Source organism: Mesoterricola sp. JemC181, assembly GCF_055384585.1.
Genome location: NZ_AP045076.1, coordinates 4,572,869 through 4,630,539, shown reverse-complemented (window position 1 = coordinate 4,630,539; position 57,671 = coordinate 4,572,869). Strand labels below are relative to the sequence as shown.

Sequence of the window (57,671 nt, the reverse complement as noted above, 5' to 3'; positions counted from 1 at the left end):
CGACGACACGGCCTCCATCCGGATGGTCTTCCAGCGGCTCTGCCGCTCCGGCGGCGACATCACCATGAAGGTGGAGGGCCGGGACTGGACCTTCCCCATTTTCGAGGAGGTGGAGGGCCGGATCCTGGTGGGCATCACCGGGGCCGAGCGGACCAAGTGGAACATGAACGTCGGCGACCACTACCGCATGACGGTGTTCGACCGGGGCCGGAAGTTCCAGGGCACGGTGGAGGTGGCCGACTTCGGCCAGCTCGAGGGATCGGACTGCGTCCACCTGGAGCAGCCCCGCATGCTCAAGGGCCGGGACTACCGCGGGCTCTCGGACTTCCTGCCCGAGAAGCCCCTGGGAGCGGTGTTCACGAGCCCCAGCATGGACTTCTGCGACGCCCGCATCCGGGCCCTGGGCCAGGACGGCCTCCTGCTGCCCCTCTACGGCAGCGGCGCGGTCAAGGACGGACAGCTCAAGCTGGACACCCCCACGACCATGGAACTGAACATGGACCTGGACAACAAGTTCGTCCTCAAGGCCGTGTGCGACACCATGGAGGAGGGCGTCGTGGGCATCCGGTTCACGGAAAAGCACGACGCGCCCGTCCTGAAGGCCTACCGGATCTGGCTCAACGACGCGATGATCGCCCAGGACCGCAAGGACCGGGAGCTCTTCCAGACCCGGGGGGTCCGCGCGGACCGCAGCAAGGGCGAGGTCGTCAAGGCCGGGCCCACCCTCCAGGTGCTGTCCGATCGGGACCCGCTGGTGCTGGTCATCAGCGAACCCCCCTTCTCGATCCGCATGGCCGAGGCCGTGGGCCGGAGGTTCGGGGTGGCCGGGCTGGACTTCGCCCGGGGCGAGGTGCGGCCCCTGGTCAAGTCCCTCGGGGTGGAGGGCTCCGACTGGGGCCGCGTCAAGCTCGTGGTGGTGCACCAGCGCCTGCGTTCCATGAGCGGCATGGAACTGGCCGGCAAGCTCGTCAAGGACGAGCGATGCCCCGTGCCGGTCCTGGTGGCCGGGCCCGAGGAGGATGCCGTCCTCAAGCGGAACCGGGCCCTGGGCCTGGGGGCCGTGGACTTCCTGCCGGTGGATCCCTTCCGGATCCTCGCGGTCATCCAGGCCCTGGACCAGACGATCAAGATGTTCTACCCCTCGTAGGCCACGCCGGGATTGGCGGGGATCCGGGACAGCTGGTACTCCTCCTCCTCGACGACCTTGGGGTTGTCCAGGAAGTAGGTGGCCCGCTCCAGATCCAGTTCGCCCTCCCACTTGGAAACGGCCACCGAGGCCACGCCGTTGCCGATGAGGTTGGTGATGGCCCGGGCCTCGCTCATGAAGCGGTCGATGCCCAGCAGCAGGGCCAGCCCGGCGACGGGGATGTTGCCCACCACCGAAAGGGTCGCCGCCAGGGTGATGAAGCCGCCGCCGGTGACGGCCGCGGCGCCCTTGGACGTCAGGAGGAGGATGCCCAGGATGTAGAGCTGCTGGGTCAGGGTGACGTGGGTGTTGGTGGCCTGGGCGATGAAGAGGCAGGCCAGGGTGAGGTAGATGGAGGTGCCGTCCAGGTTGAAGGAGTAGCCCATGGGGATGACCATGCCCACCACGGACTTGGAGCAGCCCAGGCGCTCCATCTTCTCCATCATGAGGGGCAGGGCGGATTCCGAGGAGGAGGTGCCCAGCACGATCAGGATCTCCTCCCGGATGTACCGCAGGAACTTGAAGATGTTCAGGCCCGCGTACTTCATCACCGCGCCCAGGATGAGGATGACGAACAGCAGGCTGGTGGCGTAGAAGCAGGCGATGAGCTTGCCCAGGCTCACCAGGGAGTGGAGCCCGTACTTGCCCACGGTGAAGGCCATGGCGCCGAAGGCGCCGATGGGGGCCAGGCGCATGACCATGGCCACCAGGCGGAAGAAGACCTTGTTCAGGCCGTCCAGGAACTTCATGACCGGGATGCCGTCATCCTTGATGAAGGCCAGGGCGCTGCCGAAGAGCATGGCGAAGAGGAGGATCTGGAGGATGTCCCCCTTGGCGAAGGCGTCGGCCACGTCCTTGGGGATGATGTTCATGATGAAGTCGATGGTGCTGAGGTGGGCCCCGGGGTGGGTGTAGGCGGCGATGGACTTGGTGTCCAGGGAGGCGGGGTTGATGTTCATGCCCGCCCCGGGCCTGAACACGTTCGCGATGACCAGGCCGATGGCCAGGGCGATGGTGGTGAGGACCTCGAAGTAGAGGATGCCCTTTCCGCCCACGCGGCCCACCTTCTTCATGTCGCCCATCTTGGCGATGCCCATGACGACCGTGAGGAAGATGATGGGGGCGATGAGCATCTTCACGAGCTTGATGAAGCCCTCGCCCAGGGGGCGCATGCTGGCCGCGAACTGGGGACGGAAATATCCCAGTGCCGCTCCGATGAGCACTGCGAGGATGACCTGGAGGTAGAGGCTATGCCTTAGCTTTTGCAGTAACTTCAACTTATTCTCCTGAGAAAGGGATTCCAGATAAAGGTATCGGAAATTCTCAGGAAAACAGGAGTAAAAAATCCTAAATCCAGAACAGGGCGGCCGCTCCCACGATCGACAGGATGGTGCCAGCCCACGCCCTGCTTGAGACGCGCTCCTTGAATACCGCCATGGAGATGGGCAGCAGCAGCACCGGCGAAAGCGACATGAGGGTCGCCGCCACGCCCATTGATGTGTGGGTTATCGCGAACAGGGACAACACGACCCCGATGACCGGCCCCGTGATGGCTCCCGCGAAGATGTAGATCGAGGCCTTCATGTCCTTCATGCGCCGGGTGCAGTCCAGGAACTGCCCGCGGAGGAGGAACCAGACGCTTATAGCCAAGGTGCCCGCCACCACCCGCACCAGGTTGGCCGAGACCGGATGGAAGCCGCCCCGCATGCCCACGTCGGACAGGATGAGGCCCACGGACTGGCCCAGGGCGCCGCCGATGCCCAGGAGGACGCCCAGGGTGGCGTGCTTCGGCCGCTGGCTTTCGCCATGGCCTTCGGCCACCACCCACGCGATCCCGGCGAGGGTGGCGAGGATGGCCACGACCTTCGGGAGCCCCAGGGACTGGCCCAGGAAGACGCGGGCCAGGATCACGCTGAAGACGGGCGAGAGCGTCATGAGGAGCATGGCCACCCGGGCCCCCAGGAGCAGGAAGGCCTCGAAGAGCAGGGCGTCCCCCAGGGCGAAGCCGATGAGGCCCGACACCGCCAGGGGCACCAGCCGCTGGGCCCCCGCGTGGAAGGGGAAGGCGGTGCCAAAGGCCGCCAGGTGCACCCCAACGAGCATGGCCAGGGCCATGTAGAGCCGCGCCGCGTTCACCGTCTGGGAACCCACCCGGCGGCCCGCCACGGTGAAGCACACCGAATTGAAGGCCCAGCAGAGGGACGTTGCGAGGGCTGCCAATTCGCCAGCGTAGGCCATGCGGACTCCGGAACCGGCGCTCCGGCGCCTGGCATCATGTTACGAGGTCTCCCCCCGCCTTGTCTAAACCAACAATTCCGGTCTACTATTTCCAGGTCGCAGCGAATGAATCGGAGTGTCGGCATGGATGGTCTTCTTTTCTGGCACCGGTTCCAGTTCGGGTTCACGGCGACGTTCCACTACCTGTTCCCCCAGCTGACCATGGGCCTCGCGCTCCTGATCGTGGTCTTCAAGGGGCTGGCCCTGGCCCGGGGGGAGGAGCGGTTCGACGCCGCGGCCCGGTTCTGGATCCGCATCTTCGGCCTCACCTTCGGGGTGGGGGTGGTGACGGGCATCCCGCTGGAGTTCCAGTTCGGCACCAACTGGGCGCGCTTCTCCCGGGACGCCGGCGGGGTCATCGGCCAGACCCTGGCCATGGAGGGCATGTTCGCCTTCTTCCTGGAGAGCACCTTCCTGGGCCTGCTGGTTTGGGGGGAGAAGCGGCTGGGCCCGAAGCTCCACGCGGCCGCGGCCCTGGCCCTGTTCCTGGGCAGCTGGCTCTCGGGCTTTTTCATCGTGGCCACCAACGCCTTCATGCAGCATCCGGTGGGCCACCGGGTGCTGGCGGACGGGAGCCTGCAGCTGGTGGACTTCTGGGCCTTCCTGACGAACCCCTGGGGGCTGGTGCAGTACGCGCACACCATGACCGGGGCGGTGGTGACCGGGGCCTTCGTGGTGGCGGCGGTGGGCGCCTTCTGGACCCTGCAGGGCATCCACGCGGCCCAGGCCCGGCTCTACCTGAAGGCGGGGGTCCTGGCGGGCTTCATCGGGGCCTGCGCGGCGGCCTTCCCCACGGGGGACCTCAACGGCAAGCAGGTGGCGCGCCACCAGCCCGTGGCCCTGGCGGCCATGGAGGGGCGGTGGAAGAGCGGGCGCTACGCCGAGGTGAACCTCATCGGCCAGCCGGACGTGGCCCGGCAGCGCCTGGACAACCCGGTGCGCCTCCCGGGGGTCCTCAGCTTCATCGCCTACGGCTCCTTCTCCAGCGACGTGAAGGGCCTGGATGATTTCCCCCGGGACGCCTGGCCCACGGAGCTGGAGCTGCTCTACTACGGCTTCCATATCATGGTGGGCCTGGGCACGCTCTTCATCGGGCTCATGGGGCTGGCCGCGCTCCTGCTGTACCGGGGGAGGCTGGAACGCGCGCGGCCCCTCCTGTGGTGCATCATGCTGGCCTTCCCCTTCCCCTTCATCGCCAATTCCGCGGGATGGATGGTGGCCGAACTGGGGCGCCAGCCCTGGACGGTGTTCGGGCTCCTGAGGACGGCGGCGGGCACCTCGGCCCTGGTGCACCCGGGCCAGACGGTGTTCACGACCCTGGGCTTCGCCGGGCTCTACCTGGTGCTGGGCCTGCTCTACCTCTTCCTGGTGGCCCGGGAAGTGGCCCACGGCCCCGAAGGCCATTGAGGAGACGGCCATGGAGATGCTCTGGTTCTGGATGGTGTCGGTGGTGGTGGCGCTATACGCCGTGATGGACGGCTTCGACTTCGGGGCGGGGGCGCTGCACCTGTTCGTGGCGCGCAGCGACAAGGAGCGCCGGGAGGTGCTGGCGGCCATCGGCCCCCTGTGGGACGGCAACGAGGTGTGGCTCCTGGCCGGCGGGGGCCTGCTCTTCCTGGGGTTCCCCAAGGTCCTGGCGGCGGGCTTCTCGGGGTTCTACCTGGCCATGTTCATGGTGATCTGGACGCTGATCCTCCGGGGCATCTCCATCGAGTTCCGGTCCCACGTGGCGGACCGCCTCTGGCGCGCCTTCTGGGACGGGGCCTTCGCCGTGTCCAGCACCCTCATGCCCGTGCTCCTGGGCGCGGCCCTGGGCAACGTGGTGCGGGGCGTGCCCCTGGACGGCTCGGGCTTCTTCAACATCCCGCTCTTCACCCACTGGGGCGTGGGGAACCCCGTGGGGATCCTGGACTGGTACACCCTGCTCATGGGCCTCCTGGTGCTGGCCACGCTCACGGCCCACGGCGCCCTCTTCCTGGCCTGGAAGACCTCCGGCCCGGTCCATCGGCGGTGCCTCGCCGCGGCCCGCCCCCTGTGGGCGTCCGTGGCCGCCCTGGCCCTCGGCGCCACCTTCGCCACCGCCTGGGTGAATCCGGAGGTCTACGCGAGGCTTCCCCATGCCCCGCTGGCCTGGGCCGGCATGGCGCTCTTCCTGGCGGGCCTGGGGACGGTGGCCGCGGGCCTGTGGAAGGAACGCCCCCTCCTGGCTTTCCTGGGTTCCGGCGCCTTCATCGTGGGCCTCCTGGCCGCGACCGCGGGCTGCGTGTGGCCGGTGATGCTCCGGTCGACGCTCGATCCCGCCTTCAGCCTGGACGCCCACAACGCCAACGTCGGGGCCTACGGGATGCGGTCGGGGCTGATCTGGTGGCTGCTGGCGTTCCCCATCGTCATCGCCTACTTCGCCATGCTGTTCCGCATCCACCGCGGCAAGGTCCAGGCCGCCGCGGACGGGGAAGGCTACTAGCCCTTATCCTTGCTCGGCGAACCTCGGCTCCTCGGCCACCTCGGCGATGCCCTTCTTTTCTTGAACCCTTCGGCGCATCGATTCAACGCGCCGCAGGGTCGTGAAACAGAATTGCATCGCCGAGGTGGCCGAGGGGCCGAGGTTCGTCGAGGAAGAAAGGACCCGATCAGGTCCAGTCCACGTCCTTCGCTCCGATGCGCGCGGCCAGGGCCTCGGCGGCGCGGGCCACGGCGGCCTTGCGCGCCCTGGTGGCGCGGACGCCCTTCTCGAACCAGAGCCCCTTGATCTCCAGGACGCCCCGCTCCCGGTGGAACTTGGGGTCGAGCCGGCCCACCAGCGACTCGCCTTCCAGGATCGGCAGCACGTAGTACCCGTACTGCCTCTTCTCCTCCGGCACGAACGCCTCGAACCGGAAGTCGAAATCGAAAAGGCGCAGCGCGCGGGCCCGGTCCCGGAGGATGGGGTCGAAGGGGCAGAGCAGGACCGTGCGCTCCGGCGGGTCCGCGACGCGCGCCTTCCAGTCCTCGACCGCGAAGGCCTTGCGGCCGTCCTCGGTCTCCACGGGGCGGGCGCGGCCGGCCTTGACGGCGGCGGCGCACCACTGCGCGGCCTCGGTCGGGTCCAGGGCGTTGAAGTAGGCGGCGAGCTCCCGGGGCGTGGCCACGCCCAGGCGGTCCAGGGCGGTGGCGCAGGCCCACTCCCGGTGCTCTCCGGGGGATGAGGCCGGGAGGGCGTGGGCCTGCGGGAAGACCCGCTGGGGAAGGTCGTACACCTTGTGGAAGTTCACGCGCTTCGCCACGGCCAGCTCTCCGGCGTGCCAGAGGAACTCCAGGGCGGCCTTCTGCGGCTTCCAGCCCCACCACGCGTTGGCTCGACTGTCCCGCTTGTGCTCGAAGTCGGCGCTGCGCAGGGGGCCCTCGACGCGGATCCGCTCCAGGACCAGGTTCAGGAGTTCCTCCACCTTGTCCCCGACGCGCTCCCGCCACCAGGCGTTCTGGAGGATCCGGGCGCGGCTGCGGGGGAACCGCACCTTCCAGTGGGGGTAGAAGGCCATGGGGATGGCCGAGGCGTCGTGGGTCCAGTGCTCGAAGAGCCTGCGGTCGCCCTGGAAAAGGGCGTCGAAATCGGCGGGAGCGTAGCCTTCCAGGCGGCTGCCGAGGATGAGGTGGTGGGCGCGCTCCACCACGTTGATGGAATCCATCTGCACGTAGCCCAGCTGCCGGATCAGGGCGTCCAGGCCCGCAGGGGGCGGGCCCATCAGGGCCTGGGCCGCCAGGAGCAGGCGCCGGGCCTGGGCTTGGGTGACGGGTTCGGGTTTCCGGGGCATGGGCTCGTCCAGGCGGTTGGGGAACTTGAAGTCTGCCAGAATAACCGTGGAGGCCCCCTTGGCTGGACATCTCATCCTCGTGCCCACCCCCCTCGGCAACCTGGGGGACATGACGGAAAGGGGGCGCGACGCCCTCGCCGGATGCGACCTGGTGGCCTGCGAGGACACGCGGCGCACCGGGGGCCTCCTGGCCCACCTGGGCCTCGAGAAGCCCCTGGCGCGCTTCGACGACCACGCCCCGCTGGAGGCCCGGGAGCGCGTGGCGCTGGCCCTGGCCGGGGGGCGCACCGTGGCCTACTGCTCCGACGCGGGCATGCCGGGCGTCAACGATCCGGGTTTCGAGCTGGCGCGGCTGGCCCGGGAAGCCGGGGCCAGGGTCACGGTGCTGCCGGGGCCTTCGGCGGTGACCCTGGCGGTGGTGGCTTCGGGCCTGCCCAGCCACACCTTCAGCTTCTGGGGCTACCTGCCCTCCCGCAGCGAGCCCCGGAAGGCCGCTCTCCGCCGGCTGGCCGCCAAGGAGGAGACGGTGGTGGTCTTCGAGACGCCCCATCGGATTCATGAAACTTTATTGGAGTTGGAGGAGATCGTGCCGGAACGGGAGATCGCCCTGGGCCGGGAACTGACCAAGCTCCACGAGACCTGGTACCGGGGGACACCGGCCCAGGTGCAGGCGGCCCTGGGCTCGGAAGGCCGGGGGGAAATGGTCCTCGTGATGGCAGGTGCCGACGCGAAACGCACGGTTTCAGAGGACTTGGAAATCGAGGAGGACCAGGCGGCCCTGCCGGAATGGGCCGTCCGGTTCGTGGATGCCGCCCGGGAAGGGGGCATGACGCTGAGGGAGGCGGTCAAGCCCCTCGCTCGGCATCTCGGCCGCCCAGCGAGCGATGTATATCGCATGGCAATTGAACGATAAACACGACTTAAGCGGTCAACCATTCCGTAAAATTCATGTGAAAATTCTGGATTATTGATCTTTTGGTCAAGATTTGTGGTTCCATTTCTTCCTAGATGCTCAACCCCTCCTTCCGCAAGTCCGGTTCTCGCCCCAGGCCCTGAGCCTTGGGTCCGGATCCGTCCGCACGTTTCAGGTTCCACCCACCCCAACCCCCTCACAGGAGCCAAGCCATGAGGATTTCCCGCATCTTCGGCGTCGCCGCCGTTCTCACCGCCGCCGGGTTCGCCGCCCAGGCCCAGGACGTCAAGGTCAACATCCTGACCGAATTCTGGTACACCCAGATGATGGACACCAACCTGCGCAACAACGGCGCGCAGAACGTGGTGGCCAACTACTACGGCCTCGACTCCCGCTTCACCGAGAACACCTTCAACATCAAGCGCGCCGAAATCTACTGCAACTACAAGATCAACGACGAGTGGGCCGGCTACATCATGTTCGACCCCAGCCTGACCAACACCTCCTCCGCCGCCAACGCCGCCACCACCAACTCCGGCGTGGCCCTGCAGGACTGGGTCATCACCTGGACCCCCAAGGGCACGGGCGTCACCGTAAAGGCCGGCCAGATGAAGATGCCGACCACCTACGAGTCCACCCTGATGTCCGCCCGCGACATCTACTTCTTCGACCGCGCCCAGATCAGCCGCATCCTCGGCGAGCGCCGCGACCGCGGCGTCATCGCCACCTACAGCTACGGCAAGGCCGACGCCTTCAAGGGCAACGTGACCGCCGCCATCTCCAACGGCACCACCGACGACGGCACCGCGGGCAAGACCGCCGTGGACCAGAACGCGCAGAAGGACTACACCTTCCGCTTCGACGGCAGCTTCACCCCCGCCCACAAGTTCGGCCTGTGGTACCGCACCGGCGAGACCAACCTGAAGACCTCCACCACCGTGGCCGCCACCCTGCCCGCCAACTGGACCGCTGCCGGCGTCACCCAGGCCGCCCTGCTGGACAACCGCGACAAAACCACCGCGACCGGCCTGTTCTACTCCTTCAACACCGAGAAGATCCACATCCTGGGTGAGTTCGCGACCGGCGACCTCGGCCGCCGCTTCCCCACCCTCTTCGCCGCCGCCGCCGCCCCGAGCCGCGAGCACCTGGACCAGAAGTTCCAGGCCTACGCGATCACCGGCGTCTACAAGATGGGCGCCCACCAGATCGGCGCGCGCTACGACATGTTCAACTACAACTCCGGCGACGACTTCTACGGCACGGTCAATCCCTACAAGCCCACCACCGGCCTCAACGCCGGCGGCGACTTCTCGCCCAAGTACACCGAGACCACCATCGGCTACAACTACGTGTTCGTTCCCACCAAGAACACCTACGGCAAGCTGAAGCTCGACTACATCATGCGCAGCAAGAACTTCCTCCGCTCCATCGCCGGCCAGTCCGGCGCCCAGGGCGGCGACAGCCTCGTCCTGTCCGTCCAGGTCGGCTACTAGTCCCCACCGAACGGCTGAAGGGCTCGGGCACCCCCCAACCGGGGGGTGCCCGGGCCTTTTCGGGTCCCCGGACGTCCGCTTCCGGGAAAAACCCGATTTTTTTGCAATTGGACAAAAGCATGTTGTGGTTGTTAAAAAGCATCGCGGATATGCTTTCAAAAGATTGAAATCCGAAGCCTACAACCCGGGGGTTGGCCCGAAGGGGCGCAGCGCTCCCAACGGGTCCGTCCATCCACCCTTCCTCTTCATGTGTTGAAGAAAAAGCCCATGACCGGTCCTGACACCAAGAACGTCCAAACCCACACCAGCGGCCCGTTGCGTCTGGTGATCCTCAAGCGGGATCCCATTCCGGCCAAAGCCATGCCCTCCAACGAATCCTGGACCCTCATGCTGCCCACCAGCCCCATCCGGGTCTGCACGGGCGAGGACATCGAGGAGGGGGTCATCCCCCGGGGCAGCCTCGCGCTCCTGATGCCGGGCTTCGGGCACACCTTCAAGCGCCATCACCCGGACTCGCCGTTCGGCTTCACGGCCCTCCAGATGGACGGCCCCTTCCCGGAGCCCCTGGTCTCCATCCTCCAGCACCCGCCCCGCAAGTGGCAGGAGCAGAGCTTCGCGGTGCTCCGCAGCCAGAGCCTCAAGCAGCTCTTCGGGATCTTCAGCCAGGAGATCTCCAATCCCGACGGCCTCCAGCTCATGACCCGGGAGCTCTTCCTCATCCTGCTGGGCGCCGAGCTGAACCGCCTGTGCGAGAAGGAGGACCGCGCGCGGTTCCCCTACCGCCTGAGCCGTTCCACCCTGCAGCTGGTCCTGGACCACATGGAAGCCCACCTGGGCGCTCCCAACAGCGTCCCCGAGATGGCCAAGCTGGCCCGCTGCACGCCGGACCACTTCATCCGCCTGTTCCGGGAAGCCACCAGCACCACACCCCACCAGTACCTCATCGAACGCCGGCTCCAGCGCGCCGTGCAGCTCCTGTCCGACGGCGAACGCCCGCTGGACGTGGCCGAGTCCCTGGGCTTCTACGACGCCTCCGCCTTCACCCGCGCCTTCAAGCGCCGGTTCGGCGTGCCGCCCAGCAAATACGCGCAGGAAGCCTACGACCGGCAGTTCAAGAAGACCTAGAGGGTCGCGGTTTCACCCTGTTTTTTTCAGGCTCCAACGTGAATGGAGGCAGGGGCAAGCCCTGACTGGGCTTCGCCGCAGGCTTGCGCGGGGGAGCCCGTGATCTAGATTTCCATTCCCATGCGGTGCGTGGTCCGGCCCAAGGCCGTGGCGCGGGCGCGTGGGGGTCCCATCAGGCTGCTCGGCGAGCATTTCGGGCGGCGGGGGAACCCTGCCCGGCAGGGCCCCACGGGATCGTGAAGTTCACCCGTTTGCCAGATGGAGTGGAAACCGTGAGAAACCACCGTGTGGGCGGAGCCCTGTCTGCTTTCGTCATGTTCCTGTCCCCTGCCGCTCTGTGGCCCTGGTCGCCCTCCACCGGCGCGAAATATCGGGTGGAGGCCTCGACAGGTGCCCTTTCCTGGGTCCTGACGGCCGGCAGGGTCCCCGGAGACCTGCCTCTGGAGGTTGTCTACCGCCACCAGGGAAACCAGGGCACCCTGCATTTCGGATTCATCGCCCCTGCGCTGGGCGGGAGACCCGGACGCCAGGTGCTCGAGGATGGAAGGTCCTTTGTGGATACGGACTGGCAGCCATCTCCGCCCGCCGGAAGCGCGCTGGCCCAGGCATACGGATTCACGATTCCTCCGGGCTCGCTCGCCATGGACCCGGCCCGGACCCTGGGGTCCTGTGATGCGGACCCGCGGGACTTGGGCCATTGGGGCGCAGAGGTAGGCACACTCACGCCTGCCTCCGTCCTGAAGGTGATCCTTGATCACCAGCGGGCCCGGATCTACGCCTACCAGGATGCGCTGAAGGTATTTGTTCCGGTACTGTGGATCGACCGGTTCGGGCATGCCATCCGTTTCCGCTGGCTGGAGGAGCGGCGCGGGCCGGAATCGTTCCTCATCCTGCTGGCAACCAACCCCCAGAGCAGGGGTATCCAGGCCGTCTGGGCCATGGGGGGGCCTCCGGATTCCGAGGTGGACCTGCTCCGGGCGGAATTCATCGGCATGCAGGGACCACCGCTCCTGGTTCGGGGCCATCCGGCGACTCCATCCACCGATCCCTTCGCCTCGGGGCGCCCTGTCCGGGTCTCGCTGGGGGAGGCCGCAGCCCTCAGGGAATGGACGTTCGGCTATGAGGACAATGGCGTTCCTGTCCTACGCACCCTCCGGAGCCCGCAGGGACTGGCCACGACGTTCACGTGGGGGGAAGGCAGGTATCCGGATGGAACCAGCCTCCTGGGCGTCACGAGGTCCGTTGACCTGGACGTCGGTACGGGGACCGTATTCGAGCAGACCTGGCGCCGCGACCCTCCGGGGGGCGAGACATGGACTGTCAGCCACACGGCTGCCTATTCCGATGGGGAGGCCACGGAGGACCGCAGGACGGAGTACACCTTCTCCGCGACCGTGGCCAACCCTTTCCTGCGTTCCGAGCGGATTGCGGGATCGTCGGGAACGGAAAGGATGACCATTCTAGATCCGCTGCTTCCGGGCGATGATGGCCGCTGTCTTCCGGCCGGGATCCATGTGACGGCCAGTGGGAGGCCAACAATGGACGTGCTCCGTGCCATCGACCCGTCCACCCGGCGGCTGCTGACAGAGACCCTGGTGGTCGGTGGCGAGCAGGTGCAGATCCGGACGATGGAACCTGCCAGCGCCCTCCCGGGTGAACCCCCCTGCTCGGTTGTCACGGCCAGGGCCGGGCTTCCGCCGGTCGTGGAACGGTGGATCCGGTCGCCCCAGGGCGCCTTGACCCGGCATTCCCTCCTCGCCGGAGGCCAGGAGCGGGGCGGATCGTTCACCACCGATCCAGAGGGGCGGCGGACCCGTTCACAGATGGTGGCGTCCTGGACCCCGGATCCAGGAATGATCCGAACGTGGGAGCAGGGCCCGCTCGGGCCGATCGGGCTGATCACTTCTGGGGAACGCCTCGCCGAGCCTCTCCGGGAAGCATGGTCCTACACGGATCGGGGGCAGGTTGCCGAATACACGGATGCGCGAGGAAATGCCACGTCCTATACGTACGACATGTGGGGCCGCCTCCTCAACGTGAAGGCGCCAGGAATGCCGGAGCTCACGTACGCCTATCCGGACGAGCAGACCCGCACCTGGACCCAGGGGCGCCTCAACGGCCTGGAGGCCGTGGACGGATTCGGGCGCCTCCAGTCCAGACTTCGCGGCGACGGCGTAAAGGAGACGTTTTCCTTCGACACGATGGGCCGAGTCGTGTCGGTGCAGGAAAGCGTCGGGAAGACCACCCGGCTGGTCCGGAGTGTCGCCTACGACGCGCTCGACCGGATCCGCCTGGACCGATCCCCGCATGGCACGGACCCGATCCTGAATTACCGGGCGGAAGGCACGTCGCAGGTGGTGGAGATCGGCTCAGGTTTGACCCTGGCCTTCGATCCCTGGGGCCGGATCGTTTCCCGGACCGATGTGGAAGGCACGACCCGGGCCACCTACAACGAGTTCGGTCAGACGACCCGGTTGATCCGGCAGGAACCTGGAGGCCTGATCCAGACCCGTCAATTCACCTTCGACGGCATCGGCAACCTCACCGCCATTGCGGAGCCCGAGACGGGCACTACGGTCTTCGCGGACTTCAATGCGAGGGGGCAATCCGGCCTGGAGACGAATGCCGCGGGCCGCAGCATCCGGAGGGTGTTCGACGCCCTGGGCCGGGTCGCCGAAGCCCAGTCGGGCGGCCAGAGGCTTGCGGCCACCTACCGCGGCCCGTTCCTGATGGGGCGGGAAAGTCCGGATGGCGTGAGCCAGAGGTTCACCTATTCGGCACCGGGGGCTCGCATGGATTCGGAAACCATTGTCCTGGGCGGCGTCGAGCGGACCACGCGCTTCGCCTACGATTCCAATGGGGGAATTGGCCGGATGACCTATCCCGGAGGCCGTGTCGTCGAATACGGCTACGACGGCCTGGATCGGGTCGAGAAGGTGATCCACGATGGCGCTCTGCTGGCCTCGGTCGCCTACGATGGATGGGGGAATCGCACCCGCCTCGGCTTTGCCAGCGGCGCGGCCAGTTCCTGGAAATGGGAAGGGGAGGGCCGCCGCTGGCTGGGCTGGGAGGTGTCCCACCTGGGTGGAGTGGAGTCCCGGAGTTACGCGTGGGACGGCATGGAACTGGCTTCCGCGGGCGAATGGATGCTGCGCAACGATTCGGCGGGCCGGCTCCAGGAAGCCGTGGGCTTGGGTTTGCACACCTTCCATGAGAGCGATGGTTTCGGCAATGCCATCTCCCATCAGGTATCAGGAGTCCCGCCCGCCGCGTTTAATGGTTTCGCCTTTGCGCCGCTGCCCGCAAACCGGATGCCCGGGATTCAGCCCAATGGTGCCCTGACCGGATGGGTCGTCGAGCCCAGCGGAGAGCCTTCCCAGATGGGTACGGGCACGGGAAGCCGCAGATGCCTGAACCTTGCATGGGATGGATTCGGACGTCTGGCGGAAGTTGCTGGATCCCAATCCGGCGGCGTCCAGAGGTACCGTTATTCACCCCAAGGCCTGATGGCGGGATTCTCGGACTCGGCGGACCATGGGGCGGATCGGCAATTCGTTTATTTGAACGACGGCAGGCTCCTGTCCGAATACTTCGGAGACGGGCGCTGGGGTCGGGACATCCTCTACCTGGGTGAGGAGGCCCTCGCCGAGGTGGATCGTGGGGGCGTCCATGAACTGCATTCTGACCACCTTGGCACGCCAAGGATCGTCACCTCCGGTTCCACCGGGACAATCGAAGGCCGTCAGGACTTCGGCCCATGGGGTGAAACCCTGGAAGCCTCGCCCGGCTACACGCCGCTGACGGGATACACCGGGCACCTCCGCACGGAAGCCAGCGGCCTGATCTGCATGAGGGCGAGGTTCTACAGCCCCGCCTGGCACAGGTTCCTGACCCCCGATCGTGGCGTCGATCCCCGGTCCTGGAACTCGTTCGCATATGCCGCCGGGAGGCCCTTCCAAGTCACGGACCCCACCGGGATGGCCGGCGGCAAACCGCCATTCGCCGGGTCCGCCACGGTCACGGTGTGGGGCAACCTGGAACCCATCCCCTACCATGTCGGGCCGATTCCGTGCGACCGTCCGATCCCGTTCATGGGGATCCCCGGTCCCATGTTCGTTCCCAATGTTCCATCGGGTCCACCTTTTCCCACAGGAGAAGGACTGCCGGACGCGGGCCAGCCCGCCGCGGTGGGAGGTGGCGGGGGCCCCCGGCCCGACGGAATGACCTGCGCGGAATTCGAGCGGTGGAGTCATGATCCGAACAATATCTATTCGGCGGTTTACCAGAGAAAAGGGTCATTGCGATTGCCGCCGCCTCTTCCCGAGGCCGTGGCGTGGGAGAAGGCCAAGGCGGAGGAAGCGAAGAGGAAGGCAGACCAGAAGGCCTTTGAGGAAACGGTTTTCAAGTTGAGATTGCAACAGGCCCTCGAGACGCAGGGGAACCCCCAGTCCCTTGTCAAAGCCGCCGATCGGGAACTGCAGGAGGCCCTGAGAAAACAAGGTTCCGAGATCATGCGAACGATGCGGATAACACGGACACTGGCTCTTGCCGACGCCCAGAAGGGTATCCAGGGGACCCCGGAATCCAGGACCGAAGAAATCACCAGGCTCGTGAATGCCGAGCGAGCTGGAGAAGGGCTGCCATCGGGGCGGGTCAATGTCCAAATCCATCACATTACGGGTAATACGGCCTGGGGTCATCTTGTGATCAAGGTCGGCGAGGGGCAGGCGCTCGGCCTTATACCAGATTCGACCCTTGATTCGGCCGTTGCACTCGCGAAGGAAGGTCTTGGAGTAGCCCTAACGGGGCTGCCTTCCTCTTCGCTTGCCGGAGGTCGTGTCGTGCCTATGAATCCGAAGGAAAATTTGATATCTACAGCAACGATGCGCATCACCCACGAGGAGGCTTTGGTGATGGTAAAGTTCATGGAAAAAGCGGTTCTTGTTCCGCAAGTATACCATCCAATAGTCCGGAACTGTGTGGAATGGGTCAAGGAGGTGCTGAATATTGCTGGTATTCAAGCTCCGCTGGTCGTGACGCCGGAAGAAATGGTTAAACTGTTGAATCGGAAATACCCAGGGAAATGAGGTGGATAGGTATGAACATAAATCTTCCAAAAAAAATGGCATTTATCGGTATTTGTCTTGGTCTAATTTCTGTTGGTATGTTCTATTATATTCGGATGGCCAATCCTTTTAATCTGCCTTTATTATCGGATTCTACTCAATTTCAAAACTACACTGCTCCGCACATGTATTTTCTGTTAAATAAGTTTATTTTTATGATCTGTCCGGGACAATTTATTCAATTGTTTTTTGTTGGGAGCACGGGTGGTATTGCATGGTTCGTTTGGCTTGCTGGCGTCGTGGTTAATGGGATTATTTTTTATGGAATCGGATTTGTATTCACCTTTCTTGTGCAGATTCTGAAAAAATAAATATTCCTCACGGATTTCCCTGAGAGGTCCCACGTCCTTCCGTGGAATCCCTGCGACCTCCGCGTCCATTCTTTCTCTCCATTCACCAGGGGTGATGGCTTGGAGACGGCCCGGTACGCGTGGTCAGCCCTGGCCGCCCAAACTTCGGCAGAGCCTGTATGCGTCGCGCTGTTCCCTTGGGTCCGTAAAGACCCCGAAAGAAGGGGAGACCCCCCTCAGCCCAGGGTCGCCAGGTACTTCGGCGCCCTCCGCGCCTTCGTCGCCTGCTCGAACGCATACCCCAGCTTGAGCAGCACCGGCTCGCTCCAGGCCCTTCCGAAGAAGGACAGGCCGACCGGCAGCCCCATCACGAAGCCCGCGGGGACCGTGAGGTGGGGGTAGCCGGCCACGGCGGCGGGGGTGGCGCAGCTGGTGCCGTAGTTGTCGCCGTTGACCAGGTCGGTCACCCAGGCGGGGGTGCCGGTGGGGGCGATGATGGCGTCGAGGCGGTGCTTGTCCATGACGGCGTCGATGCCCTGGCGGGAGAGGGTGCGGCAGGTTTCCAGGGCCTTGAGGTAGGCGGGGTCGGTGAGGGGGCCCTTGGCCTGGGCGTCGTACAGGTACTCCTGGCCGAAGAGCGGCATCTCCTTGTCCTTCATTCGTTCGTTGAATTCGATGAGGGAGGCCATGTCATGGATGGGGGTGGTGACGCCGCGCCCGGCCAGGTAGGCGTTGAGGCCGGCCTTGAACTCGTAGAGCATGGCCTCCAGTTCGGCCTTCTCATAGTCGGCGGTGGGGACGTCCACGGGGTCCACCAGCACGGCGCCCTGGGCGGACAGGGCATTCAGGGTGGCCTCCATGAGCGCGATGACGCCCCGGTTCCCGGAGAAGAAGGCGCGGGCCACGCCCAGGCGCGCGCCCTTGAGGCCGTCCGGGTCCAGGAAGACGGTGTAGTCGGGGTGGGCCTTGCAGCCGGCGGTGGCGGGGTCCCGGGGGTCGGGGCCGGCCATGGCGCCCAGGAGGATGGCGGCGTCGCGCACCTTGCGGGTCATGGGGCCGGCGGTGTCCTGGGTGTGGGAGAGGGGGATGATGCCGGCGCGGCTCATGAGCCCCACCGTGGGCTTGAGGCCCACGATGCCGCAGGAGGTGGCGGGGCTGACGATGGAGCCGTCGGTCTCGGTGCCCACGGCCGCCGCGCAGAGGTTGGCCGCCACGGCGGCGCCGGAACCCGAGCTGGAGCCGGAGCAGTTGCGGTCCAGGACGTAGGGGTTGCGGGTGAGGCCGCCCCGGCCGCTCCAGCCGCTGATGGAGTGGGAGGAGCGCAGGTTGGCCCACTCGCTGAGGTTCGTCTTGCCCAGGATCACGGCCCCCGCGGCGCGCAGGCGCGCCACGATGGGGGCGTCCACGGGGGGCCTGGCGCCCACGAGCGCCAGGGAGCCCGCGGTGGTCTGCATGCGGTCGCCGGTGTCGATGTTGTCCTTGAGCAGCACGGGGACGCCGTGGAGCGGGCCGCGGGGGCCCTTCGCCCCGCGCTCCCGGTCCAGGGCGCGGGCGATGTCCAGGGCTTCGGGGTTGATCTCCAGGACGGCATGGAGGGAGGCGCGGTCCAGGGTGCGGATGCGGGCCAGGTAGTGCTTCGCGAGTCCCTCGGCGGTCCAGCGGCCGCTCCTCATGCCTTCGGCCATCTGGTCCAGGGTGGCTTCGTCGAGGGAGACGCCTCCGGCCCCGGGCGTTCTGGCGCGGGCGGCCAGGGCGGTGCCAGCGGCCAGGGCGAGGCCCAGGAAGCGACGGCGGTCGAGGGTGAATCGGGTCATGGGAGGCTCCGCTTTCGGAGCAGTCTACACCTGGATGTCCCCTCGTCCTCTCAAGGCTCGGCGGGGGCCATGGGGCTGTCCCCCCCGTGGGTGTTGCGCCGGATGATGCCCTGGGCCAGGCGCTGGAGGAAGAGTCCCCGGGAGGGGTTCCACACGATGGCGCTGGAGGTCCTCCATTCGGCGGAAAGCTCGAAGAGGGTGGTGCCGTCCACCTGGGTGCCCAGGAGGAGGACCGGCACCTTGGGGAGGGAGAGCTCCACCAGCGCCTTCAGGAGGCGCCGCTCGTCCAGGGAGGTGCCCTTCACATGGAAGATGGCCAGGGGCGGGCCCGCGGCCAGGGCGTCCTTGATGGCCTGGGCGGAGTAGGGGAGGCGGATGAGGGGCTGGATGGGGGCCAGGAATTCCCTGAGGGCCACTTCCAGGTCCGGGTCCGAGCTGACCAGGAGGATGCCGGTGGGGCCCGCGGGACGGGGCTTGGTGGTCCGGTCGTTCAGTTCCAGGCGCTGGGCCAGCCGCTCGCGTTCCTCTTCGCGGCGCAGGAAGATCCACCGGGCCAGGGGCTGCTCCGTGCGCTCGGGCAATGCCGGCCGGAAGGCCAGGCCAAGCGTCCGGGCGCCCAGGTGGCGCACTTCGGCCCGGGTCTCGATCTGGATCTCGGGGGAGAGGGGCACGGACAGCAGCAGGGGCGTGCCCGGGCCCATGACCGCGGGGTCCACGTCCCGCTGGGCGTGGATCTTGGCCCCGGTGGCGCTGATGTCCACCAGGGTCCCCTGCAGCAGGTCCCCCTTGAGGGTGCTGTAGGTGACGAGCACCCGCCCCACGCGCTCGACCCGGTAGGAGTCGCGCTGGTCGTTCTCCGTGAGCGACTTGGGCAGGGACAGGCGGATCGTGCGGCGCCCTTCCAGCATTCCCAGTCCCAGCACCTCCACGTGGGCCTCGAAAAAGCCCAGACCGTCCGGGAACCGGATGGTCAGGTCCGGGGCCCGCAGGCCGAAGGTGGCGTCCTCGCGGCTCATGGTCGCCAGGATATGCAGCTCGCCGTTCTGGACCGCCAGGAAGGAGGACTCGAAGCGCAGGTAGGGCGTGGCCAGGATCAGGAGCTCCCGGCGGGCGCAGGCCTGGGCCAGTACATCCTGGATCTCTCCGGACTTCTTGATCGATTCCGCCACGGGCCGCTCCGCATTGTTCCTATCGTGCCATTGTTGTCGATTCGTGCGGGCGCGTCACCTGTGTTGAAATGGTACCGGGGGGATCATGGTGCTCAAGGGCGGAAACGGGATGGGCGGGGGCGGCGCCCTCCTGCTCTACAGCGCCCCGAAGAGCGGCTACGGGGACGAATGGATGACCTTCCTGCCCATCGGCCTGGGCTTCCTGCAGGCGATGCTCAAGTCCCGGGGCCACGCCTGCCGCCTGGCCAACCTCAGCGGCAAGGGGCGCAAGGAGATCCTGGCCTACCTGCGCCGCCACGATCCGGCCGTCATCGGTGTCTCCATGTTCACCTTCAACCGCAAGCGCAGCTGCGACCTGCTGGCCCTGGCGCGCGAGGCGTGCCCCGGCGCGGTGCTGCTGGCCGGAGGGCCCCACCCCACCCACCTGGCGCGGGAGGTCTTCGAGGACTGCCCGAGCCTGGATGCCATCGTCAAGGGCGAGGGGGAGATCCCCCTGCTGGAGGTCATGGCGCGCGGCGCCGCGTGGCGCGAAGCCCCCGGGCTCATCCTGCGGGACGGGGAGACCCCCAGCGCGCCGCCCATGGAGGACCTGGACATCATGGGGGCCCCCGTGGAGCACTTCCAGGCGGACTTCCTGGACGATCCCGGCCAGCTCTCCTACCTCAGCACCAGCCGCGGCTGCCCGGCCACGTGCAACTTCTGCAACACGCCCGAGTTCTGGGGCAGCTCCGTGCGCTTCCGCAGCCCGGAGGCGGTGCTGCGGGAGATGACCCTCCTGCGCGCGCGCCACGGCCTCACCTACTTCAGCTTCCGGGACGACACCTTCACCGCCAACCGGGGGCGGATCCTCAAGCTCATGGACCTCATCCAGGGCTCGGGCATGCACCCCCTGTGGAACTGCCAGAGCCGCGTGAACCTCGTGGACGAGGACCGCCTGGTGGCCATGAAGCGCGCCGGGTGCGAGTTCATGCAGTTCGGCGTGGAGCACGGCAGCGAGCGCGTGCTCCAGCTCCTGGACAAGGGCACCAACATGCGCCAGGCCCTGAAGGCCCTCACCCTGGTGCGCAAGGTGGGGATGAACCTGGGCATCTACCTCATCACCGGCATCCCCGGCGAGGAGTGGGCGGACGTGGAGATCACCTGCGACCTCATCCGCAGCGCCCTGCCGCACGACGTGCAGGTCTCGCCCCTTGCCCTGTACCCCGGTACGCGGCTCTTCGACACGTACCGCGCCGAAGGGCGCATCAGCCCGGACTTCTTCCGGGGCTCCGGGGATGCCGAGGTCTTCGCGCGGGTGGACGCCCACACCGAGAAGGCCCTGCGCCGGCTGGCCCAGGTGGCCGAGGCCACGAAGCCCAGGGCCATCTACACCCCGGCGCAGTTCCGGGAGCAGAAGGCCTGGCTGGGTTTCTGCGCCGTGACGAACCTGCTGTGCGGCGAGGCCGCGGAGGAGGAGGGGCGGTTCCTGGAGGCCGAAGCCGAGTACGACGAGGTGGTGACGAAGGAGCCCGGGAATTCCTGGGGCTTCCTGAAGCGGGCCCTGCTCCTCCACCGCACCGGGCGCGCTGCCCGGGCCCGGGCGGATCTGGCCGAGGTGCTGGCCCTGGCGCCGGGGAATCCCGAGGCCGTGGAACTGGCCCGGGAGTGGGGCGCCGGAAAGGGCTGGAAGGCCTCCCAGGGGCCCGCGGCCGTGATGAAGGGATCCCAGGCGTACCTGGACCGGGTGGAGCTCGATTCATAAGTTGTTGGTAATTCCCAAGCCGGCCTGCGCCCGGACAGTGTATTTTTAAGGGACCGCACGAGTCCCTTCTCCTCAACCCCCCGGCCCCCCCCGCCGCTCCACCTTGGGGATGCCGCACCTGCGCGTCCGGAAGACGGAATCCCGAATGCCATCGATCCGAGCCCTAGCCGTCCTTTTCCTCGCCCTGTGGTTCGCCCAGGCCGAACCGGCGGGACGTTACCTGTTCAGGACCTACGGCCCCGAGCAGGGCTTCGTGGAGCCCGGGCTCACCTGCATCACCCAGGATTCCGAGGGCTTCATCTGGATCGGGGGGGATTCGGGCCTGGTGCGCTACGACGGCGTGCATTTCCGCAAGTGGACCGCCGCCGACGGGCTTGCGGCCACCACCGTGAGCCGGGTCCTGCGGCGGCGGGGCGGGGGAATCTGGGTGATCACCGAGGGCGGGCTGGTGAAGTACCACAGGGGCGTGTTCACGCCGGTGCTTTTCCAGGGGCGGCCCTTCCGTCCCATCCGGGGCTCGGCCGTGGACCTGGACGGCGACGGCGCCCTGTGGGCCCTGGGGATGGACGGGTTGTACCGGACGGGTGGGGATGGCATGGAACGGGTGGCCGACGTGCCCTCCGGCCAGGGCCGGGGCCTGGCCTGCCGGGCTGCGACCCGGTCGGTTTTCGCGGTTGTGGGCGGGCAGGTGTGGGAACGTCGCAAGGACACCACCTGGGTTCACTACACCACCGAGGACGGTCTGCCCGCCGACGGCATCGAGACCCTGGCGGTGGACGGCGAGGGCCGGCTGTGGGTGGTGGGGCGCCGCCTCCTGCGCTACCAGGACCCTGGCGAGGCCGCCTTCCGGGATGCCTCCTCCTGGCTCCCCGCCCCGCCCTTCGCATCCTGCACCATCAACCGGGAGACGGACGGGAGCGTGGGCATCCCCACCAATTCCGGTCTGCTGCGCCTGAAGGGCGACGACCACGAGGTCATCGACCAGGCCGCGGGGCTTCCCTGCAAGTGGACGGTCTCCTCCCTGCGGGACCGGGAAGGCAACCTGTGGGTCGTGGGACCCACCCTGTACCGGCAGCTGGGAAGGGGCTACGTCCGCACCTTCACGGTCGAGGACGGGCTGCCCTCGGATCTGGTGTGGAACGTGTTCCGGGACCGTTCGGGCCGGCTCTTCGCGGGCACCAGCGAAGGCCTGGCGCTGCTCGGCGAGCGGGGCTGGTCCCGCGTGCCGGGCACGGAAGGGCTCAGCGTCACGAGCCTCGTCCAGGGCGACTCGGGAGCGCTCCTCATCGGGTCCACCAACGCCCCCCTGCGCACCCTGGAGACCCGCGGCGGCGCCGCCACCGAGACGTTCCTGCGGGGCCTGCGGGCCGAGGGGCTCGCCCACCCGGAGCGCTCGCAGTCGGTGGCCTGCGGCCGGGACGGGGTCATCTGGGTGGCCGACCCCAGCCGGGGCGTCTTCCGCATCGATTCCCGCCAGCGGACCTTCCGGCTGGACTACGGTCCGGCCCAGGCCGGGGTGCCGGACTTCACCCCCTGGCACCTCGTGGAGGACGGGGAGGGCCGCATCTGGGGCGCCACCAGCGCCGGCCTGGTCATCCACGACGACTCGGGCTGGCACCGCTTCGGCCGCGCCCACGGCCTCAAGGTCGACCCGCTCAACGGCATCGCGCTGGCCAGCGACGGCACCGCGTGGGTCCTCTACCGGGAGCCCCGCGGGGTGTCCCGGGTGGCCTACGCGAACGGTTCCATCCGCGTGCTCGAGAGCCTGGACACCACAAACCGGCTGGGATCCAACGTGGCCTACGCCGGGGCCGTGGACGCCCAGGGCCGGCTCTGGCTGGGTACCGACCGGGGCCTGGAATCGGTGCTGGGGGCGGCTTCCGCCCACCTCGGCCGCGGCGGCGGCCTCGCCGGCGACGACTGCAGCCAGAACGCCATCCTGGTGGACGGCAACCAGGACGTGTGGGTCGGCACCACCACCGGCCTCTCCCACGTCATCGCCGGGAACAGGCCCCGGGACCTGGCGCCCCTGGTCACGGCCATCACCCAGATCACCCGCGGCCGGGAGGAACTCCGGCCCCCCTACGCGGACCTGGGGCCCGTGGGCCACGCGGACGCGACGCTGGAGTTCCGCTTCGCCTCCCCGACCTTCGTGAACGAGAAGGCCGTGCTCTACCAGGTGCGCCTGGCCGGCCTGGAGGACGACTGGCGGTCCACGGATGTGCCCCAGGCCCGGTACGCGGCACTCCCGGGCGGAACCTACACCTTCGAGGTCCGGGCCGCCTATCCGGGCATGGCCTTCGGCCCTTCCGCCAGCTACGCCTTCGAGGTGCTGCCGCCCTGGTGGCGCACCTGGTGGTTCCTCTCCCTGGAGATCCTGGCGGCCATGGGGATCGTGAGCGTCGTGATGAACTGGCGCTTCCGCACCCTGGCGCGCCAGAAGGAGCGCCTGGGGGCCATGGTGGACAAGGCCACGGGCGACCTCCTCAAGGCCAACCACGCCCTGGAGAAGGCCAACCTCGCCCTGAAGGCCCAGAGCCTCTCCGACCCCCTCACCGGGCTCCACAACCGGCGCTTCCTCTCCGTGGTGGTGGACGACGACACGGCCAAGGTGCAGCGCTCCTACCGGGACTGGACGCCGGGCCAGGCCCTGCCCAACAACGACCTCCTCTTCCTCATGGTCGACCTGGACCACTTCAAGGTGGTCAACGACACCTTCGGGCACCACGTGGGGGACCAGGTGCTGGCGATGGTGGCCCAGGTGCTGCGCAGGGCCGCCCGCGAAACCGACGGCGTCATCCGGTGGGGCGGCGAGGAGTTCCTGGTGCTGGCCCGCAACTCCACCCGGGCCGAGGCCCCCATCCTGGCCGAGCGCATCCGCAGCCTCATGGCCGAGCAGAAGCTGGTTCTGGAGACCGGCGAGGAGGTCCGGTGGACCTGCTCGGTGGGCTACGCGGCCTACCCCTTCTGCCTGCAGGACACCACGTGGCTGGGCTGGGAGAAGGTGGTCGAGATCGCCGACGCCTGCCTCTACCTGGCCAAGCGCGCCGGCCGCGACGCCTGGGCCGGCGCCGAGGCCCGCGAAGGCCTGGATCGCGCCGCCCACGGCCCGCGCCTGCCCTGGGAGCTGATGGAGCTGGACCGGGAGGGGGCCATCGAGGTGGTCACGAACAAGCCGGAGGGGCTGAAGCGGCCGCCGGCGACGGGGGAGGTATTCGCCTAGCCTCTAGGATTTCTGCCGCGCCGCCACCCAGGCCATGACCTCCAGGGGCGTCATGCGGTTCAGGTCCAGGGCGTCCAGTTCCTCCCGCAGCGGGTCCGGCTCGGCCTCGAAGAGCGGCAGCAGCGGCTGCACCGGGCCCTGCCGGTGGGTCCTGGGGCGCTTCTCCTCCAGGGGCTTCTCGGGCGTTTCCGCCAGGATCCGCTGGGCGGCGGAGATGACGGAACGGGGCAGGCCCGCCAGGCGCGCCACCTGGATGCCGTAGCTGCGGTCCGCGGGACCCTCGGCGATGCGGTGGAGGAAGAGCAGGTGCTCCTCCCACTCCTGGACCTCCACGTGGAGGTTCTGGATGCGGGTGTCGTCGGCGAGCTTGGTGAGCTCGAAGTAGTGGGTGGCGAAGAGCGTCCGGGGCTCGCCGCCCTTGAGGTCGCGCAGGTGCAGGGCGATGGCCTCGGCCAGGGCCAGGCCGTCCCGGGTGCTGGTGCCCCGCCCGATCTCGTCCAGGATGACGAGGCTGGCGGGGGTGACCTGGTTGAGGATCCGGGCGGTTTCCGTCATCTCCACCATGAAGGTGGACTGGCCCTTGGCCAGGAAGTCGGATGCCCCGATGCGGGTGAAGATGCGGTCCACCAGGGAGAAGCGCATGAGCTCGGCGGGCACGAAGGAACCCACCTGGGCCAGCACCGCCAGCAGGGCCGCGGTGCGCAGGAAGGTGGACTTGCCGCCCATGTTGGGGCCGGTGACCACCGCCATGGAGCGGCTGGCGGGAAGGCGCAGGTCGTTGGGGATGCACTCGCGGCCCAGGCGGGCCTCCAGCATGGGGTGGCGGGCGCCGGCCAGGATCAGCTCGCGCTCCTCGCTCACCTCGGGACGGGTCCAGCCCGAAAGCCGCGCGCGCTCGGCGAAGGCGCAGAGCACGTCCACCTTGGCCACGGCCCGGGCGAGCTGCGTGAGGCCGGCGCGGTCCTCCAGGACCCGTGCCAGGAGCCGCCTGAACTGCGTCTCCTCCAGGCGCAGGAGGTCCGACTCGGCCGAGAGCAGCCGCTGCTCGAAGGCCATGAGCTTTTCGGTGGTGAAGCGCTCGGCGTTGGCCAGGGTCTGCTTGCGGATGAAGTGGGCGGGGGCGGCGGCGAGGTTGGACTTCGTGATCTCGAAGTAGTAGCCGAAGACCCGGTTGTACTTGATCTTGAGGCTGTTGATGCCGGAAGCCGCGCGCTCCTCCTCCTCCAGCTCGAGCATCACCTGCTTGGCGTCCCGGGCCAGGCGGCGCACGGCGTCCAGCTCCGGGTCGACCCCGTCCAGGATGGTGCCGCCCTTCTCCAGCTCCAGGGGCGGGGCCTCGGCGAGGCAGCGGCGGAGTTCGGCCACGAGGGCATCGCAGGTGGGGGTGTCCCCGGGCCACACGTCCAGCTCCTGGGATTCCTGGAACCAGCCCCCTTCCCGGATGAGCTCGGGGAGCTTGCCCGCCCGGGCGAGGCCGTCCCGGAGCTGGGCCAGTTCGGGCGGGGTGGCCAGCCCCAGGGCCACGCGGCCCAGGATGCGGTCCAGGTCCGGCACCGAGCCCAGCACCTTCTGGATGGGCTCCCGGTGCCGGTCCTCGGTGAACCACGCCACCTGGCGCCAGCGCAGCTCCAGGCCGGCCCGGTCCCGCAGGGGCTGGTCCAGCCAGGCCCGCAGGAGGCGCGACCCGAGGCGGGAACGGCACTGGTCCATGAGCTCCAGGAGGCTGCCGGCCCGGGACCCGTCGAGGGTGTTGGCCAGGACCTCCAGGTGGCGGGAGGACGTGGCGTCCAGGAGGGGCCCGGCGGCGCCAAGCTCCAGGCTCACCCCCTGGATGTGGGCGGGGCGGCCCTTCTGGGTGGCCTCCACCTGGTCCAGGAGCGCCCCCAGGGCGCCGATGGCCGCCGGGTAGGGGTCGAGGCCGACGCCCTCCAGGTGGGTCCAGCCGAAGAAGGCCAGTATCTGCGTGCGGGCGCGGGAGGCCTCGAAGCGCCACACGGGAAGCCGCACCCGGGCGGCCTCCAGCTCGAAGGGGTCGGGGGTGTTCTCCGCGAGGATGAGCTCCTGGGGGCCCAGGCGCTCCAGGGTGGAGGCCAGGAACGGCAGGCCCTCGCCGGGGATGACCCGCAGCTGGCCCGAGGCCAGCTGCAGCAGGGCGATGCCCCAGCTCTCCCCCACCCGGTGCGCCGCCGCCAGCCACCGGCCGTCGTCGTCCAGCCAGGTGCCGGGGGTGATGATGCGGGTGATGGCCCGGGGCAGGAGGCCCTTGACGTCCTCGGGCCTGGCGGTGGGGTCGGCGATGGCAGCGGAGTAGCCCGCGGCCAGGAGCTTGGGCAGGTAGCTCTCCAGGGCGAAGTGGGGCACGCCGCACATGGGCGTCTCGAATTCCGTCCCCCGGCCCCTGAGGGTCAGGGCGATCTCCATGACCGGCGCCGCCTTGACGGCGTCCTCCCCGTGCAGCTCGTAGAAGTCGCCCATGCGGGTGAAGAGGATCGCGTCGCCGGCCTCGCGCTTGAGGGCCGCGACCTGCGTGAGCATGGGGGTGGACATCCGGAGGACCTCGAAACATCCAGGATAGCGGGGATGGGCCTTCAGGACGTCCGGAAGGCCATGGCCACCGAGACCAGCCCCACGAGGCCGCAGCCGCCCCACACGGCCCAGGGGCCGCCCCAGCCGTAGGCCACCAGGCCCAGCCAGGGCCCCACGGTCAGGGCCACGGTCCACACGAGGCTGTAGAGGCCCAGGTACTGCCCCCTGCGGTCCGGCGGCGCCATGGCCGCCACCGCGTCGGTGGAGGCCGGGAGGAAGACCATCTCCCCCAGGCTCCAGGCCACCGTGGCCAGGACCAGGAGGGGCAGGGGGCGCATCAGCGCCAGGGAGCCGAAGCCCAGGGTGATGAGGCCGGCCCCCAGGGCCAGCTGCCTTCCGTGGGTCCAGTGGGCCAGCCGATGGTTGACGGCCACCTCCAGCAGGAGGATGAGCACGGTATTCAGGGTGAAGAGCAGGCCGAACACCTGGGTGCCGTGGCCGAGGCCCTGGACCACCCACAGGGGCAGGGCGCCGTGGATCTGCGTGAAGACGGCCGTGGCGGGCAGCAGGGCCGCGAGGAGCCAGAGCAGGCGCCGGTCCCGCCAGGCCGAGAGGCTGGGCAGGGCGGGGGCGGGCTCGGGGGGCGGGGAGGGCACGAAGGCCAGGACCACGGCCAGCCCCAGGGCCGTCGTGAGGCCGTCGATCCAGAAGAGGGCCGTGAAGGAGGAATGGGCGATGAAGCCGCCCAGGGCCGGCCCCACGGAGATGCCCAGGTTGGAGGCCAGCCGGTGGAGCACGAAGGCCTGCTTGCGGCTGGAGGGCGGCACCAGGTCCGTGATGAGGGCCATGGAGGCCGGGTAGTAGGCCTGGGTCGCCGCGGACCACAGGGCGATGGCGGCCAGCATCAGCCCCCGGGCGGGGACGTAGGGGAGCAGCAGCAGGAGGGCCGCGGACAGGCCCAGGCTGAGGGCCAGGGTGAACCGGTGGCCGAAGCGGTCCGAGAACCACCCGCTGAAGGGGCTCGCCGCCAGGGCCCCCAGGCCGTAGAGGGCCAGGGCCGTGGCGGCCTGGGCCTCCGTCCAGCCCCGGCCCCGCACCAGGTACAGGGCCAGGAAGAACACCACCATGGTGCCCATGCGGTTCACGAGGGTGCTGAGGGCCAGCACCCACATGCCGCGGGGAAGGCCTTGGAGGCCGCGCCAGGGATTCATCGCTTCAGGGTCGCCCCTGGGTGGGGGTAATGTCTAGTTTCTGGCGCAGACCCGCTCGAGGGCGTCGATGAGGGGCTGGATGGCCTCCTCCTTCATGGAGCAGAAGGCCAGGCGGATGTACTTGTCGCTGTGGCTCACCACGCCCACGCTCTCCTCGGCGATGAGCTTCTGGCGGATGGCGTCGGCGTCCAGGCCCGGGCGCAGCTCCAGGAGGCAGAAGCACCCGGCGTTGAAGGGGTAGACGGTCCAGTGCGGCACGGGCTTGTCCAGGGCCTTGCGCAGGACCTCGTAGCGCCGGCCCAGCACCTGGCGCATCTTCTCGAACTCGCCCTCGTGGCGCGCGTCGGCCAGCTCCAGCTCCATGAGGTACTGGCTGATGGCCACGGGGCTGCCGATGCCCGAGCGGATCAGGCCCATGCACTTGTCCACGAGGATGGCGGCGGACGCCTTGTCCACGCCGAAGGACAGGAAGCCCACGCGACCGCCGAAGAAGCTGAGCTCCTTGGTGACGCCGTCGCACTTCAGGGGGATGAGGTTGGGGCTGCGGCCGATGAGTTCGAAGAAGAGGCTCTTGCTGGTGGCCTTCTCGTCGAACACCAGGCCGTGGTAGGCGTCGTCGCAGTACACCACCACCGTGCGGTCCTTCGCGGCGTCCACCAGGACGTCCGCGATGGCCTTCATCTCCAGGGGCGTGGGGCTGTAGCCGCTGGGATTGCTGGGGAAGTTGAGGAGCACCTGGACCTTGCCCTGGATCCCGGCGATGCAGTCGCGCAGGCCTTCGACGTTGAAGCCCATGGCCGCGTTGTAGAAGGGGAACCGCCTGAAGTCGCCTTCCAGGCGGATGTTGAAGATCTGCTCGTAGTTGTCCCAGTAGAGGTCGGCCAGCACCAGGGTGTCGCCCTTGCCGAAGAAGAGCTCGGCGCCCATGGTCAGCGCGTGGCAGATGCCGGCGCTCACCACCGGCAGGCCCACGGCCTCCATGCGCGCGTCCTCCTTCACCAGCTTGTCGTGCCAGGCCTTGCGGGCGGGCTCGCGGCCCTGGATGGGGGAGTACAGGAAGGCGTCCTTGGGGTTCAGGCCCGCGAGCTTCTCGGCCATGGGGGCCAGGGGGAGCGGGTTGCCGGCGCCGTCGGTGATCTGGCCGATGGTCGCGTTGATGGCGCAGCCCTTGCTCTGGCCGGCCTGGTAGGGGATCCCCTTGGGGAAGAAGGAGCGCTGCCCCAGGGGGGAAAGGGCCCCGGCGATGGCCGGATTGATGGCCTTGAGGCGATCGTTGCGATCCTGGGCTTCGGGATGGATGGACACGGGCCTCTCCTGGTTGGTTTCTTCCGGATGACAGAGGGTTATGATCCGCCCGCCGGTCCCCGATGGAGAATGATTTAAGTCACACAGGCCTGGATCGGGGCCAAGAAGCCCATGGGACAAGGGGTTGGTACGATTCCAGCATACCAAGAAGCGGCGGATGCGGCATATTGGAGCCTTCTTCCGCATTGCGGGGGGAAAACCCGATGTCTAGACTGATTTCAATCAGCTGTTTGAGGGAATAGCGGGCCTTTCCGGCATTCCTGGGACATGCTATTGGAGACTGGCATATGAGCGCCGTGCTGAACGTCCCTGACTATGTGCACAACAAGAAGGCCATCGCCTGGATCCAGGAGGTCGCCGACCTTTGCCAGCCCGACCGGATCCACTGGTGCGACGGTTCCCAGGAGGAGTACGACGCCCTGTGCGGACGGCTCGTGGAAGGCGGGACCTTCCAGAAGCTGAACCCCGCCAAGCGCCCCAACAGCTACCTGGCCCTCTCGGACCCCAGCGACGTGGCGCGGGTGGAGGACCGCACCTTCATCTGCTCCGTGCGCAAGCAGGATGCCGGCCCCAACAACAACTGGGTCGCCCCCAAGGTCATGAAGGAAAAGCTCAAGGGCCTGTTCAGCGGCTGCATGAAGGGCCGGACCCTCTACGTGATTCCCTTCAGCATGGGCCCCCTGGGGTCGCGCATCGCCCACATCGGCATCGAGCTCACCGACTCGGCCTACGTGGCCGTGAACATGCGGATCATGACCCGCATGGGCGCCAAGGTCTGGGACGTCATGGGCAAGGGCGAGTTCGTGCCCTGCCTGCACTCCGTGGGCGCCCCCCTCGAGCCGGGCCAGAAGGACGTTTCCTGGCCCTGCAACAAGGACAACAAGTACATCGTGCACTTCCCCGAGGAGCGCGCCATCTGGTCCTTCGGCTCCGGCTACGGCGGCAACGCCCTGCTGGGGAAGAAGTGCTTCGCCCTGCGCATCGCCAGCTGCATGGCGCGGGACGAGGGCTGGCTCGCCGAGCACATGCTCATCCTGGGCGTCGAGAAGCCCGGCGGCGAGAAGACCTACGTTGCCGCCGCCTTCCCCAGCGCCTGCGGCAAGACCAACTTCGCCATGCTCCAGGTGCCCGACCAGTTCGCGGGCCACAAGGTCACCACCGTGGGCGACGACATCGCCTGGATCAAGCCCGGGCCCGACGGCAGGCTCTACGCCATCAACCCGGAAGCGGGATTCTTCGGCGTGGCCCCCGGCACCGGCATGAAGTCCAACCTCAACGCCATGCTCTCCATGACCGAGAACACCATCTTCACCAACGTGGCCCTGACCCCCGACGGCGACGTGTGGTGGGAAGGGATGACCGACGAGGTCCCCGAGAAGCTCACCGACTGGCAGGGCCAGCCCTGGACCCCCGGCTGCGGCCGCAAGGCGGCGCACCCCAACAGCCGCTTCACCGCCCCCGCCAGCCAGTGCCCGAGCATCGACCCCGAATGGGAGAACCCCAACGGCGTGCCCATCAGCGCCTTCATCTTCGGGGGCCGCCGCGCCACCACCGTGCCCCTCGTGGTGCAGTCGGTGAACTGGAACTTCGGCGTCTACACCGCCGCCACCATCGGCAGCGAGATGACCGCCGCCGCCGCGGGCAACATCGGCGAGGTGCGCCGCGACCCGTTCGCCATGCTGCCCTTCTGCGGCTACCACATGGGCGACTACTTCAACCACTGGCTCCAGATGGGCCGCGACATCAAGAACCCGCCCCGCATCTTCTGCGTGAACTGGTTCCGCAAGGACGCCGACGGCAAGTTCGTGTGGCCCGGCTACTCGGAGAACATGCGCATCCTGAGCTGGATCGTCGAGCGCGTCCACGGCCGGGCCTACGCCGCCGAGAGCCCCCTGGGCTGGGTGCCCCGGTACGAGGACCTGCACCTGGAGGGTCTCGAGAACTTCGGCGAGGAGGGCTTCCGCGCCGCCATGGCCATCCGCCGCGACGAGTGGCGCCACGAGATCCTGCTGCACGAGGAGCTCTTCGAGAAGCTCTACGACAAGCTTCCCAAGGAGTTCTTCCACATGCGCCAGCTGCTGCTGAGCTCCCTGTGGCGGTCCCCGGAGAGCCTGGGGCTGGCTCCCGAACGGTAGAAGAAGGCCCTTGAACACGATCGCCGGCCCGGGGCCGGCGATCGTCGCGTACGGGCGGCCTTCAGTCGAGCTGGACCGGGTCGCTGGTCCCCAGGGGGGTCACGACCTGGAGCTTCCCGGTGGTCCCCGCGGGCAGGTCCACCCTCACGACGGCGTCGCTGAGGGCCTTGAGGCCGGCGACGGGCTTGCCGTCCAGGAGGACGGCCGTGGCGCCTCCGAGGCAGGTGCCGGCAAGGGTCACGGTGGCGCCGGACCGGGTGGCCGCCGAGGCCATGGGCCGGAACAGCGCCTTGAGCATCCGGGTGCCGCGCGAGGCGCCCACGGCCTTGTCCATGGCCGTGACCAGGTCCTGGAGGGTCCCCGAGGCGGCGGTGATGCCGTCCAGAGCGGCCTGGTCGCCGTCGTTGAACAGGAGGTGCAGCGTGGCGGCGGCCCGGGTCCCCTCCCGGGTCAGGCTCCACAGGCCGGTGCTCGCGCCGGTGTCGAACCCCGCCATGGGCTGGGTGTTGCCGGAAACCAGGATCTGGCTGTCGAGAGGTTCCTTCGTGAGCGGGTCCTGGTCCCCGTGGGTCAGGATGCCGAAGGGGAACATCACGCCCGGGGCGTGGCCGTCGATGGTGACGCCGGCGTCCGCTTCGAAGATCCCGGCGGTGAGGGTGTGGGGCTGGACATACTTGCCCGTGGCCGGCGCGCCGGGGTCCGTCCAGTAGTGGGGGCGGAAGAGGTAGATCCCCAGGTCCGGGGTCACGCCGTCGTACTGGTAGTCCTGGCTGGCGCACAGGATGTCAACGTCGGCGGGATTGAGCCCGGCGTCGGCGATTCCCGCCTTCACGGAGGCGGGCAGCGCTTCCTGGAAGGGGGCCGGCAGCTTCAGGTTCAGGGAATACCGGGTGAAGAGGTGGCCCGGGCGGTTGCCGCTGCCGGTGCCGTCCTCCCCGCCGGGGTGGTAGGCGTGGAAGACAGGCGCCGTGGGCTCCAGAAGGTTGTAGATGGCCGAACGCCCCCCCGCGGGGAAGTTCACCCAGGTTCCCGAGTCGTACGTGCCGGTGATCTTTTCCAGGGCCTTGGGAAAGGCCGCGCGGCGGGAGGGCAAAAGGGTGAAGGCCGGCGCCTGGGCCGTGCCCGCCGCCGTGGAGACGGCGATGACGCCCCCGTCCTGGGCGTCGTCGGGAATGCGCACCCGGATCCGGGAGTCCCCGTCCGCGTCGAAACGCCCCGCGGGGAGGTCCCGCCCCGCGAACGTGAGGCGGGTGGGCCCGGCGAGGGCGCGTCCCTCCAGGACCACCTCGGCCCCGGGGACGCCCGAGGCGGGGGTGATGGCGGTGATCTCCGGGGCGGAGGCCGGTCTGGCGGAACCGCCCCCTCCGCAGCCAGGCAGCATCAGGAGGAGGCTTGAGAATGGAAGGATCATCGCAAAGGAAGAGTCTGAAAGCCTGGGCATGGGCATGTCTCCATGAAATGCTGACCATGAGTGCACGGTTCGGGGCCCCGGTTCCTGCATTCGAAATAAATTTTTAATAAATTATCCACCATTACAATCTTGACGCATAAAATCTTAGTTGACTTCAGTCAATATTGCCCTACCTTGGACCCTGGAGGCAATCCATGGCCATGCTGCCGTTCACCCAGAAAGCCAACGAAGCCCTGGTCGCCGCGAGGGATCTCGCGGTGGCCGGGCAGCATCCGGAGATCCTGCCGCAGCATCTGTTCGCGTCCATCCTGGTGCCGGAGCGGGGCCTGCGGCCCATCCTGGAAAAGGCCGGGGTCAGCCCCGAGGCCATGAACGGACTGGTGGACGCCGCCAACGAGGCCCTCGGCGGGCTGCCCAAGGCCATCGGGGGCTCCGAGCCCCAGGCGGGTCCCTCCCTGCGCCACCTCCTGGAGGTGAGCAGCGACACCGGCAGGGGCCTGGGGGACCGGTTCCTGGCCACGGACGCCATGCTCCTGGCCTTCACCAACGCGGGCACCGAGGCCAAGAAGATCCTCGCGTCCTTCGGACTGGACCGGCAGAGGATCGAGGCCGCCATAAGGGAGTCCCGCAAGGGCGCCCGGGTGGAGGACGAGCACGCCGAGGAGAAGTTCGCGGCCCTGGAGAAGTACGCCAAGGACCTCACGGCCCTGGCCCAGGCCGGCAAGCTGGATCCGGTCATCGGCCGGGACGAGGAGATCCGCCGGGTCATGCAGGTGCTGAGCCGGCGCACCAAGAACAACCCCGTGCTCATCGGGGAGCCCGGCGTGGGCAAGACCGCCATCGTCGAGGGCCTGGCCCAGCGCATCGCCAAGAACGACGTGCCGGAGAGCCTCAAGGGCATGCGGCTCATGTCCCTGGACATGGGCGCCCTGGTGGCGGGAACCCAGTACCGGGGCCAGTTCGAGGAGCGGCTGAAGGGGGTCGTGCAGGAGATCCAGAACAGCGCGGGCGAGATCATCCTTTTCATCGACGAGATGCACCTGCTCGTGGGGGCGGGCTCAGCGGAAGGCGGCATGGACGCCGCCAACCTGCTAAAGCCGGCCCTGGCCCGGGGCGAGCTGCGCTGCATCGGCGCCACCACCCTGGACGAGTACCGCAAGCGCATCGAGAAGGACGCCGCCCTGGAGCGCCGCTTCCAGACCGTGATGGTCGACGAGCCGGCGCTGGAGGACACCATCTCCATCCTGCGCGGCCTCAAGGAGCGCTACGAACTGCACCACGGTGTGCGCATCCGCGACGCCGCCCTGGTGGCCGCGGCGCATCTCAGCCAGCGCTACATCGCCGACCGCTTCCTGCCCGACAAGGCGGTGGACCTGGTGGACGAGGCGGCCTCCCTGGTGCGCATGCAGATCGACACCCGCCCCATCGAGATCGACATGCGCGAGCGGCGGGAGATGCAGCTCCAGCTGGAGCGCCACGCCCTGGCCAAGGAGAAGGACAGCGCCAGCCGCGCCCGGCTCGGGGAGCTGGACAAGGAGCTGGCGGATCTCACGGAGGAGCTGCGCTCCCTTCGCACCCGGTGGGACCAGGAGAAGAGCCGCATCGAGGAGAACCGCGGGCGCCAGAAGCGCCTGGACGACCTCCGCATCGAGCTGGACCGCGCCAAGGCCCGGGGCGACTACGAAGTGGCCTCGCGCCTCGAATACGGCGAGATCCCCACCCTGGAGAAGCAGCTGGCCGCCACCGAGGACGTGGAGGGGGCCATGCTCCGCCAGGAGGTGCGGGAGGAGGATGTGGCCGCCGTGGTCAGCAAGTGGACCGGCGTCCCCGTCACGCGCCTGCTGGAGGGCGAGATCCAGAAGCTCCTCCACATGGAGGAGCGCCTGCGCGAGCGCGTCGTGGGCCAGGATCCGGCCCTGGAGGCCATCAGCGAGGCCCTGCGGCGAAACCGCGCCGGGCTGGGGGACCCCAAGCGCCCCATCGGCTCCTTCCTCTTCCTGGGCCCCACGGGCGTGGGCAAGACCGAGGTGGCCCGGGCCCTGGCGGAGTTCCTCTTCGACGACGAGAACGCCATGGTGCGCATCGACATGAGCGAGTTCACCCACGAGGCCGACGCCACGCGCCTCATCGGCGCGGCCCCGGGCTACGTGGGCTACGAGGAGGGCGGCCGCCTCACCGAGGCCGTGCGCCGGAAGCCCTACGCCGTCATCCTCCTGGACGAGATGGAGAAGGCCCACCCGCGAACCTTCGACCTCTTCCTGCAGGTGCTGGAGGACGGCCGCCTCACCGACGGCAAGGGCCGCACCGTGAACTTCCGGAACGCCGTCGTGCTCATGACCACGAACGTGGGGAGCCAGGCCATCTTCGAGGCCGGGGGCGAGGTGGACAAGGCGCGGACGGAGATCCAGGCCGCGCTCAAGCTGCACTTCCGGCCCGAGTTCCTCAACCGCCTGGACGAGGTGGTGACCTTCCGGTCCCTGGGCCTGGACGACATGAAGGCCGTGGCCCGCATCCAGATGAACCGGGTCGTCGCCATGCTCCAGGACAAGCGAATCCGCCTCGAAGTGCCCGAAGAGGCGCTGGCCTGGCTGGCGAAGGAAGGCTACGATCCCCAGATGGGCGCGCGGCCCCTGAAGCGCCTCATCCAGCAGGTGGTGGTCAACCACCTGGCCCGGATGCTGCTGGAGGGCCGGATCCGGCCCGGCGACGCGGCGACCCTGGACGTGGAGGGCGGCGAACTGGCCATCAAGGTGGAAGCCGTCCAGTAGTCGGCAATCACTCGATGTCGATGTTCCCGTCAACCGTGCGGAAGGTGATCTTCTGGTCGCGCCCGGGAATGGAGCAGGTGAAGCGGTTCCGCTTGTTCCCGGCGTAGACGGCGCCGGGGAGGGCGGAGCGCACCCGGCCGTCCACGGCCTTGGCCTCCAGGTTGCCCGTGGCCTTGCCCAGCTTGACCTTGATGGCGCCGTCCACCGTGCGGAAGGCGAGGCCCTCGCCCCACCCGTCCAGGCCCTCGGCGGTGATGGAGCCGTCCACGGTGTGGACGTTCACGCCGCCCTCCACCTGGCTCAGGGTGATGTCGCCGTCCACGGTGCCGCCCTTGAGGCGGGCCTTCAGGTTCCGGGCCGTGATGGCCCCGTCCACGGCCTTGGCGTGCACCTCGCCGGAGATGTCCTGGAGCCGGATGGGGCCGTCCACGCTGTGGCACCCCGCGTAGCCCTCCAGGTCCTGGATGCCGATGGCCCCGTCCACCGTGCGCACCTCCACGTTGAGCTTCCGGGGCACCAAGAGGGTGAGGTTGACCACGGGATCGTGGAAGCGCCCGAAGAACAGGATGCGGATCCGCCGCCTCCGGTGCCGGTCCACCTCGATCTCGAGCCCGTCGGCCACGCGGCGCACCTCCAGCTTCGCCTCGCCGCTGTGGCTGCCCTGCACGAACTCCGCCACCAGCTGCACCTCGGGCTTGTCCCAGCCCTTGATCTCCACCTTGCCGTCGCCCTGGGTGATGCGCAGGTTGGCGCCCATGGCCAGGGCCTCCGTGCGGGTTTCCGTCCGGGAGGGCGGCGCCGCCGAAAGCGCCGCGCAAAGGAGGAGGGGGAGGACTTGGATTCTCATGGGATCACCTTGGCCTTCCAGAGTAGGCCGGCGGGGAAGGCCTGGGCATGCAATTCCGCCAATACCGGTCCTCCATCGGCGAACGCCAGCCAAGGCCCGGTGGATGGCGGACAGGGCTTTTCTTAATCCTTCTTCATCCCTGTCCGTCCCCATCCATCCCCGGCAAATTCAGCGTTTAATTCGCCGGGGATGAAGAAGGATGAAAGAAGTCCTTGATCCAGGTATCAGACCGCCAGCAGTTCCCTGATCTTGGCCAGCCGGGCCTGCTTCTCCGCGGCGCCGGCGCGCATCTTCGCCACGGCGGCCTCGGGAGCCTTGGTGACGAAGGATTCGTCGGCGAGCCGGGCCAGGGAGGACTCCAGCTCCTTCTCCAGCTTGTCGCGCTCCTTCTCCAGCTTGGCCTTCTCGGCGGCGGGGTCCTTGAGGCCGGCCAGCTCCAGGGCGACGGTGCCCCCCGTGACCACGCCCACGGCGCGGGTGGGGGCGTGGATGTCGCCGTCGGGGAAGGCCACGGACTCCAGGCGCGCGATGCTCTTGAGGCCCTCGGTGAAGGGCTCCAGGGACTTGAGGGTGCAGAAGGCCGGCACGCGCTTGGCCGGGTCCACGCCGTTGTCGGCCTTGAGCCGCAGGAAGGCGGTGAGGACCTCCTGGAACCTGGGAACCAGGTCGGGATCGCCGCCCTCCGCCTGGAGGAGGGGGTCGCCCAGGGGCCAGCTTCGGGCCGCCAGGAGCGCGGGTTCGCCCTGGGGCAGGCGCCCGTCCATGACGGCCGCGTGGATCTCCTCGGTGAGGAAGGGCACCACGGGATGGAGGGCGCGCAGGAGGATGTCCAGGAAGTGCAGGATGGCGGCCTTCTGGGCCGTGGTGCCGTTCTGGAGGGTGACCTTGGCCAGCTCGATGTAGGTGGCGCAGAAATCGTCCCAGACGAGGTGGTAGAGGGTCTCGGCGGCCTCGTGGAAGCGGAACTCCTCGATGGCGCGCGTGGTCTGCTCCAGGCTTTCCCGCAGGCGCCGGATCATCCAGTACTCGGCCTCTCCCAGTTCGGGCTTCACGTCGAGGGTGACGTCCGGAGTGAGGTTCATCTGCACGAACCGCGCGGCGTTCCAGAGCTTGTTGCAGAAGTTCCGGCTGGCCTCGAGGCGCGAGACGGAAAGCGAGATGTCGGTGCCGGGCGCGGCCATGGCGGCCAGCGAATAGCGCAGGGCGTCCGTGCCGTAGTCGTCCATGGTCTGCAGGGGGTCGATGACGTTGCCCTTGGACTTGGACATCTTGGCGCCGTGCTCGTCGCGCACCAGGGCGTTGAAGTAGACGTCCCGGAAGGGCACCTCGTCCGTCCAGGTCAGGCCCGCCATGACCATGCGCGCCACCCAGAAGAAGAGGATGTCGTAGCCGGTGATGAGCACGCTGGTGGGGTAGTAGCGCTTGAGGTCCCCGGTCTCGTCGGGCCAGCCGAAGACGCTGAAGGGCCAGAGCGCCGAGGAGAACCAGGTGTCGAGGGTGTCGGGGTCCTGGGTGAGGGCCGTGGAGCCGCACTTCTCGCAGGCCTTGGGAGCCTCCTCCTCCACGTTGAGGTGGCCGCAGGCGTCGCAGGTCCAGGCCGGTATGCGGTGGCCCCACCACAGCTGGCGGGAGATGCACCAGTCCTGGATGTTCACCAGCCAGTGCTCCCAGACCCCGGCCCAGCGCTCGGGGGTGAAGCGGATGCGGCCGTCGCGCACGGAGGCAAGGGCCTTGGCGGCGGCCTCGTCGACTTTCATGAACCACTGCTCGGACACCAGGGGCTCCAGCACGGCGCCGCTGCGGTCGCTCACGGAGACCTGGTGGGTGTAGGGCTCGATCTTGTCCATGAGGCCGAGCTTCTCGAGGTCGTGGATGACCTTCTTGCGGCAGTCGAAGCGGTCCAGGCCCGCGTAGGCGGGGCCCGCCTCGGCGGTCATCTTCGCGTCGAAGCCGATGACGGTGATGCTGGCCAGGCCCAGGCGCTTGCCGGCGGCGTTGTCGTTGGGGTCGTGGGCGGGGGTGAGCTTCACGCAGCCCGTGCCGAACTTGGGGTCCACGAAGGTGTCGGCCACCACGGGGATCTCCCGGTCCGTGAGGGGGAGCCTGACCATCTTCCCGACCAGGTGCCCGTAGCGCTCGTCCTCGGGGTGCACGGCCACGCCGGTGTCGCCCAGCATGGTCTCCGGGCGGGTGGTGGCGACGACCACGAAGCCGCTGCCGTCGGCCAGGGGGTAGCGGAGGTGCCAGAGCTTGCCGTGGCGCTCGACGTACTTCACCTCCAGGTCGGACAGCGCCGTCTGGCTCGCGGGGTCCCACTGGATCATGCGGGGGCCCTTGTAGATGCGGCCCGCCTTGTAGGATGCGGCGAAGACCTTGCGCACGGCCTTGTTGAGGTCGGGGTCCATGGTGAACCGCTTGCGGGTCCAGTCCACCGAGGCCCCCAGCCGGCGCAGCTGGTTCTCGATGGCGCCCTGGTTCTCGTCCTTCCAGGACCACAGGCGCTCCAGGAAGGCCTCCCGGCCCACGTCGTGGCGGCTCTTGCCCTCGGACTCCTTGAGCTGGCGCTCCACCACCACCTGGGTGGCGATGCCGGCGTGGTCGACGCCGGGCACCCACAGGGCGTCGTAGCCCTGGGCCCGCTTGAAGCGGGTGAGGATGTCGTGGAGGGTGAACACCAGGGCGTGGCCCATGTGGAGGTTGCCCGTGATGTTGGGGGGCGGGATGACGATGGACCACGGCTTCTTGCCGCTGTCGGGCTGGGCCTCGAAGATGCGGGAGGTCTCCCACTGCTCGTACCAGCGGTGTTGGGCGGTCTTGAAATCGAAGGCCTTGTCCATCTCTTGCATGGGTTATTCCTAAAGGGTTTATTTTGTCAGAGCGGGGCGGCGCCTACCACCTTTAGAATTTCGCCCAGGCCGCCAGGATCTCCTGGGCCTGCCGGACGGCGGCGTCCCCGGGCGCCGGGGCGGCCACGAACACCGTCCCGTCCGGGTTGAACTGGCCCCCCTTCTGCTGGCGCACCCAGGCCATGAGCTTGCCGGGGTCCACCGGCGTCTGGGGACTCAGGCGCAGCTTGAGCCGGCCCTTCTCCGCCGACACCTCGCCCACGGCCAGGGCCTGGGCGAGGATCTTCACCCGCAGCAGCTCGAAGAAGCGCGCGCTCTCCTCGTCCTTCTCGGGGACCCGGCCGAAGCGGTCCTCCAGCTCCAGGCGGTAGAGCTCCAGGTCGCGTTCCGTGCGAAGGCGGGAGGCCCGCTTGTAGGCCACGAGGCGCTCCGAGGCCTGGTCCACCCACAGGCGGGAGAGCTGGGCGGCGCCCAGTTCGATCTTCACCTCGAAGGTCCCGCTGGGCTGGCCCTGCAGCTCCTGGAGGGTCTCCTCCAGCAGCTTGATGTAGAGCTCGAAGCCGATGTCGTGGATGTGGCCGGACTGCTCCCCGCCCAGGATGTTGCCGGCCCCGCGCAGTTCCAGGTCCTGGGCCGCCACGCGGAAGCCCGAGCCCAGTTCCGAGAAGTCCTCCAGGGCCTGCAGGCGCTTGCGGGCGTCCTCGCTGATCTCGCCCTTGCCGGGGATGAGGAGGTAGGCGTAGGCGGGCACGTCGCTGCGGCCCACGCGGCCGCGCAGCTGGTAGAGCTGGGAGAGGCCGAAGGTGTCGGCGCGGTGCACGATGAGCGTGTTGGCGTTGGGCACGTCCAGGCCGTTCTCCACGATGGTTGTGGCCACCAGCACGTCGATGCGGCCCTCCATGAAGCCCAGCATGGCGGCCTCCAGGGCGTCGTCGGTCATCTGGGCGTGGCCCACGCCCACCCGCGCGTCGGGCACCAGCTCCCGGATGCGCGCGGCCACGGTGACGATGGACTCCACGCGGTTGTGCACCACGTACACCTGGCCGCCCCGGCGCAGCTCGAACTGGATGGCGGTGGCGATGAGCTCGTCCGACCAGGGGGCCACCACGGTCTCGATGGCCAGGCGGTTCTTGGGCGGGGTCTCGATGAGACTCATCTCCCGCAGGCCCGTGAGGCTCATGTGGAGGGTGCGGGGGATGGGGGTGGCGCTCATGGCGAGGACGTCCACGTTGGCGCGCATCTTCTTGAGCCGCTCCTTGTGGCTCACGCCGAAGCGCTGCTCCTCGTCGATGACCACCAGGCCCAGGTCGCTGAACTTCACCCGGGCGCCCAGCAGCTGGTGGGTGCCGATGACGATCTCCACCTTGCCGGCCTCCACGTCCTGGAGGATGGCCTTGGCCTCGGCGGCGTCCACGAAGCGGTTGAGCATCTCGATGCGGATGGGGAAGGCCGAGAAGCGCTCCTTGAAGGTTCGGAAGTGCTGGAAGCACAGGATGGTGGTGGGGCAGAGCACCGCCACCTGCCGGCCGTCCAGGGCCACCTTGGCCGCCGCGCGCATGGCCACCTCGGTCTTGCCGAAGCCCACGTCGCCGCACAGGAGGCGGTCCATGGGCACCGGCCGCTCCAGGTCGGCCTTGATGGCCTCGGTGGCCTCGATCTGGTCGGGCGTGGGCTCGAAGGGGAAGGTGGCCTCGAACTCCGCCATCTCGGGGCCGTCCGGGGGGTAGGCGTGGCCCGCCTCGAGCTTGCGCTGGGCGTAGAGCTTGAGCAGCTCCTCGGCCATGTCGCGGATGGCCTTCTTGGCCCGGCGCTTGACCTTGGCCCAGGAGGCGCCGCCCAGCTTGTCCAGGGGAGCGAGGCCCCCGTCGGGGGAGACGAAGCGCTGGATGAGGTCGGCCCGTTCCAGGCTGACGTTGAGCTTGCCGCCGTCGGCGTAGCGGAGCTGGACCACCTCCTGCTCCTCCCCGCCGATGTTCAGGGCGCCGAAGCCCAGGAACTCGCCGATGCCGTGGTCCAGGTGGACAACCCGGTCCCCGGGCTTGAGGTCCCGCAGGTCCGAGAGGAAGGGCGCGGAGCGGCTCCGCTTGGGGGGCGCGGCCAGGGCCTTGCGGCCGAAGACCTCGCGCTCCGTGAGCACCAGGAGCCGGGGCTCCTTCAGGAAGCTTCCCGCCGACAGGGGCAGGTGGACGGTGCGGCACCCCGGCTGGGTGCCGAAGGAGACGGGCAGCTCGTACTCCTGGAGGATCTCACCGAACCGGTCGCGCATGCCCGGGGTGGAGCCGGCGAGAAAGACCCGGTGGCCGGAGAGGGCCAGCTCCTGGAGATGCTCGGCCAGATCCCCGAGACGGCCGTGGTAGTCCCGGGGGGGCGTGGCCTGGAGGGGCACGGTGGCCTCGCTCTGCCACTCGGTGAGCAGGAGGGTGGTGCGGCTGGGATCCGTCGCCAGGAAGCGGTCCTCGAACTCGGGGCACACCACGCCGCCCCGGCGCAGCACCGCGAGGCTCTCCCCGATGCGGGCCCGCTCCCGGTCGGCCACGGCCTCCTCCCACTGGGGCTCCAGGCGCACCCGCAGGCAGGGCGGAACCCAGTGCGCCAGCTGGCCCTTGGGCTGGGCGAGCATGGGGTAGAACAGCTCCTCGCCGGGGAAGTGGCCGTGGGTCGCCAGGCGCGAGCGCCGGAATTCCAGGTCGTCCTCGGGCTCGGGCGTGAGCCCCGCGCGGCTCGCCACCGCCGCGAGCAGCGGGCCGCCTTCGCCGCGCTCGCCCTCGAAGCGGGGGTAGAGCGTGATGGCCTTGAGCAGCTCGCCGCTGCGGCGCTGGGTGTCCGGATCGAAGGGGCTCAGCTTCTCCAGTTCGTCCCCGAAGAACTCCAGGCGCAGCGGCGTGTCCAGGTGGTCGGGCCACAGGTCCACCACCAGGCCCCGGGCGCTGAACTCGCCGGGGCTCCCGGCCAGCTCGGTGCGGCGGTAGCCCAGGGCCACCAGGGTCTCCAGCAGGAGCTCGCGGGGCACCTCGGTGCCCTGGGCCAGCTCCAGCTTCTGGCGCTGGAACCAGGTGGGGTGGGGCAGGCGCTCCAGGGCGGCCAGGGGCCCGGTGACCAGCACCTGCACCCGGTGCTCCAGGAGGCCGATGAGGGTGGCGAGGCGGTCGCGGGTGACGACGAAGGGGGGGCTGGACTCGCCGCCCGCGAAGGGGGCGAAGCCCGGGAAGTGGGCCACCCGGGCATCGGGGAGCGCCACGGCCAGGTCGTGGGCGAGGACCTGGGCCTCCAGCTCGGTGGGGGCGTCCACCCAAAGGGTCTTCTGGCGCCCGTCCCCGCTGGTCCAGCGCGCCAGGATGAGGGCCAGGGCGGTGGGGGAGGTCCAGCGCAGGCGGGCGCCCGCCTCCTCCAGGCCGCCGGGGTCCAGCAGGCGGAGGAGGTCGTTCAGGGCGGCGCGGTCTTGACTGCTCATGTAATCAGTGTGCCCCAAGGAAGAAGCAGTGAATATGAATGCAGGATGGGACCGGCATTTGGCATCCGGGGCTCCAGGCCTGACAATGGAGTCCTGCCCGGTGGTCCATGCCCCTTGAAAAAGATATCCAGACGCTTCGCCTCCTGTTCGAATCCGGGGAACGGGACGCGTGCCGGCAGTCCCTGGGGGCCCTGAGGGACCGCTACCGGGCCGAGCCGGGGGCCTTCGACCCGCGCTCCATCGGCACCCTCAAGGAGATCGCCGAGGCGCTCAAGGGGGAACCGGATCTCAAGGCCCGGCTCAAGTCGGTCTTCGGCTTCGACACCTTCCGTCCGGGGCAGGAGGAGGTCATCCGCGCGGTCATGGCCGGGCGGGACTGCCTGGCGGTGATGCCCACGGGGGCGGGGAAGTCCCTCACCTACCAGCTGCCGGCGAGGCTCCTGGGCGGCACGACCCTGGTCATCTCGCCGCTGATCGCGCTCATGAAGGACCAGGTGGACGCCCTCGTGGACGCGGGGCTCCGGGCCACGTTCCTCAATTCCTCCCTGGAATCCGGCGAGCGCCTGGAGCGCATCCGGCAACTGCACCGCGGCGAGTACGAGCTGGTGTACGCGGCGCCGGAGGGCATCGAGCAGAGCGTCGGCCCCTTGCTAGACCGCTTGGACCTGCGCCTCATCGCGGTGGATGAGGCCCACTGCATCAGCCACTGGGGCCACGACTTCCGCCCCGCCTACCGGAACCTGGCGGGGCTCAAGGCGCGCTTCGGGCACCTGCCGGTGCTGGCCCTCACGGCCACGGCCACCACGGAGGTGCGCCGGGACATCATCGCCCAGCTGGGCATGAACGCGCCCCTGGACTACCTGGGCTCCTTCTTCCGGCCCAACCTGCGGCTCCATGCCGTGAAGAAGGGCGGGGACGCCCCCGAGGTGCGGGAGGCCATCTTCGACCTGGTGCGGGCCCGGCCGGGGCAGAGCGGGATCATCTACTGCCTGTCGCGCAAGTCCACCGAGTCCACCGCCGAGTACCTGCGCAGCCGCGGCGTGCGGGCCCTGGCCTACCACGCGGGCCTCGACCCGCAGGCGCGGGAGGCCGCCCAGGAGGCCTTCCGGCGCGACGACGTGGACGTGGTCACCGCGACCATCGCCTTCGGCATGGGCATCGACAAGAGCAACATCCGCTACATCATCCACCGGGACCTGCCCAAGAGCCTGGAAGGCTACTACCAGGAGATCGGCCGCGCCGGACGCGACGGCGCGGACGCCGACTGCGTGCTGTTCTACTCCTGGGCGGACGTCATGAGCCTGGAGCGCTTCCTGGACGGTCTCGACCCCGCGGTGGCGCAGGTGCAGCGCAAGCAGATCCGCGCCATGTACGATTTCGCGGAGATCCGGTCGTGCCGCCACCGCGCGCTGGTCGGGCACTTCGGCGAGCGCATCGAGGCATGCGGGTGCTCCTGCGACGCCTGCACGGGGCGGGACGTGCTGGGCGAAATCCCGCTGGCGGCGGCGTTCGGCGGCTCCCGTGCGGGCAAGAAGGCAAAGGTTCCCAAGGGAAATTTTCAGTTTCCTCCGCCCGCGGCCTCCGCCCCGGAAGAAGGGGGGGGAGATGCGGTTTTATTCTTGAAACTCAAGGCTTTGCGCAAGCAGATCGCGGACCGCAGGAACCTCCCCGCGTATATCGTTTTCAGCGACGCGACCCTCCACCAGATGGCCCGTTTCAAGCCGCTCACCCCGCAGGAAATGATGGCTATCAGTGGAGTTGGGCCCAAAAAGCTGGAGACGTACGGGGAGGATTTCCTCCGGCTCCTGGCCGAGCCCATGGACCCTTGACCCCCCTCGGGTCGAACAGCTAACCTTCCTTGGGGTTGTCAATTTTTTCAGCACATTCCAGGCTTCTCCCCGCCCTGGAGTGGTCTCCTTTGCGCAAGGAACACGGAAATGGTCGGACGAAACTGCTGGTCGATGGTGACGGTCGCTTGCCTCGTGGGGGCGGTGGGGTGCCACAAGAGTAGTAACCCCGCAGCCTCGTCGATCCCCGTCATCACCTCCTTCACGCCCTCGCAGGGCCTCACCGGCTCCGCCATCGAGCTGACCGGCTCGGGCTTCGACGGGACCACGACCGTGAGCGTCGGCGGCGCCACGGCGGACTGGAAGCGGCACAGCAACACCTCCATGACCGTGACGGTGCCCGACCAGGCCATGTCGGGCGTCATCGCCGTGGTGAACTCCCTGGGCAGCGGCGGGAGCACCTCCAACTTCAACGTCATCCCCACCGTCACCGCCATCAGCCCCACCAGCGGCTCCCCGGGAACCACCGTGACCCTCACGGGCACCGGCTTCACCGGGGCCCAGATCGTCAAATTCGGCACGGGGCCCGCAGCCAACTTCTACGTCAACAGCTCCACCCAGCTCCAGGCGGTGGTGCCCCTGGGTTCCAGCACCGGCCCCATCACCGTCACCACGAACACCGCCGGCGTCCAGCTCACCGCCACCTCGCCCACCTTCACCTATTCCGGGGGCGGCGTCGAGGCTCCCGTGCTCACCTCCTTCGCGCCCAGCCAGGCCGGGACCGGGGACTACGTGGTCCTCGCGGGATCGGGCTTCACGGGCGTCTCCGGCGCCACCATCGGCGGGATCAGCTCCTACTTCTCCGTCAACAGCGACACGGTGATGAGCGTCCAGGTGCCTTCGGCCGCGGCCTCGGGCTTCATCCAGCTCACCGGCGTCCTGGGGACGGCCACCTCGGCGGCGCGCTTCCTGGTGACCCCGACCCTCTCCGCCTTCACCCCCGCCACCGGGCCCTCCGGCACCCTGGTCACCCTCACCGGGACCGGGTTCTCGGGCGCCACCCAGGTCACCTTCGGCAACGCCGTGGCCTCCAGCTTCATCGTCATCGACTCGAACACGATCAAGGCCAACGTGAAGGCGGGCTCGGCCACCGGGGTCATCACCGTGGCCACCAACGGCCTGACCTGCTCGAGCTCCTCGAACTTCACCTTCGTGCCCGACGCCGTCAACAAGCCCGCCGTGACGGGCATCGCCCCCCAGAAGGCCGCCGTCGGCGAGACGGTGACCCTCACCGGCACCGGGTTCACCGGGGTCACCAAGGTGACCGTGGGCGGCGCGGACGCGCCGGACTTCACCGTGGCCAGCGACACCACCCTCACCGTGAAGGTGCCCGCCGCCGCCGCCGCGGGCTTCATCTCCGTCACCAATGCGCTGGGATCGGACTCCTCCCCCTCCCTGTTCACCGTGAATCCCTCCATCACCTCCCTGTCCGCCCTCAGCGGCAAGGTCGGCGCCACCATCACCATCACCGGGACCGGCTTCTCCGACCCCACCTCCTCGGGCAATTCCACCCTGGTCTTCGGCAGCGGTCCGAACGCCAGCTTCATCGTGGTCGGCCCCAACACCATCACGGCCACCGTTCCCGCCGGGGCCACCACGGGCGTCGTGACCTTCACGGCCTTCGGAACCGCGGCCGCGAGCACCGACACCTTCACCGTGCTGCCCTAGCGCGGCCTGGCACCCCAGAGGCCGGCTCCCTGGAGCCGGCCTTTTTCATGGCGGATTTTACCCAAGCGGAGCTAGAATTCGGCAGCTATCCCCCACCCCACCCCGGAGGCTCCCATGGCAGCGAAGAAGATCCTGATGCTCGTCGGCGATTTCGTCGAGGACTACGAAGTGATGGTCCCTTTCCAGATGCTCCTCATGGTCGGCCACACCGTCCACGCCGTGTGCCCGGACAAGAAGGCCGGCGACTTCGTGCGCACCGCCATCCACGACTTCGAGGGGGACCAGACCTACTCCGAGAAGCCCGGCCACCGCTTCACCCTGAACGCCGCCTTCGCCGAGACCCGGGCCGAGGACTACGACGCCCTGGTCATCCCCGGCGGCCGCGCCCCCGAGTATCTGCGCCTGAATCCCAAGGTCCTGGACCTGGTGCGGGCCATGGCCAAGGCCGGCAAGCCCATCGCCGCCATCTGCCACGGGCCCCAGATACTGGCCGCGGCCGGCGTCCTGGAAGGCCGGCCCTGCTCGGCGTACCCCGCCGTGGGCCCCGAAGTGACCGAAGCCCGCGGGGTCTTCGTGGACATCCCCGTGGACAAGGCCCACGTGGACGGCAACCTCGTCACCGCCCCCGCCTGGCCCGCCCATCCGGACTGGATCGCGAAGTTCCTGAAGGTGCTGGGGACGCGCATCGAAGCCTGATCCAGTCCCTGAAGAGGAAGGGCCCGGCGAACCGGGCCCTTTCTCCGTCCTACCGCGGGAGGCGGTCCCTGAGTTTGCCCCAGGCCTTCTTCCACGTGAACGCGTCCAGCAGGTCGAAGAACACCGGGATCACGATGAGGGTGAGCATCGTGGAGGTGATGATGCCGCCGACCACGGCGCGGGCCATGGGGGCGCGCATCTGGGCGCCGGCGCCGATGGCCAGGAAGAGCGGCAGCATGCCTCCCACCATGGCGAAGGTGGTCATGAGGATGGGTCGCAACCGGGTGGTGCCCGCCTCGATGAGGGCGTCCCGCCGGCTCATCCCGCCCTCCCGCATGTTCTGCAGGGCGCGGTCCACCAGGAGGATGGCGTTCTTGGTGACCAGGCCCATGAGGAGGATGAGGCCGATGCTCGTCATCATGCTCTGGGCGTCGCCCGTGATGAGCAGCATCATGACCAGGCCCACCATGGACAGCGGGAGGCTCAGCATGATGGTGATGGGGAGCTTGAAGCTCTCGAACTGGCTGGCCAGGACGAAGTAGATGAAGGCCACGGCCATGAGCATGGCGGTCCCCATGTAGCCGGCGGTCTCCTTGTTGTTGCGGGCGGAGCCGGTGAAGGCCACCTCCACGCCCTCGGGGAGCTTGCGCGCCAGCTTCAGGTAGGACAGCTTGAGGTTGGCGTCGGCCACCACTTCGTTGAGGGAACGGCCCTCCTTGTTGGTGGAGATGAGGATCTGGGACTGCAGGGCGCGGCGCTGGAGCCTGGCGGGGGCCGTGGTCTCCTCGAAGCGGGCCACGTTGCTGAGCTTGACCTGCAGGTTGTTGCCGGCCTTGTCCTTCTTGGTGGAGCCCACGCTCATGGCCTCCAGCAGGTCGCCGCGGGACCGGTTGATGTCGGAGAGGCGCACGGTGACGTCGTACTGCTCGCCGGTGCCGGGATCCTCGAACTTGGCCACGTCCACGCCGTCCACCAGGGGCCGCACGAGGTTCGCCACGGCCATGGGGGAGACCCCCAGGTCCGAGGCCCGCCTGCGGTCCACGGCCAGGCGCAGCTCGGGCTTGCCCCTGTCCTTGCTGCTGGAGACGTCCACGACGCCATCCACGCCCTTGAGCAGCTCCCGCACGATGGGTTCGGCCTGCTCCATGGACCTGCGGTCCGGGGACATGACGGCCAGGGCGATGGGCTTGCTGTCGCCGAAGTCGGATACGGCGGAGATGTCGGTCTCCACCCCGGGCACGGCCCGGAAGCGGTCCCGGAGCTCCCGGCGGATGTACATCATGTCCCGGCGGTGGCCCTCGGAGAGCTTCACGTAGATGGAGCCCTCCGTGATGCTCCCGTTGAGCCCGGTGCCGATGGTGGTGTAGACGTGCTCGATCTCCCTGTTCTCGGTGCCGTCGGGCTTCGTGGCGATGAGGTGCTCGAGCTGGGCGGCCTTGCGCTTGGCGGCCTCGAGGCTCGCCCCGGACTCCACCTTGAAGCCCACCTGGAAGTCGCCGCGGTCGTAGTCCGGCATGAAGTCCCCGCCCAGGAGGGGCATGAGCAGGAAGGCCAGCACCAGGCTCCCGAAGCCGATCCCGAGCACCGTCCAGCGGTGGTCCATGGCCCAGGTGATGGCGCTGCGGTACCACGCCTCCCAGCCGTCCAGCTTGTCGTTGAACCAGTCGACGGTCTTCATGATGAAGCGGCGGTGGCCGTGGTGGGACTCCTGGTAGCCCTTCTCGTGCTCGGGATCGGGCCACACGGCGCTGAGCATGGGGTCCAGGGTGAAGCTCACGAAGAGCGAGACGGCCACGGCGAAGGCCACCGTGATGCCGAAGGAGAAGAAGAAGCGCCCGACGATGCCGCCCATGAAGGCCACGGGGATGAACACGGCCAGGATCGAGAGGGTGGTGGCGATGACGGCCGGGCCGATCTCCGCGGTGCCTTCGCGGGCGGCGGTGATGTGGTCCTTGCCCATCTCGGCGTGGCGGGTGATGTTCTCCCGCACCACGATGGCGTCGTCGATGAGGATGCCGATGGCCAGCGAGATGGCCATGAGGGTCATGGTGTTCAGGGTGAAGTCCAGGGCCTTCATGATGGTGAAGGTGCTGATGACCGACACGGGCAGGGTGAGGCTGGTGATGATGGTGGAGCGCCAGCTCTTGAGGAAGTAGAAGACGATGATGACGGTGAGGATGCCGCCCAGGACGATGGAGAGCACCACGTCGTCGACGGAGTCGTTGATGAACTTGGAGTTGTCCTTGGCCTTGACGGTCGTGACGCCCATCTTGGCCAGGTCGGGCTGCAGGCGCTTGACCGCGGCGTCGACGCTGCGGACCATCGAGACGGTGTTGCCCCCGATCTGCTTCTGGATCTCCAGGGCCACGGCGTCCGTGCCGTCCATGCGCGCCAGGCTGCGCTTCTCCTTGATGCCGTCCACCAGGGTCGCCACTTCGCGGAGCTCGATGGGCCGGCCCTTCTGGTTGCCGACGATGACGTTGTTGAAGTCCTCCACGCGCCGGGCCTTGGCGTCGACCCGCACGCTGATCTCGCGGGTCTCGGTGAGCAGGTTGCCGCTGGGGATGGCCATGGTGTCCTGGCCCAGGGCGCTCATCACCTGGGGCAGGGTGAGGCCCAGGGACTCGAGCTTCTGGGGGTCCACCTGCACCAGGATGTTGCGGGTGGAGCCGCCGACCACCTCGGCCTTGCCCACGCCGGGGATGTTCTCCAGGCGGCGCTTGAGGAACTCGTCGGCGATGCGGGTGACCTCGCGGTTGTTCATGCCCTTGTGCTTGTCGTCGGGCTTGACGATGAGGCTGAGCACGGGGAGCTGGGCGGGGTCGAACTTCTGGATGATGGGTTCCTTGATGGTGTCGGGCAGGTTGCGCCGGATCTGGCCCACCTTGCTGCGCACGTCGTCCAGGGCCTTGTCCACGTCGCGCTCGATCTCGAACTCGATGGTGACCGTGCCCAGGCCGTCCTGGCTGGTGGAGCTGATCTCGCGCACCTTCTCGATGGGGTTGACGGCCTCCTCGATCTTCTTGATGACGTCCTGCTCGACGGCATCGGGGCTGGCGCCGGGGTAGATGACGCTGATGGTGACCACCGGCATGTCGACCTTGGGAAAGCTGTCGAGGCCCAGGCCCTTGATGGAGAACAGGCCCAGGACCACCAGCGCGAGCATCACGCAGGTGGTCAGTACGGGCCTCTTGATGGACAGATCGGAAAGGAACATGGCTCACTTCCCCTTTTCGGTTTCGAACTGCAGGCGGGTGCCGTCGGCCACCAGGTCGCGGCCCTGGGCCACCACCTTGCTGCCCACGGGGAGGCCGTCCACGGAGCGCCAGCCGCCCTGGTCGGGGCCGACGAGCACCCGCTTGCGCCGGGCGACGCCGTTCTCGTTCACGAAGACGTCGGCATCGCGGCCCACGGCGGTCAGGATGGCGCTGGGCAGGGCCGGGCGCAGGGTCTCGCCTTCGCCCAGGATCACGCCCTCGGCGAAGAGGCCGCTCTTGAGGCGGCCGTCGGTGTTGGGCACCTCCATGCGCACCCGCAGGGTCCGGCCGTCCTGCATGACCGAGCCGCTCACCTGGGTGAGGGTGGCCTCGAAGGGCTGGTCGAAGCCGGCGATGCGGAAGGAGGCCTTCATGCCCTGCTTGACCGCGGCCACGGCCTCGGCGGGAAGGTCCGCCTGGATCTCGAGCTTGCGGTTGTCCACCACGGTGAAGGCCGTCTGGCCGGGGGTGAGCATCTCGCCGGGCTGGATGAGGCGCTGGGCCACTTCCCCGGCGAAGGGTGAGGTGATGCGGGACTTCCGCAGGCGGCTCTTGGCCAGGCCCAGGTTGCTTTCGGCGGCGCGGACCATGGCCATGGCCGCGTTGAAGTTGGTCTCGGCCTGCTGCGCGGACTGGCGGGTGACGCTGCGCTTCTCCAGGAGGCTCTGGGCGCGCTCGTTGTCGCGCCTGGCCTGCTGGGCCTGGGCCTGGGCCTGGGCCAGCTGGGCCTCGGCGGCCTGCACCGACAGGAGGAGGTCGTCCTCGTCCTGGGCGGAGAGCACGGCGCCGGCGGCGACGCGGTCGCCCTCCTGGACGATGACGCGGGTCACCCGGCCGGAGACCTCGGCCTTGAGCTCGGCGCGGTTCACGGCCAGGAGGGTGCCGGTGAAGGCGATGGCGCCGCGGAAGGCGTGGTTCTCCACGGGGGCGAGGGTGACGGGTACGAAGCCCTCCAGCTTCGTTCCGCGCTGGCGGACGATCTCCGCGTGCTTGCGGTACTGGTGGACGCTGATGGTCCCGGCGATGAGGACGGCGGGAAGGGCCGCGTAGACGATGGTTTTGGGGAAGCTCATGGGTTACCTCGTGGGGTCCGGGACGATCAAAGGGGAGGGAGGCCGCAGGAGCGGCGGTAGTCGAAGAGCGCGGTCCACACGCCCAGCTGGGCGCGGCGGCGCTGGCTCTCCTGCTGGCGTTCGGCGCGCTCGGCCTGGAGGAGGTCCAGGGACGTGATCAGGCCCTGGTCGTAGGATTCCCGGCTGTTGCGCAGGGCCTCCAGGGCGGCCTTGTAGGCCGACCGGGCCGCGTCGTGGAAGGCCAGGGCCTTCTGCATCTCGCGCTCGGCGCTGCTGCGCTCCACCGCGATGGCGCGCTCCTTGTCGATGCGGGCCTGGGAGACCTGCTCGAGCTGGGCGCGGTTCTGGGCGCGCTTGCCGGAGGAGCGCAGGCCGTCGAAGACCGGGAACTTCATGGTGACGTTCACGCGCCAGGTGTCGTAGGGCTCCTTGAAGAGGTTGGGGGTCCGGTTGGCCTGGTAGCCGTACGAGGCGTTGAAGTCGAACTTGGGCCGAAGGTCGGACTTGATGATCTGGTCGTTGGCGCGGTACATCGCCTCCTGGGTCTTGAACTGGGAGATCTCGCTGCGCTCGGCGGCGGTGATCGACAGGCTCGTGTCGGGCACCCCCGGGTCGGTCAGCTTCAGGGGGGTCCGGGGATCCAGCCCCAGCTGGCCGTTGAGGAGCTCCATGGCGCGCTTGTAGGCGGCCTCGGCCTGGAGGTTCTCGGGCACCACGCCCAGGTACTCGCTCTCGGCCCGGAGGCGGTCCAGCTCCGTGGCGCTCTGGGCGTCCAGCTTGGCCTTCACGTCGCTGAGGAACTGCTCGGCGGTCCGAAGGCGGGTCTGCACCACCTCCAGCTCGGCCTGGGCCGCCAGCACCCCGATGTAGGCCTTGGCCACCCCGTGGAGGGTGTCCAGCTCGGCGGTGGTGTAGGCGAAGGCGGCCTCCTTCTCGCCCATCTTCGCGATCTTCACCGCCGTGCCCAGCTTGCCCCAGTAGAAGAGGGGCTGGGAGACGGTGGCCGAGGTGGTGTAGAGCGTGGTGGGCGACACGAGGCTGGAGGGCTCCATTCCGAAGGCCCCGACCACGCTGCCCAGGTTGCTGTTGAGCAGGGACACGTCGCGCACCCGGGTGAAGTCGCCGTTGAGCGAAACCTGGGGCAGGGCGTCGGCGCGGGTGCTGGTGATGAGGCCGCGCCGCTCCTCCACGCGGGCCTTGGAGGCCTGCAGCATGGGGTTCTCGGTGCGGGCGCGGGCCAGGGCCCCGCCCAGGTCGAAGGCCAGGGGGGGCGCCTGGGGCGGGGTGGGGGGAAGCTGGGCCACTTCGGCCGCGGGGGGGAAGAACACCATGGTCATGCTCCTGGGAACGCTTCGGGGATGGCGAGGCCCCGGAGGCTGAATTCGGTGATGTGGCGGGCGACGGCCTTGAGGTCCCGGGGGTAGTCGGGCTCCCCCCGGACCAGGCGGATCAGCTTGAGGTTGTTGTGGAGGTGGACCACCTGGCCGAAGATGCTGTTCAGGTACTCCAGGGCCCGGAGCCGCTCCAGGTCCGGGCGGAGGATCCGGATGCAGGCCATGAGGTGCTCCGTGGTGGGCCGCAGGTGCTCCAGGATCAGGTCGGCCACGTCCTGGCGGGGCGACTGCAGCTCCCGGGTCACCAGCAGGAGGCTGGCCTGGTCCAGTTCCGTGCCGCCGGAGCAGGCCATGAGCTCGTTCATGAGCGACTCGATCATCTCCCCCACCGCCAGGATGGCCAGGCGCCTGGCCTCGGGCCCTTCGGTGTCGGCCGGGGGCAGGGGCGGCATCACGGGACGGGAATTGAAGATGTGGCGCAGGGCCTCGGCGTAGAGGCCGGTCTTGCCGCCGAAATGGTACTGGACCAGGGCCGAGTTGGCCTGGGCGCGGCGGGCGATCTCCCGGATGCCCGTTGCGTCGAAGCCCTTCTCCGCGAAGCACAGGATGGCGGCTTCCAGAAGGCGGATCCGGGAGGACTGTTCGGTTTCGGGGTGGGTCATCGGGACCTCGGAAAGGCTTAATCAAACGGATGATCAAGCTCTCTTCATCTTAATCAATCGATTGATTGGGTCAAGGACTTTCTCCGGGAGGGCCCGTTCCATGCTATTTCTGTAAGGAATGAGGAGCACGTGATGCTGTTCTACATCTCCCTGTACGTTTTGGCGGCCATCCTGCTCTTCCAGGGCACCCAGCTCCTGGGCGAGCTGTCGGAGCCCCGGGAGGCCCTCCCCTCCGAAGTGCGTCCGGGTCCCTCCTGGGCAGCCCGCTGGGGCGGCTTCCTGGTCACCTACGGCGCCGCCATGATCCTCGCCGGGATCCTCAGCCACCCCTACGAATGGTTCCAGGGCTCCCTGGGGCTCCTGAGGGGCTTCGGCGTGGCCATCGAGGTCCTGTTCGGGCTCTGGCTGGTCTTCGGGCGCAAGGTCGACTACGCCCCCGCCCCCGGCGCCCCGGCCCCCGCCCACCACTGAGCAAAGGAACACGATGACCGCAGCACCCAAGGCTCCCAAGAAGGAAAAGGAAAAGCGCCAGACGCCCGAGGAGCGCCTGGAGGCCATGCGCTACAACCACATGATGTACGGCCCCACCGAAGGCGAGCTGAAGCTGGCCCCCAAGAAGATCGACTACGGGATCTCCTACATCAAGCACCCCAAGTTCCAGAGCCTCATGACCGCCTTCAAGCGGGGCGCCGAGTTCAAGTTCGACGTCACCTCCGCCGGCAAGGTCATCACCATCGCCACGGACGGCTCGCACATCACCGTCAACGGCAAGGTCCTCTTCTACTCCCGGATGCTGAACCGGTACGAGAACAACCTGCTGCTGAACAAGGCCACGGCCATCCAGAACGCCACCAGCGACCCCCTGGTGCACCTGGTCTTCGCGGTGCTGCGGAGCTTCCCGGAGCTGGCCGGGTACCAGGTCAACTACCTGAACAAGAAGTTCTGGAACGGCAGCGAGGCGCTGGACACGGGGCAGGTGGAGGAGGACGCCAACCTCCTGATCGGGTCCTTCAAGCACAACAACACGCTGGAGAAGACCCGCCGCTAGGGCAGCAGGGTCCGGTAGATCCCCGGCTTCCCGTCGCGGGTGCTGAAGAAGTAGAGGGTGCGCCCGTCCGGCCCTAGCACCGGGCTGGCTTCGGTGCCCTTGGTGTTGATGCCGGGGCCGAGATTCCTTGGGTTTGACCAGGATCCGTCCGCGGAATGGCGGCTGAGGTAGAGATCGCTCCCTCCCTCTCCTCCCGGGCGGTTGCTGGAGAAGACCAGGGTGTTGCCGTCGGGGCTGACGGCCAGTTCCGCCTGGTCCTGGTCCGGCAGGTTCAAGGTGGCCAGCGGGATGCCCGGGGCGAACCCCTTCCCGGAGGGCTTCGCGGCGTACACCAGGGAATTCGGCGCGAGGTTGCCCTTGCTGCCCGTGAAATAAAGGGTCCCGTCGGCCGTGACGGACGGGGAATCGATGAAGGATTCGAGGCTGTCGTCCAGGAGGTTGCCGAGCCATTCCGGCCTGCCCCACCCCTCCGGGCCTTTGCGCACCGCCAGCAGGGCTGCGTCGGACACGCTGCGCAGGGCCCTGCCCGGGGCCGCCTGGATGGACACGTAGTAGAGGGTCGAGCCGTCCGGGGCAAGGGTCACGGCCATGTGGTAGCCTTCCCTGGCGAAGGACGCGGGTTCCGGGCGGGTCCAGGCCCCGGCCACCAGCCGGGATTCCATGATGAGGCGGTGGGCCTCGGCGAAGCACGCGGTCTTCCCGTCCGGGCTGAACGTGACCCCGAACGCGTTGGGACGGGCGATTCCGCCCGGGGCGAAGGGGATCGCCTTGCCCCCGGGCGCGTCCAGGGCCTCCGTGGCGATGCGGTAGATGCCGGGCTCCCGGTCCTTCCCGCCGTTGCTGGTGAAGTAGAACCACCGGCCATCCGGAGACCAGGCGGGGCAGTACGCCCCCAGGCCCGCATTCACGCCGGGTCCCAGTTTCCGGGGCGCGCCCCAGGCCCCGCCGGCGAACTGGGTGAGGTAGAGCGCGCACCCGGGCCCGTCCAGGCCCCGGGCGAAGACGAGCCGGTTGCCGTCCGCGGAGACGGCCGCGTCGAATTCGTCCGCGGCCGTGTTGACCGGAGGGCCGAGGTTCTCGGGGGTCGCGAAGCCGTCCCCATCCCGCCGGGCGCGGAAGATGTCCCGCCCCCCCAGGGAGCCCCTGCGGGCGGTGAAGTAGAGGTCGCCGGCCGCCGTCACCGACGGGAAGGCGAACCCTCCGTGCTTCCCCTGGATCGTGATGTCCAGGCACCGGGGTTCCCCCCAGCCCCCGAGGCCGCGCCTGGACACCCAGAGGTCGTTGGGCCCCGCGGCCTCTCCGGTCCGGGGCCGGTTTGACCAGAAGAACAGCTGGGTCCCGTCGGGCGAGAAGAAGGGATCGCCCTGCTCGAAGTCCCGCGAGAAGGGGAGGGTCTCCGGGGCGCTCCAGGCGCCGTCCTCCAGCCGGGAGATGCGCAGGAAGGAATGCGCCTCGGGGAAGTAGACCGTCGCTCCGTCGGGCGCCAAGGCGATGGAGCGCACGCCGGCCCGGAAGAGGACCGGCCCGTCCGCCCGGCAGGCCACGCCCGCCAGGCTGAGGAGAACCAGCGCCAGGATGTTCATGGGCGCCTCGAAGCGGCTTGGGATGAATGCATCCCTAGATCTTAGCCAGACTCCGGTACGCTTCGAGGAAATGGCTGGCCTGGGGCAGGATCTCGTCCTCCAGGCTGGGGTGGTAGGCCACCCAGGTGTCCTTGGCGGCCAGTCTGCGCACCGGCGCGTCCAGTTCGAAGAAGAGCTCGTCCGCGATGCGGGCGGCCAGTTCGGCGCCATAGCCCCATTGGAGCGTGTCCTCGTGGGCCACCAGGACCCGGCGGGTCTTCTTCACGGTGGCGGCGATGGCGTCCCAGTCGTAGGGGTTCAGGGTGCGCAGGTCGATGATCTCGACGGAAAGGCCTTCGGCCTCTGCCTGGCGGGCGGCCTGTACGGCCCGGTACACGGTGCTGCCGTAGGTGATGACCGAGAGGTCGGTGCCCTCGCGCACGGTGCGGGCCTTGCCGAACGGGATCATGAAGTCGGGGCCGGGGTCGTTGCCCTTGTTGTGGGTCTGCCGGTAGAGGTGCTTGGGTTCCAGGAAGAGGACCGGGTCGTCGCAGCGCATGGCGGTTCGCAGCAGGCCCGCTGCGTCCAGCGCCCGGCTGGGGTACACCACGCGCAGGCCCGGAATGTGGGTGAAGGAGCTCTCCGCGCACTGGCTGTGGTAGACGGAGCCGCCCATGAGGTAGCCGCCGATGGGCACCCGGATGACCACGGGGGCCTTGAAGTGGTTGTCGCTGCGCCAGCGGATGGTGGCCAGCTCGTCCCGGATCTGCTGCATGGCGGGCCAGATGTAGTCCATGAACTGGATCTCCACCACGGGCTTGAAGCCGCGGGCGGCCAGGCCGATGGCGCGGCCCACGATGGTGGCCTCGGCCAGGGGGGAGTTGAAGACCCGGTTCTCCCCGAAGATGCGCTGCAGGCCATGGGTGGCCTTGAAGACGCCGCCCTTGCCCTTGAGCTCGTCCAGGATCTCGGGGCGGCTGGCGTCCGCCACGTCCTCCCCGAAGGCGAGAATCAGGGGGTTGGCGGCCATCTCCTGCTTCAGGGTGATGTTGATGAGGTCGATCATGGTCTTGGCGCCGGTGCCCTGGTCCCCGGCCTGGGCCTCCCGGTCGAAGGCCGCCGACGTGGGGTCGACCTCCTCGCTGTAGAGGTGGCGGGCGTAGGAGCCGCTTTCGGGCGGCGGCGCGTCCGCGGCCTCGGCCCAGGCCCGGTCCACCTCGTCCTGCACCTCGGCCTTGAGGCTCGCCAGCTCCCCCGGGGTGAGGAGGCCCTCCCGCAGGAGGCGCTCCGGGTAGGTGGTCACCGGGTCCCGCCGGGCCTCGTCGGCGCGCTGGGCGGGGGTCTTGTAGAGCTGTTCGTCGTCCGAGAGGGAGTGGGAGTAGGGCCGCACCACCCGCGCGCGCACCAGGGCGGGGCCCTTGCGGGCCCGGGCGTGGGCCACGGCCGTGCGCACCGCCTCGTAGCTGGCCACGGGGTCGCAGCCGTCGACGTTGTCGACGACCATAAGTCCCTGGGCCTCCCAGCCCTTGAGGAGCGCGGCCACGTTGGCGCCGGGGTACTGCACCTCGGTGGGGACGGAGATGGCGTAGCCGTTGTCCTCGATGAGGTAGACCAGGGGGACCTTGAGGTTCACGGCGCTGTTGACGGACTCCCAGAACTCGCCCTCGGCCACGGTGCCGTCGCCGCTGGTGACGAGCACCACCTCGCCTTCGGTCATGCCCAGGCGGTCCTGGAGGTCCTCGCGCCCGGCCCGGAGGATGGCCTCGGCGGCGCCCACGGCCTGGAGGAACTGGGTGCCCGTCGGGCTTGAAGTAGTGAAAATGTTAAGCTTATGGTCGGACCAGTGGCCGGGCATCATGCGGCCCCCGGTGGCGGG

The 57,671-nt window shown here is 68.5% G+C and carries 34 protein-coding genes (2 of these 34 running past the window's edge); 16 read left to right on the top strand and 18 right to left on the bottom strand.

From position 1 onward, the window contains the following. Positions 1-1,147, top strand: partial view of a hypothetical protein gene (locus ACZ5MC_RS20210; protein WP_464516637.1) — the 3' portion only. 23 nt of this gene lie to the left of the window's left edge; the window shows 1,147 of its 1,170 coding nt (coding positions 24-1,170); its start codon lies beyond the left edge, outside the window; it ends in the stop codon at positions 1,145-1,147. On the opposite strand, the gene ACZ5MC_RS20205 is transcribed toward ACZ5MC_RS20210, so the two are convergent. Both ACZ5MC_RS20205 and ACZ5MC_RS20200 read right to left on the bottom strand, forming a co-directional pair. Beyond that, complete coding sequence (locus tag ACZ5MC_RS20205) at positions 1,135-2,454, bottom strand: dicarboxylate/amino acid:cation symporter (protein WP_373432574.1); 1,320 nt, start codon at positions 2,452-2,454, stop codon at positions 1,135-1,137. The two genes, ACZ5MC_RS20210 and ACZ5MC_RS20205, sit on opposite strands and share 13 nt — an antisense overlap. 79 nt (positions 2,455-2,533) lie before the next feature. Next, positions 2,534-3,424, bottom strand: a complete 891-nt coding sequence (locus tag ACZ5MC_RS20200; protein ID WP_306597701.1) for a DMT family transporter — start codon at positions 3,422-3,424, stop codon at positions 2,534-2,536. A 123-nt stretch (positions 3,425-3,547) separates the two neighbouring features. On the opposite strand from ACZ5MC_RS20200, the gene ACZ5MC_RS20195 reads away from it, so the two are divergent. Beyond that, positions 3,548-4,870 carry a cytochrome ubiquinol oxidase subunit I gene (locus tag ACZ5MC_RS20195; protein ID WP_306597700.1) on the top strand — a complete coding sequence of 441 codons (1,323 nt, stop codon included), beginning with the start codon at positions 3,548-3,550 and terminating at the stop codon, positions 4,868-4,870. Positions 4,871-4,880: 10 nt separating this feature from the next. After that, the gene (gene cydB, locus ACZ5MC_RS20190; RefSeq protein ID WP_306597699.1) at positions 4,881-5,927 is read left to right on the top strand and encodes a cytochrome d ubiquinol oxidase subunit II; all 1,047 of its coding nucleotides are present in this window, start codon (positions 4,881-4,883) and stop codon (positions 5,925-5,927) included. A 166-nt stretch (positions 5,928-6,093) separates the two neighbouring features. Here the strand turns inward: cydB and ACZ5MC_RS20185 are convergent, their stop codons facing one another. Continuing rightward, positions 6,094-7,254 (bottom strand): winged helix-turn-helix domain-containing protein, encoded by a 1,161-nt coding sequence (locus ACZ5MC_RS20185; RefSeq protein ID WP_464516636.1) that lies wholly within the window; start codon positions 7,252-7,254, stop codon positions 6,094-6,096. A gap of 58 nt (positions 7,255-7,312) precedes the next feature. Between ACZ5MC_RS20185 and rsmI the strand changes: the two genes are divergently transcribed. The 4 genes from rsmI to ACZ5MC_RS20165 all read left to right on the top strand — a co-directional run bounded on the left by rsmI (position 7,313) and on the right by ACZ5MC_RS20165 (position 15,872). Next, on the top strand, positions 7,313-8,167 hold the full coding sequence (gene rsmI, locus ACZ5MC_RS20180; protein ID WP_464516635.1) for a 16S rRNA (cytidine(1402)-2'-O)-methyltransferase: 855 nt from the start codon (positions 7,313-7,315) through the stop codon (positions 8,165-8,167). A gap of 212 nt (positions 8,168-8,379) precedes the next feature. Further along, a complete protein-coding gene (locus ACZ5MC_RS20175) occupies positions 8,380-9,660 on the top strand; it encodes a porin family protein (RefSeq protein WP_464516634.1) in 1,281 nt (426 codons plus the stop codon). A gap of 267 nt (positions 9,661-9,927) precedes the next feature. Continuing rightward, the gene (locus ACZ5MC_RS20170) at positions 9,928-10,785 is read left to right on the top strand and encodes an AraC family transcriptional regulator (RefSeq protein WP_306597695.1); all 858 of its coding nucleotides are present in this window, start codon (positions 9,928-9,930) and stop codon (positions 10,783-10,785) included. A gap of 272 nt (positions 10,786-11,057) precedes the next feature. Further along, positions 11,058-15,872, top strand: a complete 4,815-nt coding sequence (locus tag ACZ5MC_RS20165; protein WP_464516633.1) for an RHS repeat domain-containing protein — start codon at positions 11,058-11,060, stop codon at positions 15,870-15,872. Between the two features lie 565 nt (positions 15,873-16,437). Here the strand turns inward: ACZ5MC_RS20165 and ACZ5MC_RS20160 are convergent. Together ACZ5MC_RS20160 and ACZ5MC_RS20155 are read right to left on the bottom strand one after the other, a co-directional pair. Then, positions 16,438-18,015, bottom strand: coding sequence for an amidase (locus tag ACZ5MC_RS20160; RefSeq protein WP_464516632.1), 1,578 nt, complete (start codon positions 18,013-18,015; stop codon positions 16,438-16,440). Between the two features lie 50 nt (positions 18,016-18,065). Continuing rightward, positions 18,066-19,184, bottom strand: a complete 1,119-nt coding sequence (locus ACZ5MC_RS20155) for a flagellar brake protein (protein ID WP_464516631.1) — start codon at positions 19,182-19,184, stop codon at positions 18,066-18,068. A gap of 85 nt (positions 19,185-19,269) precedes the next feature. Here ACZ5MC_RS20155 and ACZ5MC_RS20150 point away from each other — a divergent pair, with 85 nt between their 5' ends. Together ACZ5MC_RS20150 and ACZ5MC_RS20145 are read left to right on the top strand one after the other, a co-directional pair. Beyond that, positions 19,270-20,925 carry a B12-binding domain-containing radical SAM protein gene (locus tag ACZ5MC_RS20150; protein WP_464516630.1) on the top strand — a complete coding sequence of 552 codons (1,656 nt, stop codon included), beginning with the start codon at positions 19,270-19,272 and terminating at the stop codon, positions 20,923-20,925. Positions 20,926-21,070: 145 nt separating this feature from the next. Next, positions 21,071-24,148 carry a diguanylate cyclase gene (locus tag ACZ5MC_RS20145; protein WP_464516629.1) on the top strand — a complete coding sequence of 1,026 codons (3,078 nt, stop codon included), beginning with the start codon at positions 21,071-21,073 and terminating at the stop codon, positions 24,146-24,148. A gap of 3 nt (positions 24,149-24,151) precedes the next feature. Here the strand turns inward: ACZ5MC_RS20145 and mutS are convergent, their stop codons facing one another. From mutS to ACZ5MC_RS20130, 3 genes are read right to left on the bottom strand one after another with little or no spacing between them, the layout of a single operon-like run. Beyond that, positions 24,152-26,683, bottom strand: a complete 2,532-nt coding sequence (mutS, locus tag ACZ5MC_RS20140; protein ID WP_464516628.1) for a DNA mismatch repair protein MutS — start codon at positions 26,681-26,683, stop codon at positions 24,152-24,154. Between the two features lie 53 nt (positions 26,684-26,736). Then, positions 26,737-27,885: an MFS transporter gene (locus tag ACZ5MC_RS20135; protein ID WP_306597688.1), complete on the bottom strand. Its 1,149-nt coding sequence runs from the start codon at positions 27,883-27,885 to the stop codon at positions 26,737-26,739. Between the two features lie 33 nt (positions 27,886-27,918). Beyond that, a complete protein-coding gene (locus ACZ5MC_RS20130) occupies positions 27,919-29,190 on the bottom strand; it encodes an aminotransferase class I/II-fold pyridoxal phosphate-dependent enzyme (RefSeq protein ID WP_464516627.1) in 1,272 nt (423 codons plus the stop codon). Between the two features lie 287 nt (positions 29,191-29,477). Here ACZ5MC_RS20130 and ACZ5MC_RS20125 point away from each other — a divergent pair, with 287 nt between their 5' ends. Then, positions 29,478-31,325: a phosphoenolpyruvate carboxykinase (GTP) gene (locus ACZ5MC_RS20125; protein WP_464516626.1), complete on the top strand. Its 1,848-nt coding sequence runs from the start codon at positions 29,478-29,480 to the stop codon at positions 31,323-31,325. Positions 31,326-31,386: 61 nt separating this feature from the next. On the opposite strand, the gene ACZ5MC_RS20120 is transcribed toward ACZ5MC_RS20125, so the two are convergent. Further along, on the bottom strand, positions 31,387-32,766 hold the full coding sequence (locus ACZ5MC_RS20120; RefSeq protein ID WP_464516625.1) for a hypothetical protein: 1,380 nt from the start codon (positions 32,764-32,766) through the stop codon (positions 31,387-31,389). Positions 32,767-32,930: 164 nt separating this feature from the next. Here ACZ5MC_RS20120 and ACZ5MC_RS20115 point away from each other — a divergent pair, with 164 nt between their 5' ends. Then, positions 32,931-35,504 (top strand): ATP-dependent Clp protease ATP-binding subunit, encoded by a 2,574-nt coding sequence (locus ACZ5MC_RS20115; RefSeq protein WP_464516624.1) that lies wholly within the window; start codon positions 32,931-32,933, stop codon positions 35,502-35,504. A gap of 7 nt (positions 35,505-35,511) precedes the next feature. Here the strand turns inward: ACZ5MC_RS20115 and ACZ5MC_RS20110 are convergent, their stop codons facing one another. From ACZ5MC_RS20110 to mfd, 3 genes are all read right to left on the bottom strand, one after another. Then, a complete protein-coding gene (locus ACZ5MC_RS20110) occupies positions 35,512-36,351 on the bottom strand; it encodes a DUF4097 family beta strand repeat-containing protein (protein WP_464516623.1) in 840 nt (279 codons plus the stop codon). Positions 36,352-36,575: 224 nt separating this feature from the next. Next, positions 36,576-39,197 carry a valine--tRNA ligase gene (locus ACZ5MC_RS20105; protein WP_306602274.1) on the bottom strand — a complete coding sequence of 874 codons (2,622 nt, stop codon included), beginning with the start codon at positions 39,195-39,197 and terminating at the stop codon, positions 36,576-36,578. A 52-nt stretch (positions 39,198-39,249) separates the two neighbouring features. Beyond that, positions 39,250-42,648: a transcription-repair coupling factor gene (gene mfd / locus ACZ5MC_RS20100; RefSeq protein WP_306602273.1), complete on the bottom strand. Its 3,399-nt coding sequence runs from the start codon at positions 42,646-42,648 to the stop codon at positions 39,250-39,252. 107 nt (positions 42,649-42,755) lie between these two features. On the opposite strand from mfd, the gene ACZ5MC_RS20095 reads away from it, so the two are divergent. The 3 genes from ACZ5MC_RS20095 to ACZ5MC_RS20085 all read left to right on the top strand — a co-directional run bounded on the left by ACZ5MC_RS20095 (position 42,756) and on the right by ACZ5MC_RS20085 (position 46,859). Beyond that, on the top strand, positions 42,756-44,477 hold the full coding sequence (locus tag ACZ5MC_RS20095; protein WP_306602272.1) for a RecQ family ATP-dependent DNA helicase: 1,722 nt from the start codon (positions 42,756-42,758) through the stop codon (positions 44,475-44,477). Positions 44,478-44,585: 108 nt separating this feature from the next. After that, positions 44,586-46,163 carry an IPT/TIG domain-containing protein gene (locus ACZ5MC_RS20090; protein ID WP_464516622.1) on the top strand — a complete coding sequence of 526 codons (1,578 nt, stop codon included), beginning with the start codon at positions 44,586-44,588 and terminating at the stop codon, positions 46,161-46,163. A 114-nt stretch (positions 46,164-46,277) separates the two neighbouring features. Next, on the top strand, positions 46,278-46,859 hold the full coding sequence (locus tag ACZ5MC_RS20085; RefSeq protein WP_306602270.1) for a DJ-1/PfpI family protein: 582 nt from the start codon (positions 46,278-46,280) through the stop codon (positions 46,857-46,859). Positions 46,860-46,908: 49 nt separating this feature from the next. On the opposite strand, the gene ACZ5MC_RS20080 is transcribed toward ACZ5MC_RS20085, so the two are convergent. The 4 genes from ACZ5MC_RS20080 to ACZ5MC_RS20065 are packed head-to-tail and all read right to left on the bottom strand — an operon-like array spanning position 46,909 to position 53,185. Beyond that, positions 46,909-50,076: an efflux RND transporter permease subunit gene (locus ACZ5MC_RS20080; protein ID WP_464516621.1), complete on the bottom strand. Its 3,168-nt coding sequence runs from the start codon at positions 50,074-50,076 to the stop codon at positions 46,909-46,911. A 3-nt stretch (positions 50,077-50,079) separates the two neighbouring features. Further along, a complete protein-coding gene (locus ACZ5MC_RS20075; RefSeq protein ID WP_306602268.1) occupies positions 50,080-51,189 on the bottom strand; it encodes an efflux RND transporter periplasmic adaptor subunit in 1,110 nt (369 codons plus the stop codon). Positions 51,190-51,215: 26 nt separating this feature from the next. Next, positions 51,216-52,520 carry a TolC family protein gene (locus ACZ5MC_RS20070; protein ID WP_306602267.1) on the bottom strand — a complete coding sequence of 435 codons (1,305 nt, stop codon included), beginning with the start codon at positions 52,518-52,520 and terminating at the stop codon, positions 51,216-51,218. Positions 52,521-52,522: 2 nt separating this feature from the next. Continuing rightward, positions 52,523-53,185, bottom strand: a complete 663-nt coding sequence (locus ACZ5MC_RS20065; RefSeq protein WP_464516620.1) for a CerR family C-terminal domain-containing protein — start codon at positions 53,183-53,185, stop codon at positions 52,523-52,525. Positions 53,186-53,317: 132 nt separating this feature from the next. Here ACZ5MC_RS20065 and ACZ5MC_RS20060 point away from each other — a divergent pair, with 132 nt between their 5' ends. Both ACZ5MC_RS20060 and ACZ5MC_RS20055 read left to right on the top strand, forming a co-directional pair. After that, positions 53,318-53,656, top strand: coding sequence for a hypothetical protein (locus ACZ5MC_RS20060; RefSeq protein ID WP_306602265.1), 339 nt, complete (start codon positions 53,318-53,320; stop codon positions 53,654-53,656). 13 nt (positions 53,657-53,669) lie between these two features. After that, positions 53,670-54,233, top strand: coding sequence for a hypothetical protein (locus ACZ5MC_RS20055; protein ID WP_306602264.1), 564 nt, complete (start codon positions 53,670-53,672; stop codon positions 54,231-54,233). Here ACZ5MC_RS20055 and ACZ5MC_RS20050 read toward each other — a convergent pair. Together ACZ5MC_RS20050 and ACZ5MC_RS20045 are read right to left on the bottom strand one after the other, a co-directional pair. Further along, entirely contained in the window at positions 54,230-55,816 is a 1,587-nt protein-coding gene (locus tag ACZ5MC_RS20050) for a hypothetical protein (protein ID WP_464516619.1), read from the bottom strand. The genes ACZ5MC_RS20055 and ACZ5MC_RS20050 overlap by 4 nt on opposite strands. A gap of 34 nt (positions 55,817-55,850) precedes the next feature. Next, positions 55,851-57,671, bottom strand: partial view of an alpha-ketoacid dehydrogenase subunit alpha/beta gene (locus ACZ5MC_RS20045; RefSeq protein WP_464516618.1) — the 3' portion only. The gene runs 303 nt beyond the window's last position; the window shows 1,821 of its 2,124 coding nt (coding positions 304-2,124); its start codon lies beyond the right edge, outside the window; the stop codon is at positions 55,851-55,853.

Excerpts from the sequence above, each read along its gene's own strand:
- ACZ5MC_RS20085 (WP_306602270.1), top strand. The coding sequence starts at position 46,278 with ATGGCAGCGAAGAAGATCCTGATGCTCGTCGGCGATTTCGTCGAGGAC.
- ACZ5MC_RS20200 (WP_306597701.1), bottom strand. The coding sequence starts at position 3,424 with ATGGCCTACGCTGGCGAATTGGCAGCCCTCGCAACGTCCCTCTGCTGG.
- ACZ5MC_RS20050 (WP_464516619.1), bottom strand. The coding sequence starts at position 55,816 with ATGAACATCCTGGCGCTGGTTCTCCTCAGCCTGGCGGGCGTGGCCTGC.
- ACZ5MC_RS20055 (WP_306602264.1), top strand. The coding sequence starts at position 53,670 with ATGACCGCAGCACCCAAGGCTCCCAAGAAGGAAAAGGAAAAGCGCCAG.
- ACZ5MC_RS20120 (WP_464516625.1), bottom strand. The coding sequence starts at position 32,766 with ATGCCCAGGCTTTCAGACTCTTCCTTTGCGATGATCCTTCCATTCTCA.
- ACZ5MC_RS20125 (WP_464516626.1), top strand. The coding sequence starts at position 29,478 with ATGAGCGCCGTGCTGAACGTCCCTGACTATGTGCACAACAAGAAGGCC.
- ACZ5MC_RS20095 (WP_306602272.1), top strand. The coding sequence starts at position 42,756 with ATGCCCCTTGAAAAAGATATCCAGACGCTTCGCCTCCTGTTCGAATCC.
- ACZ5MC_RS20115 (WP_464516624.1), top strand. The coding sequence starts at position 32,931 with ATGGCCATGCTGCCGTTCACCCAGAAAGCCAACGAAGCCCTGGTCGCC.
- ACZ5MC_RS20195 (WP_306597700.1), top strand. The coding sequence starts at position 3,548 with ATGGATGGTCTTCTTTTCTGGCACCGGTTCCAGTTCGGGTTCACGGCG.
- ACZ5MC_RS20060 (WP_306602265.1), top strand. The coding sequence starts at position 53,318 with ATGCTGTTCTACATCTCCCTGTACGTTTTGGCGGCCATCCTGCTCTTC.
- cydB (WP_306597699.1), top strand. The coding sequence starts at position 4,881 with ATGGAGATGCTCTGGTTCTGGATGGTGTCGGTGGTGGTGGCGCTATAC.
- ACZ5MC_RS20175 (WP_464516634.1), top strand. The coding sequence starts at position 8,380 with ATGAGGATTTCCCGCATCTTCGGCGTCGCCGCCGTTCTCACCGCCGCC.
- ACZ5MC_RS20105 (WP_306602274.1), bottom strand. The coding sequence starts at position 39,197 with ATGCAAGAGATGGACAAGGCCTTCGATTTCAAGACCGCCCAACACCGC.
- ACZ5MC_RS20185 (WP_464516636.1), bottom strand. The coding sequence starts at position 7,254 with ATGCCCCGGAAACCCGAACCCGTCACCCAAGCCCAGGCCCGGCGCCTG.
- ACZ5MC_RS20080 (WP_464516621.1), bottom strand. The coding sequence starts at position 50,076 with ATGTTCCTTTCCGATCTGTCCATCAAGAGGCCCGTACTGACCACCTGC.
- ACZ5MC_RS20090 (WP_464516622.1), top strand. The coding sequence starts at position 44,586 with ATGGTCGGACGAAACTGCTGGTCGATGGTGACGGTCGCTTGCCTCGTG.
- ACZ5MC_RS20070 (WP_306602267.1), bottom strand. The coding sequence starts at position 52,520 with ATGGTGTTCTTCCCCCCCGCGGCCGAAGTGGCCCAGCTTCCCCCCACC.
- mutS (WP_464516628.1), bottom strand. The coding sequence starts at position 26,683 with ATGCTCACGCAGGTCGCGGCCCTCAAGCGCGAGGCCGGCGACGCGATC.
- ACZ5MC_RS20110 (WP_464516623.1), bottom strand. The coding sequence starts at position 36,351 with ATGAGAATCCAAGTCCTCCCCCTCCTCCTTTGCGCGGCGCTTTCGGCG.
- ACZ5MC_RS20145 (WP_464516629.1), top strand. The coding sequence starts at position 21,071 with ATGCCATCGATCCGAGCCCTAGCCGTCCTTTTCCTCGCCCTGTGGTTC.
- mfd (WP_306602273.1), bottom strand. The coding sequence starts at position 42,648 with ATGAGCAGTCAAGACCGCGCCGCCCTGAACGACCTCCTCCGCCTGCTG.
- ACZ5MC_RS20170 (WP_306597695.1), top strand. The coding sequence starts at position 9,928 with ATGACCGGTCCTGACACCAAGAACGTCCAAACCCACACCAGCGGCCCG.
- ACZ5MC_RS20160 (WP_464516632.1), bottom strand. The coding sequence starts at position 18,015 with ATGACCCGATTCACCCTCGACCGCCGTCGCTTCCTGGGCCTCGCCCTG.
- ACZ5MC_RS20075 (WP_306602268.1), bottom strand. The coding sequence starts at position 51,189 with ATGAGCTTCCCCAAAACCATCGTCTACGCGGCCCTTCCCGCCGTCCTC.
- ACZ5MC_RS20065 (WP_464516620.1), bottom strand. The coding sequence starts at position 53,185 with ATGACCCACCCCGAAACCGAACAGTCCTCCCGGATCCGCCTTCTGGAA.
- ACZ5MC_RS20135 (WP_306597688.1), bottom strand. The coding sequence starts at position 27,885 with ATGAATCCCTGGCGCGGCCTCCAAGGCCTTCCCCGCGGCATGTGGGTG.
- ACZ5MC_RS20150 (WP_464516630.1), top strand. The coding sequence starts at position 19,270 with ATGGTGCTCAAGGGCGGAAACGGGATGGGCGGGGGCGGCGCCCTCCTG.